The organism is Paenarthrobacter sp. CC6 (assembly GCF_040560085.1).
Lineage (GTDB): Bacteria > Actinomycetota > Actinomycetes > Actinomycetales > Micrococcaceae > Arthrobacter > Arthrobacter nicotinovorans.
This window is the reverse complement of record NZ_JARDAN010000008.1, coordinates 230,687-288,357: the sequence shown is the minus strand read 5'-3', so window position 1 is coordinate 288,357 and position 57,671 is coordinate 230,687. Positions and strand designations below refer to the sequence as shown.

The 57,671-nt window shown below is 63.5% G+C and carries 49 protein-coding genes and 2 tRNA genes (2 of these 51 running past the window's edge); 35 read left to right on the top strand and 16 right to left on the bottom strand.

Annotated features, from left to right (window positions below; genetic code table 11):
* Positions 1-688, top strand: the end of a protein-coding gene (locus PV760_RS10000) for an ATP-dependent helicase (protein ID WP_354627656.1). The gene continues 2,813 nt to the left of window position 1, outside the view; only the last 688 of its 3,501 coding nucleotides appear in the window; its start codon lies off the left edge, out of view; the stop codon is at positions 686-688.
* Between the two features lie 24 nt (positions 689-712).
* On the opposite strand, the gene PV760_RS09995 is transcribed toward PV760_RS10000, so the two are convergent.
* Positions 713-1,924, bottom strand: a complete 1,212-nt coding sequence (locus PV760_RS09995) for a macrolide 2'-phosphotransferase (protein ID WP_026266958.1) — start codon at positions 1,922-1,924, stop codon at positions 713-715.
* Positions 1,925-2,106: 182 nt separating this feature from the next.
* On the opposite strand from PV760_RS09995, the gene nudC reads away from it, so the two are divergent.
* Genes nudC through PV760_RS09980 form a run of 3 tightly spaced genes read left to right on the top strand, consistent with a single transcriptional unit; the run spans position 2,107 to position 5,845 of the window.
* Positions 2,107-3,093: an NAD(+) diphosphatase gene (nudC, locus tag PV760_RS09990; RefSeq protein WP_039242204.1), complete on the top strand. Its 987-nt coding sequence runs from the start codon at positions 2,107-2,109 to the stop codon at positions 3,091-3,093.
* Positions 3,090-5,222, top strand: a complete 2,133-nt coding sequence (locus PV760_RS09985) for an ATP-dependent DNA helicase UvrD2 (RefSeq protein WP_018776491.1) — start codon at positions 3,090-3,092, stop codon at positions 5,220-5,222. The genes nudC and PV760_RS09985 overlap by 4 nt, the downstream gene beginning before the upstream one ends.
* Positions 5,222-5,845, top strand: coding sequence for a M48 metallopeptidase family protein (locus tag PV760_RS09980; RefSeq protein WP_055971893.1), 624 nt, complete (start codon positions 5,222-5,224; stop codon positions 5,843-5,845). Before PV760_RS09985 ends, PV760_RS09980 begins: the two co-directional genes overlap by 1 nt.
* 57 nt (positions 5,846-5,902) lie before the next feature.
* Here the strand turns inward: PV760_RS09980 and PV760_RS09975 are convergent, their stop codons facing one another.
* Positions 5,903-7,339 carry a zinc-dependent metalloprotease gene (locus PV760_RS09975; RefSeq protein ID WP_354627655.1) on the bottom strand — a complete coding sequence of 479 codons (1,437 nt, stop codon included), beginning with the start codon at positions 7,337-7,339 and terminating at the stop codon, positions 5,903-5,905.
* Between the two features lie 213 nt (positions 7,340-7,552).
* Here PV760_RS09975 and PV760_RS09970 point away from each other — a divergent pair, with 213 nt between their 5' ends.
* From PV760_RS09970 to PV760_RS09950, 5 genes are all read left to right on the top strand, one after another.
* Positions 7,553-8,707, top strand: a complete 1,155-nt coding sequence (locus PV760_RS09970) for a YlbL family protein (RefSeq protein ID WP_039242196.1) — start codon at positions 7,553-7,555, stop codon at positions 8,705-8,707.
* Positions 8,708-8,833: 126 nt separating this feature from the next.
* On the top strand, positions 8,834-11,818 hold the full coding sequence (locus tag PV760_RS09965) for a UPF0182 family membrane protein (protein ID WP_354627654.1): 2,985 nt from the start codon (positions 8,834-8,836) through the stop codon (positions 11,816-11,818).
* Between the two features lie 153 nt (positions 11,819-11,971).
* Positions 11,972-12,045, top strand: a tRNA-Met gene (locus PV760_RS09960).
* Between the two features lie 381 nt (positions 12,046-12,426).
* A tRNA-Met gene (locus tag PV760_RS09955) sits at positions 12,427-12,500 on the top strand.
* A gap of 129 nt (positions 12,501-12,629) precedes the next feature.
* Positions 12,630-13,454 (top strand): GntR family transcriptional regulator, encoded by an 825-nt coding sequence (locus PV760_RS09950; protein ID WP_110503897.1) that lies wholly within the window; start codon positions 12,630-12,632, stop codon positions 13,452-13,454.
* A gap of 80 nt (positions 13,455-13,534) precedes the next feature.
* On the opposite strand, the gene PV760_RS09945 is transcribed toward PV760_RS09950, so the two are convergent.
* Together PV760_RS09945 and PV760_RS09940 are read right to left on the bottom strand one after the other, a co-directional pair.
* Positions 13,535-14,323 carry a PspA/IM30 family protein gene (locus PV760_RS09945; protein ID WP_354627653.1) on the bottom strand — a complete coding sequence of 263 codons (789 nt, stop codon included), beginning with the start codon at positions 14,321-14,323 and terminating at the stop codon, positions 13,535-13,537.
* A gap of 99 nt (positions 14,324-14,422) precedes the next feature.
* Positions 14,423-16,477, bottom strand: coding sequence for a TPM domain-containing protein (locus PV760_RS09940; protein WP_018776484.1), 2,055 nt, complete (start codon positions 16,475-16,477; stop codon positions 14,423-14,425).
* Between the two features lie 321 nt (positions 16,478-16,798).
* Here PV760_RS09940 and PV760_RS09935 point away from each other — a divergent pair, with 321 nt between their 5' ends.
* The 6 genes from PV760_RS09935 (at position 16,799) to PV760_RS09910 (ending at position 23,264) form a co-directional block, all read left to right on the top strand.
* Complete coding sequence (locus PV760_RS09935; RefSeq protein ID WP_354627652.1) at positions 16,799-18,454, top strand: S1C family serine protease; 1,656 nt, start codon at positions 16,799-16,801, stop codon at positions 18,452-18,454.
* A gap of 233 nt (positions 18,455-18,687) precedes the next feature.
* The gene (locus tag PV760_RS09930) at positions 18,688-19,491 is read left to right on the top strand and encodes an electron transfer flavoprotein subunit beta/FixA family protein (RefSeq protein ID WP_035733182.1); all 804 of its coding nucleotides are present in this window, start codon (positions 18,688-18,690) and stop codon (positions 19,489-19,491) included.
* 14 nt (positions 19,492-19,505) lie between these two features.
* A complete protein-coding gene (locus PV760_RS09925) occupies positions 19,506-20,459 on the top strand; it encodes an electron transfer flavoprotein subunit alpha/FixB family protein (RefSeq protein WP_018776480.1) in 954 nt (317 codons plus the stop codon).
* A 5-nt stretch (positions 20,460-20,464) separates the two neighbouring features.
* Positions 20,465-21,244 (top strand): PIG-L deacetylase family protein, encoded by a 780-nt coding sequence (locus PV760_RS09920; protein WP_018776479.1) that lies wholly within the window; start codon positions 20,465-20,467, stop codon positions 21,242-21,244.
* 74 nt (positions 21,245-21,318) lie between these two features.
* Positions 21,319-21,864 (top strand): gluconokinase, encoded by a 546-nt coding sequence (locus PV760_RS09915; protein WP_064721671.1) that lies wholly within the window; start codon positions 21,319-21,321, stop codon positions 21,862-21,864.
* Positions 21,861-23,264, top strand: a complete 1,404-nt coding sequence (locus PV760_RS09910; RefSeq protein ID WP_354627651.1) for a GntT/GntP/DsdX family permease — start codon at positions 21,861-21,863, stop codon at positions 23,262-23,264. The genes PV760_RS09915 and PV760_RS09910 overlap by 4 nt, the downstream gene beginning before the upstream one ends.
* Before the next feature lie 81 nt (positions 23,265-23,345).
* Here the strand turns inward: PV760_RS09910 and PV760_RS09905 are convergent, their stop codons facing one another.
* From PV760_RS09905 to PV760_RS09890, 4 genes are all read right to left on the bottom strand, one after another.
* On the bottom strand, positions 23,346-24,179 hold the full coding sequence (locus PV760_RS09905; protein WP_354627650.1) for an anti-sigma factor: 834 nt from the start codon (positions 24,177-24,179) through the stop codon (positions 23,346-23,348).
* 1 nt (position 24,180) lies between these two features.
* Positions 24,181-24,897 (bottom strand): ECF RNA polymerase sigma factor SigK, encoded by a 717-nt coding sequence (gene sigK / locus PV760_RS09900; RefSeq protein ID WP_144401306.1) that lies wholly within the window; start codon positions 24,895-24,897, stop codon positions 24,181-24,183.
* A 77-nt stretch (positions 24,898-24,974) separates the two neighbouring features.
* Positions 24,975-25,442: a tRNA (cytidine(34)-2'-O)-methyltransferase gene (locus PV760_RS09895; RefSeq protein ID WP_039242162.1), complete on the bottom strand. Its 468-nt coding sequence runs from the start codon at positions 25,440-25,442 to the stop codon at positions 24,975-24,977.
* A gap of 66 nt (positions 25,443-25,508) precedes the next feature.
* Positions 25,509-26,447 carry a J domain-containing protein gene (locus PV760_RS09890; RefSeq protein WP_354627649.1) on the bottom strand — a complete coding sequence of 313 codons (939 nt, stop codon included), beginning with the start codon at positions 26,445-26,447 and terminating at the stop codon, positions 25,509-25,511.
* A gap of 121 nt (positions 26,448-26,568) precedes the next feature.
* Here PV760_RS09890 and PV760_RS09885 point away from each other — a divergent pair, with 121 nt between their 5' ends.
* The 14 genes from PV760_RS09885 (at position 26,569) to PV760_RS09820 (ending at position 43,583) form a co-directional block, all read left to right on the top strand.
* On the top strand, positions 26,569-27,501 hold the full coding sequence (locus tag PV760_RS09885) for a diacylglycerol/lipid kinase family protein (protein ID WP_354627648.1): 933 nt from the start codon (positions 26,569-26,571) through the stop codon (positions 27,499-27,501).
* 95 nt (positions 27,502-27,596) lie between these two features.
* Complete coding sequence (locus PV760_RS09880; protein WP_055971925.1) at positions 27,597-28,271, top strand: hypothetical protein; 675 nt, start codon at positions 27,597-27,599, stop codon at positions 28,269-28,271.
* 46 nt (positions 28,272-28,317) lie between these two features.
* Positions 28,318-29,541 (top strand): cysteine desulfurase family protein, encoded by a 1,224-nt coding sequence (locus tag PV760_RS09875; RefSeq protein ID WP_354627647.1) that lies wholly within the window; start codon positions 28,318-28,320, stop codon positions 29,539-29,541.
* A 129-nt stretch (positions 29,542-29,670) separates the two neighbouring features.
* Complete coding sequence (locus PV760_RS09870) at positions 29,671-30,588, top strand: LysR family transcriptional regulator (RefSeq protein ID WP_281445145.1); 918 nt, start codon at positions 29,671-29,673, stop codon at positions 30,586-30,588.
* A 153-nt stretch (positions 30,589-30,741) separates the two neighbouring features.
* Entirely contained in the window at positions 30,742-32,085 is a 1,344-nt protein-coding gene (locus tag PV760_RS09865) for an MFS transporter (protein WP_354627646.1), read from the top strand.
* On the top strand, positions 32,082-32,987 hold the full coding sequence (locus tag PV760_RS09860) for a shikimate dehydrogenase (protein WP_354627645.1): 906 nt from the start codon (positions 32,082-32,084) through the stop codon (positions 32,985-32,987). Before PV760_RS09865 ends, PV760_RS09860 begins: the two co-directional genes overlap by 4 nt.
* Before the next feature lie 2 nt (positions 32,988-32,989).
* The gene (locus PV760_RS09855) at positions 32,990-33,778 is read left to right on the top strand and encodes an SDR family NAD(P)-dependent oxidoreductase (protein ID WP_354627644.1); all 789 of its coding nucleotides are present in this window, start codon (positions 32,990-32,992) and stop codon (positions 33,776-33,778) included.
* Positions 33,779-33,874: 96 nt separating this feature from the next.
* On the top strand, positions 33,875-34,999 hold the full coding sequence (locus PV760_RS09850; protein WP_354627643.1) for a Gfo/Idh/MocA family protein: 1,125 nt from the start codon (positions 33,875-33,877) through the stop codon (positions 34,997-34,999).
* Between the two features lie 9 nt (positions 35,000-35,008).
* Positions 35,009-37,078: an FAD-dependent oxidoreductase gene (locus PV760_RS09845; protein WP_354627642.1), complete on the top strand. Its 2,070-nt coding sequence runs from the start codon at positions 35,009-35,011 to the stop codon at positions 37,076-37,078.
* Positions 37,075-37,944 carry a sugar phosphate isomerase/epimerase family protein gene (locus PV760_RS09840; RefSeq protein WP_354627641.1) on the top strand — a complete coding sequence of 290 codons (870 nt, stop codon included), beginning with the start codon at positions 37,075-37,077 and terminating at the stop codon, positions 37,942-37,944. The genes PV760_RS09845 and PV760_RS09840 overlap by 4 nt, the downstream gene beginning before the upstream one ends.
* The gene (locus PV760_RS09835) at positions 37,941-38,780 is read left to right on the top strand and encodes an aldo/keto reductase (protein WP_210077063.1); all 840 of its coding nucleotides are present in this window, start codon (positions 37,941-37,943) and stop codon (positions 38,778-38,780) included. The genes PV760_RS09840 and PV760_RS09835 overlap by 4 nt, the downstream gene beginning before the upstream one ends.
* A 13-nt stretch (positions 38,781-38,793) precedes the next feature.
* The gene (locus tag PV760_RS09830; RefSeq protein WP_354627640.1) at positions 38,794-40,632 is read left to right on the top strand and encodes an FAD-dependent oxidoreductase; all 1,839 of its coding nucleotides are present in this window, start codon (positions 38,794-38,796) and stop codon (positions 40,630-40,632) included.
* Between the two features lie 110 nt (positions 40,633-40,742).
* Positions 40,743-41,864: a tRNA 2-thiouridine(34) synthase MnmA gene (gene mnmA / locus PV760_RS09825; RefSeq protein WP_229778574.1), complete on the top strand. Its 1,122-nt coding sequence runs from the start codon at positions 40,743-40,745 to the stop codon at positions 41,862-41,864.
* Between the two features lie 93 nt (positions 41,865-41,957).
* Positions 41,958-43,583, top strand: a complete 1,626-nt coding sequence (locus tag PV760_RS09820; RefSeq protein WP_146230279.1) for a gluzincin family metallopeptidase — start codon at positions 41,958-41,960, stop codon at positions 43,581-43,583.
* 39 nt (positions 43,584-43,622) lie between these two features.
* Here the strand turns inward: PV760_RS09820 and PV760_RS09815 are convergent, their stop codons facing one another.
* The gene (locus PV760_RS09815; RefSeq protein WP_018776457.1) at positions 43,623-44,450 is read right to left on the bottom strand and encodes a caspase family protein; all 828 of its coding nucleotides are present in this window, start codon (positions 44,448-44,450) and stop codon (positions 43,623-43,625) included.
* A gap of 246 nt (positions 44,451-44,696) precedes the next feature.
* On the opposite strand from PV760_RS09815, the gene PV760_RS09810 reads away from it, so the two are divergent.
* The 4 genes from PV760_RS09810 (at position 44,697) to PV760_RS09795 (ending at position 50,263) form a co-directional block, all read left to right on the top strand.
* The gene (locus PV760_RS09810) at positions 44,697-46,325 is read left to right on the top strand and encodes an ABC transporter substrate-binding protein (protein ID WP_026266945.1); all 1,629 of its coding nucleotides are present in this window, start codon (positions 44,697-44,699) and stop codon (positions 46,323-46,325) included.
* Positions 46,326-46,449: 124 nt separating this feature from the next.
* Positions 46,450-47,541 carry an ABC transporter permease gene (locus PV760_RS09805; protein ID WP_018776455.1) on the top strand — a complete coding sequence of 364 codons (1,092 nt, stop codon included), beginning with the start codon at positions 46,450-46,452 and terminating at the stop codon, positions 47,539-47,541.
* A gap of 2 nt (positions 47,542-47,543) precedes the next feature.
* A complete protein-coding gene (locus tag PV760_RS09800) occupies positions 47,544-48,560 on the top strand; it encodes an ABC transporter permease (protein ID WP_354627639.1) in 1,017 nt (338 codons plus the stop codon).
* Complete coding sequence (locus tag PV760_RS09795; protein ID WP_354627638.1) at positions 48,557-50,263, top strand: ABC transporter ATP-binding protein; 1,707 nt, start codon at positions 48,557-48,559, stop codon at positions 50,261-50,263. Before PV760_RS09800 ends, PV760_RS09795 begins: the two co-directional genes overlap by 4 nt.
* Positions 50,264-50,334: 71 nt before the next feature.
* On the opposite strand, the gene PV760_RS09790 is transcribed toward PV760_RS09795, so the two are convergent.
* On the bottom strand, positions 50,335-50,991 hold the full coding sequence (locus PV760_RS09790; RefSeq protein WP_354627637.1) for an NADPH-dependent F420 reductase: 657 nt from the start codon (positions 50,989-50,991) through the stop codon (positions 50,335-50,337).
* Positions 50,992-51,083: 92 nt separating this feature from the next.
* Between PV760_RS09790 and PV760_RS09785 the strand changes: the two genes are divergently transcribed.
* Complete coding sequence (locus PV760_RS09785; RefSeq protein WP_018776451.1) at positions 51,084-51,473, top strand: chorismate mutase; 390 nt, start codon at positions 51,084-51,086, stop codon at positions 51,471-51,473.
* 3 nt (positions 51,474-51,476) lie between these two features.
* A complete protein-coding gene (locus PV760_RS09780) occupies positions 51,477-52,511 on the top strand; it encodes a uroporphyrinogen decarboxylase/cobalamine-independent methonine synthase family protein (RefSeq protein WP_018776450.1) in 1,035 nt (344 codons plus the stop codon).
* Here PV760_RS09780 and PV760_RS09775 read toward each other — a convergent pair.
* The 6 genes in view from PV760_RS09775 to PV760_RS09750 are tightly spaced (at most 50 nt apart) and all read right to left on the bottom strand, a layout consistent with a single transcriptional unit that may run on beyond the window.
* Entirely contained in the window at positions 52,508-53,227 is a 720-nt protein-coding gene (locus tag PV760_RS09775) for a DUF4166 domain-containing protein (RefSeq protein WP_055971954.1), read from the bottom strand. The genes PV760_RS09780 and PV760_RS09775 overlap by 4 nt on opposite strands.
* A 24-nt stretch (positions 53,228-53,251) precedes the next feature.
* Positions 53,252-54,544: a DUF58 domain-containing protein gene (locus PV760_RS09770; protein ID WP_354627636.1), complete on the bottom strand. Its 1,293-nt coding sequence runs from the start codon at positions 54,542-54,544 to the stop codon at positions 53,252-53,254.
* 29 nt (positions 54,545-54,573) lie between these two features.
* A complete protein-coding gene (locus PV760_RS09765) occupies positions 54,574-55,692 on the bottom strand; it encodes an AAA family ATPase (RefSeq protein ID WP_354627635.1) in 1,119 nt (372 codons plus the stop codon).
* Positions 55,689-56,888, bottom strand: a complete 1,200-nt coding sequence (locus PV760_RS09760; RefSeq protein WP_079580574.1) for a DUF4350 domain-containing protein — start codon at positions 56,886-56,888, stop codon at positions 55,689-55,691. Before PV760_RS09760 ends, PV760_RS09765 begins: the two co-directional genes overlap by 4 nt.
* Positions 56,885-57,523, bottom strand: a complete 639-nt coding sequence (locus tag PV760_RS09755; RefSeq protein ID WP_179128288.1) for a DUF4129 domain-containing protein — start codon at positions 57,521-57,523, stop codon at positions 56,885-56,887. Before PV760_RS09755 ends, PV760_RS09760 begins: the two co-directional genes overlap by 4 nt.
* A 50-nt stretch (positions 57,524-57,573) precedes the next feature.
* A protein-coding gene (locus tag PV760_RS09750; protein ID WP_354627634.1) for a DUF7847 domain-containing protein crosses the window boundary here: on the bottom strand, positions 57,574-57,671 show its 3' end. It continues 958 nt past the right edge of the window; only the last 98 of its 1,056 coding nucleotides appear in the window; its start codon lies off the right edge, out of view — the gene reads right to left on this strand; it ends in the stop codon at positions 57,574-57,576.

Genomic DNA, 57,671 nt, shown 5'->3' with positions numbered 1-57,671 from the left:
CCCCTTGGGCGGTGCGGCCGGAAAGTGGTCGCAGGAAGCTAAGCTCTTGCTGGACCGGCAAAGGCGACGGAAGGCAATCCACGACATCCATCTGCCCAGCCATATCTCCGCGTCACTTTTCGTGGACCTCGGCGACAACCCTGCGGCCGTACTGTCCCAGCTCCGCAGGCCTGTTCCCCGGGAACCGGGAATCTCGGCGCGCAAGGGTACAGCGTTCCACGCCTGGGTGGAGGAGTACTTCGGTACGACAGGAATGCTGGACCTCGACGAGGCACCCGGCTCGGACTCGCACATTGATGAGGCCTATGGGCTGGATGACATGGTGGCTGCGTTCAAGCAGTCCGAGTGGGCGCAGCGTGCTCCGGCCTTCGTGGAGGTGCCCGTGGAAACCCGTATCGGTGACGTGGTTGTCCGCGGCAGGATCGATGCCGTGTTCCGTGACGCCGATGGCCGGTGGCAGTTGATTGACTGGAAAACCGGACGACGTCCGGCAGGAAGACAACTGGCAACGCGCGCGGTGCAGCTGGCCGTGTACCGGCTGGCGTGGGCGCGGCTCAAGGACGTGCCCCTGGAGGAAGTCAGCGCAGCGTTCTACTACGTGGCCGAAGACGCAGTGGTGCGCCCGCATGATCTGGGCAGCGCCGAGGAACTCGAACAGATCGTTGCCGAGGCCTTGAAAGCCAAGTGAGGTCCGGGCGAGGACAAATGAAGCCTAGGAACGGTCCGCCGTGTGCAGTGGCGTGACCACGCTGATGGCGGCCGTGGATGTATCGTCATGGTCGCTTGAGGCATCGCCCCCGGCCCGGGCGGAATCCGCCGAGGCTGTCGTATCAGGCGAGTCAGTCGACCCTTCGGCAGCCGGCTCGGCAGCGGGGATTGCTGCCACCGAAACTGTTGGACCGGCGTCGGGAATTGCCACCACGCTGACCGCAGGTTGGTGGGCGGCAGCCATCGCGGCCTGATGCTCCGCAATTTCCCTTTCGGCGGCTTCCGCCTCTTCATCGCGGCGTGCCTGGTCCTCTATGTCGCTGGCGAGGGACTGCAGCATGGACTCAGCTTCCGCTGTCATGCTTTGATGTCCGGCTGCCATGGCCTTGACCAGATATTGGGCCAGTGCGAACTCTGCCAGCAGGGCAGCGCGGCGTAGCAGGTGGGCGTCCGGGGTCTCCCTGCGGGCCTGGGTGTAGTGGTCCAGCACTGCTTCCACAAACGACGTTTCGTTGGAGGCCACCAGCCACGCGAAATCGTCGGCAGGGTCACCGATCCGCAGATCAGTCCACCCAGTCACTGCGGTGACGTTGTCGCCCTGGACCATCAGGTTGTCTTCGTGGAGATCGCCGTGGACTACGGAGGTGTTGAACCGCCACAGGGCGACATCCTCCAGGGCATGCTCCCACCTGCGCAAGAGCGTGGCAGGAATCTTGCCCGTTGTTGCCGCCTGATCCAGTTCGTTGAGCTTGCGCTGCCTGAATTCATTGGCCGAATAGCTGGGAAGGTCTGCATTGATGACCAGGCTCAGCGGAAGATCGTGGACAGCAGCCAGTGCCGCACCGATTTCCTTGGCCAATGCCGGGCTGCTGGCCGAGAGTTCTTCGATGGACAGCACCGATCCCTGAAGGTGGGCATAAACGAAGGTAGTGAGAGAGCCCTGCCGGACGGTGCCGGCAATGGTGGGCACATGGAAGGGCAGTTCGGCCCGGACGGCAGGGGCGAAGGCCCGGAGCACCATGAACTCGGTTTCGAGGCGTGTGCTCGCCTCAGGATGGCGCGGCGAACGGACCCGCCAGCGTTTGCCTTCCGCGTCCAACAACGACGCGGAGTCGAAGTCTGCGTTGTCGTCGGGGGAATAGGCTGTAGCCGTCGGCGCCAAACCAGGCACCGCCGCGGTTGCTATAGCGGCCAGTTCGAGCGGTGTTCTTCTCACCTCTCCACGGTAGATTGAGTGCGGCCGATGGCCATGATGCAGCGCGGCGAGTCTTCAGATCCGCGTCAAATCGACAGCGGATCGGCCCAAAAGACCGGCCTGGCTGCGTGCCGGCACCCGCTCTCCACAAGCGGCGGGCCTTTCAAATGTTTTTTGTCGGTACGAGTCAGTACGGTAGATACATGAGTCATACGGAGTCGCCGGCGCTTGCCAACCACCTGATGGACACTGTTCTTCCCGTCCGCCCTGCCATGGTGGATCGCGGTTCGGGCGTCCGTATGAAACCCGGCATGGTTGAAGACGTCATCGCTTCAGGCACTGCCAAGGCCATGGTCATCTCGCAGCGCAAAGCGCTGGTGACTGCGGAGGGGCTCTGGTTCGGCGACGCCACCGCCCTGTGGACCGCACTGAAGGAGTCCGACGCCGGTGCTGCCGCCATCTATTTGGGTACCACCTTGATGTCGTCCTCGTTGCCGGAAGGAACCCCGGTCCTCCTGTTCACAACCGCCGAGCCCCCGGTTGCGGGAACGGCCACGATCCCCTCGGACGTCGAGTGGGCCGGGTTCCGGGATGTGGCTGCCACCTTGGATGCCATGGACACTGCACTGTTCATCGAAGCCAGTGCGATTTCCAACTGGCATGCCACCCACACGCACTGCCCGCAATGCGGCAACCCCACGGAGGTTGAAGCGGGCGGCTGGGTCCGGCGCTGTCCCAAGGACAACTCTGAACATTACCCGCGCACCGATCCTGCCATCATTGTCACCGTGGTGGGACCAGATGGTCGTCTCCTGCTGGGTGGCGGCGGACCCGTGGACGCCAAAAACTACTCAACCCTGGCTGGATTCGTGGAGCCGGGCGAATCCCTGGAACAAGCTGTGGTGCGGGAAATCGGAGAAGAGGTGGGTGTCCGCGTGACGGCCTGCCAATACCTTGGCTCGCAGTCCTGGCCTTTCCCCGCGTCCCTCATGCTGGGGTTCACGGCCACCACTGACGACGCCGTTGCCAGGCCGGACGGCGTGGAAGTAACACGGGCGCGGTGGTTCAGCAGGGATGAGCTGCAGGAAGCTGTGCTCAGCGGCGAGATCACGATTTCCACGCGGCTTTCGATTGCCCGTTCCCTGATCGAGCACTGGTACGGCGGCGTCATCGAAGATCTCCAGCCGTGACAGAGGTGTTTTTCGACGCCGGTGGCTCACTTGAGGAGCGCATCCTCGGCGGCTTGGACGACGAGCAACGTGAAGTGGCAAGTACCCTGACAGGTCCCATGTGCGTGCTGGCCGGAGCTGGTACCGGAAAGACCCGTGCCATCACCCACCGCATCGCTTACGGTGTCCACTCAGGGGTCTACAGCCCTCAGCGGCTGCTGGCCGTGACATTCACCGCGCGGGCCGCTGCCGAAATGCGCAGCAGGCTTCGCGATCTTGGCGTGGCCAATGTGCAGGCCCGCACCTTCCACGCCGCGGCTTTGAGGCAGTTGCAGTTTTTCTGGCCGCAAGCCATTGGCGGCACCTTGCCGAATCTCTTGGACCATAAGGCCAACATGATCGCGGAGGCCTCCCGCCGCTTGCGCCTCAGTACGGACCGCGCTTCCATCAGGGACCTGGCGGCGGAGATCGAATGGGCAAAGGTATCCATGCTGACGCCCGCCAATTACCTGGAGAACGCCCAGGGCCGTGGGACACCGGGCGGGTTCGACCTGACGGCAGTTTCGCGGGTTTTCCAAGCATACGAGGACATCAAGACTGACCGTAACGTCATCGATTTCGAAGATGTCCTGCTCATTACAGTGGGAATTCTCCAGGAGGATCCCAAGGTGGCTGCGACCGTTCGCGAGCAGTACCGGCATTTTGTGGTGGATGAGTACCAGGATGTTTCCCCGCTCCAGCAGCGGCTCCTGGATTTGTGGCTTGGTGGCCGCGATGAGTTGTGCGTGGTCGGAGACGCCAGTCAGACCATCTATTCCTTCACAGGAGCCTCTCCCAAGCACCTGTTGGGATTCAAAACGCAATTCCCTGGTGCAAGCGTGGTCAAGCTCATCCGTGACTACCGGTCCACACCCCAGGTCGTGAAGCTGGCCAACGATCTTCTCGGATCCCGGCGGAGCGGGGGACCCGTCGCCGATGCCGCATGGGCGCCGCCCCTCAAGCTCGTGGCCCAACGACCGTCCGGTCCGGAACCGAAGTTCATGGAGTGCCCGGACGACGAGGCCGAGGCAGCTGTCGTCGCAGGCAGGATCCAGGAGCTGCTCGATGCCGGGGTCCAAGCCAGCGAGATAGCCATCCTTTTCCGTACCAATGGTCAATCCGAGGCTTATGAACAGGCGTTGGCATCTGCGGGCATCGGTTACCAGCTTCGTGGTGGTGAACGGTTCTTCGCCCGAAAGGAAGTCCGTGATGCCATCCTGCAACTCCGGGCTGCCACCCGGGCCGTTGCGGAGGGCCCCCAGGAGCCCCTGGGCCAGATCGTTCGGGACATCGTAGCGTCCCTGGGATACACCGAAGCTGCGCCGCATAACGGGGGAGCCCTCCGTGAGCGCTGGGAGTCTTTGGCCGCGCTGGTTGCCCTGGCTGACGAGTTGGCTGTGAGCCGCGGTGAGTCATTCACGTTGGCTGAGTTCGTCAACGAGCTCCAGGAACGTTCCGTGGCCCAACATGCCCCGACGGTCCAGGGCGTCACGCTTGCTTCGCTCCACTCTGCCAAGGGCCTCGAATGGGACGCAGTGTTCCTGGTGGGCCTCAGCGAAGGCCTGATGCCGATCTCCTTCGCCGATACGCCCGAAGACGTGGACGAGGAACGGCGGTTGCTCTACGTGGGCATCACCCGCGCACGTGAACACCTGAACCTGTCATGGTCAACGGCCCGCACACCCGGCGGGAGGGCCAACCGTAAACCATCGAGGTTCCTGGACGGCCTTCGCCCCGACTCCGTGGCGTCCGCAAACGCCCGTAGCAGGACAGGCCCGGTGCGCAGGAAAGCTGCCGCACCGGCGTCGTGCAGGGTGTGCGGAAGCATGCTCGCCACCGGCGCTGAACGGAAGGTGGGACGCTGCAACCAATGCCCGCCCTCTTACGAGGAACAAACGTTCGACGCCCTGCGGCAATGGCGCAAGGACGAGGCAAAATCCGCCGATGTCCCTGCCTACGTCGTTTTCACCGACGCCACCTTGACGGCAATCGCCGAGGCGAAACCGACCTCCCTGGAAGAGCTGGCGGGCCTGGCCGGCATCGGACCGTCCAAGCTGGAGCGCTATGGCGAAGCTGTCCTGGCGGTCTTGGCGGAGAGCGCTGTTCTCTGATGGCAGGCGCACGGGCAGGGGACCGCGACGTGCCCCAGGTGACCGACGACGGAGCTCCGGTTGTCGTGCGCCGGTCAACAAGGCGGCGTCGAACGGTCGCAGCATTTTGGGAAGACGGCAACGCCGTGGTCGCTATCCCGGCGAGCTTCACCAAGTCCCAGGAGCGTGAATGGGTACGGCGCATGCTCGCCAAACTTAAGAAGCAAGGCGAGCAGCGGTCCGGCAGGAGCAAGCGCCGCCCCGCAACTGATGAAGTACTTGCTGAGCACGCCGCGCATCTTTCGCGTACCTACCTCGGCGGGCGTGCTGTCCCGTCGTCGGTCCGTTGGGTCGGTAACCAGAACTCGCGGTGGGGTTCGACGACGCCCGCAGATGGCAGCATCAGGTTGTCCAACAAGCTCCAACCCATGCCGCAGTGGGTGATTGATTACGTCCTGGTGCACGAGCTCGCGCACTTGCTTGTCGCAGGGCATAACGCGCACTTTTGGTCGTTGGTTGATGCCTACCCCGAGACCCAGCGGGCCAAGGCCTTCCTGGAGGGAGTGGCCTTCGCGACGTCGAGGGGGCTCACCGGAGAAGCCGGCCCCGAAGACCACTCCGATACAGCCTCGGACGAGGATTAAAGCAGCAACGGCCGCCTTTCGAGGCGACCGTTGCTGACGGTTGTGTTCGGGACCCGGTTATTTAACCGGCGGCTGGGGATCGTTGCCATCGGAGTCAGGCTCCTCGGGCGGGGTGTCGGAAGATTCGGTTTCACCAGCGTCGTCGGCTGTTTCGTAGCCGCCGTCCAACAGTTTCTGAAGGGCGTCGTCCACTTCACTGTCGCTTGCCTCGGCGAGGCGCCTGCGCTCGGAGAAGCCCTTGGGATCGTCCAGGTCGGCGCCGGTGGGCAGCAGGTCCGGATGGTGCCAGATGGCATCGCGTCCAGCGATGCCGCGCTCTTCTTTGAGGGTGGCCCACAAGGTGGCAGCCTCCCTGAGGCGTCGAGGACGCAGCTCCAAGCCGACCAGTGAAGAGAAGGCATGTTCTGCCGGTCCACCGGTGGCGCGCCGGCGTCGGACGGTCTCACGCAGGGCGGTCGCGGAGGGCAGCACCTTGTCGGTGGCCTCAGCGGTAAGTTCGTCCACCCAACCCTCGACAAGAGCGAGGGCAGTCTCAAGCTTTTCCAAGGCGGCAGTCTGCACGGGGGTGCGTTCCGGAGTGAAGACGCCCTGGGACAGAGCCGCCTGGATGCCTTCAGGGTTGCTGGGATCGAGATCCCGGGCCAGGTCTTCAATGCGGGACATGTCGATGTGGATGCCGCGGGCGTAGGCCTCGATGGCACCGAGCAAGTGGCCACGCAGCCACGGAACCTGCACGAACAACCTGGCGTGCGCTGCTTCACGGACGGCCAGGAACAAACGGACGTCGTTCTCCGGCAGGCTGAGCCCTTCGCCGAACTTGGCGACGTTCGCCGGCAGGAGTGCCATTTCCAGGTCCGCCAATGGGACACCGATATCAGTGGAACTGACAACTTCCGCGGACAGGGCACCGATTGCCTGGCCCAACTGCATGCCGAAGATCGCTCCGCCCATGTTCTGCAGCATGGAGGAGGCTCCGCCCATCATGGACTTCATTTCCTCGGGCATTTGTTGGGTGAGTGCATTGGACAAAGCGTTGGCAACGCTGTTCGCTACCGGTTCGGTCAGCCGCTTCCAGGTCCCAAGCGTCGCTTCCACCCATTCAGCGCGTGACCAGCCGCGTCCGATCAATCCTGTGGCGGACAGGTCAGTGACGGGGTCGAGCCATAATTCGGCGAGCCTCAGGGCTTCGTCGACTTCCCTGGCTTGTTGGGCAGTGACCGATGGGTCGCTGCTGGAGGCGGCCACCCGGCGGGCGTTCTCATGCGCAAGCTGCCAATTCACGGGGCCCTCGGAGGTGGAACTCATCATGGCCTGGACCTGGGCGAACATTTGCTGGAGCAGCTGGGGATCGTTGGGCAGGCCCGCAGCCTTGGCCAGTTCAGCGGGATCGATGTTGCCCATGCCCTGTCCGCCCATAAGGTTCTGCAGCATTTCTGCCAGGGGATCCTTGGGAGTCTCGTCGTCGTTGGACGGGTTGTTTGGGTTGGAAGTCATGGTGCCGCCGATCGTCGAACTGGCTGGTGATCTCTTTCACCGTACCGCGCGGCCGGAAAGCTGTCTGCCCGGACGCGGCGTCGTTCGCTGTAGGCAAAGCAGTACAGCTGCGCCGTACCGCGTAGTGTTGATGTTTGGTATGTGCTGCCGCCGCCTGCGGCGGGAGCAAGCCATAGGAACCGGTCACGCCATGCCGGAAAAAGAGAGGCCTCAATGCTTACTTCACCCAGCCCCGAGGGCTCCTTTACCTCGCGCCAGAGCCAGGATCCGCGTCAAAAGTCCGACGCCGATCCCTCCACGGTGCCTCCCGTACCTCCGGGTAACGGCCGCTACATGATCATGGTGATTTCAGGGCTGCTGGCTTTGGGCCTCGGCATCGGGGCGGCCGCGTTGCCGGTCCCGTACGTCATTGAGTCGGCCGGCCCGACGTTCAATACTCTGGGCAAGGACGGTGACAAGCCGGTCATCAGCATTTCCGGCCACGAGGCGTTCCCGGCCAAAGGGAACCTTGACCTCACTACCGTGGTCATGACCGGCGGTCCCAAGACTCCCGCCACTATTTTCGATGTCTTCCGTGCCTGGCTCGACAGTTCCAAGGCGATCTACCCCGAGGAACTCATTTATCCCAAGGGCACCACTGCAGAGCAGACGGTCCAGCAGGGCGAAATCGACATGGAGACATCTCAGGAGAATGCAGTGGCCGCAGCGTTGCGGCAGCTGGATATTCCCTTTGAGCAGCGGCTGGATGTTGCCGGATTGTCGGACCCTTCGCCGTCCGCCGGCAAGATCAAGGAAGGTGACCGCCTGAAGACCATCAACGGGAAGGCCATCACCTCGATGGCCGTAGTGCAGGCCGAACTTGCCGCGGGCGCGGGTGCTCCGGTCGCCGTCGGGGTGGAGCGGAACGGCGCCCTCGTCACCGAAACAGTTACCCCCACCAGGAATCAGGCTGACCGGTATGTCCTCGGGGTGCTGTTGTCGAGCGATTTCACCTTTCCTTTTGATGTCAGCATTTCGCTGGACAACGTTGGAGGTCCCAGTGCGGGAATGATGTTCGCTTTGGGGATCGTGGACAACCTGACACCGGGTGATCTGACCGGGGGCAAACACATCGCCGGCACAGGCACCATCACCGCCGACGGCAACGTGGGCGCGATTGGCGGCATTGCGCAGAAGATGATCGGTGCCCGCCAGCACGGAGCCACTATGTTCCTGGCTCCGGCGGCGAATTGTTCCGACGTCGTGGGGCATGTCCCGGATGGACTTCAGGTCGTCAAAGTGGAGACGTTGGCCGACGCGACCGCTGCCGTGGAGCGACTCGGGTCCGGACAGGACACGGCGGGCCTTCCCACCTGCACAAACAACTAGACTGGCGGTGGAACTTAGCTCCACCGCCACTCGTGGCATATATGACGGCCTCCGCCATATCCCAGCGGCAGAGAATGTCAAGTACTCGCACACCGACTGTTCACTGACACCAATGAGGTACAGAGTTTGTCCCGTCCCGCCAGCTCCAACCCGCCCGGAAGATCACCGCTGAGACGAGGTGCCCTGACTCCGACGCTCATTGTCGTGGCCGTGGCCGTCGTCGGGTTCATTTTCTTCGCCAATGTGTGGACTGACGTCCTCTGGTACCAGCAGCTTGGTTTTTTCGAAGTTTATCTTCGGGAGAATCTTGCCAGGATCATCACGTTCCTGGTCGGTTTCGCCATGATGTTCGCAGCGGTCTTCTTTGCCATCAGGATCGCGTACCGTTCACGCCCCGTCTACGCTCCTGATGCGGAGTCCCGGGATAACCTCAACCGCTACCAGGCGCAGCTCGAGCCTGTCCGTCGGGTGGTCATGATCGGCCTGCCTATTCTCTTCGGACTCTTTGCCGGAAGCGCGGCAGCCAGCCAATGGCAAAAAGCCTTGTTGTTCTTCAACCAGGAGCCCTTCGGCCAAACAGACCCCCTGTTCAACCTCGACATCAGCTTTTACCTGATGTCGTTGCCGTTCCTGGGTTTCGTCACCGGGTTCCTCATCAGTATTACCGTGGTGGCCGGCATCGCCGGCATCCTCACCCACTATCTCTATGGCAGCATCCGCCTCATGGAGCGGGGCATCTTCACCAGCCGTGCAGCGCAGATCCACATTGCGGTGACGGGCGCGCTCTTCCTGATCCTGCTGGGCGTCAACTTCTGGCTGGACAGGTACACCACCGTCCAGAGCAACTCCGGCCGCTGGGCCGGCGCCTTGTACACGGACGTCAATGCCGTGGTGCCCACGAAGGCGATCCTCGCAGTTGCCGCGGCTTTGGTAGCCATCCTGTTCATTATTGCTGCGGTGATCGGCCGATGGCGCTTGCCGGTCATTGGTACCGCGATGCTGGTAATCACGGCGATCCTCGCCGGCGGCGTCTACCCCTGGGTTATCCAGCAGTTCCAAGTCCGCCCCTCGGAGAACACCCTTGAGCGGGAATTCATCGACCGCAACATCAACATGACGCGGTCTGCCTACGGCCTGGACAAGATTGATGTCTCCGCCTACAACGCCACGACGACGGCGACAGCCGGCGCATTGGCCGCGGACGCGCAGACCGCAGCCAACATCCGGCTCCTTGACCCGAACCTCATCTCATCGGCCTTTGCCCAGCTTGAGCAGTTCCGCCCGTACTACCAGTTCCCGCAGACCTTGAACGTCGACCGCTACATGGTGGACGGCAAGGTCCAGGACACGGTGATTGCAGTCCGTGAACTGAATCCCGACGGCCTGAGCGCGAACCAGCAGACCTGGGTCAACAGGCACATCGTGTACACGCACGGCTATGGCGTGGTGGCTGCAAAGGGCAACAAGTTTACCGCTGACGGCAAGCCCGAGTTCCTGCAGTCCGGCATTCCGTCCAACGGTGTCCTGGGCAACGACACTACCTACGAGCCCCGGATCTACTTCGGTGAGAACTCGCCCGAGTACTCGATTGTTGGTGCCCCGGATGGCGCTCCGAACCGCGAGCAGGACCGTCCGGCGAGCCGCGAAGGCGGGGGAGAGACGCAGTACACCTTCAATGGCAATGGTGGCCCGAACGTGGGCAACTGGCTCAACCGGATCCTCTACTCCATCAAGTTCCAGTCTTCGGACCTGTTGCTCTCGGACGGCGTCAACGCTGAATCGCAGATTCTCTACGACCGCAATCCCCGCGAACGGGTGGAGAAACTTGCTCCCTACCTGACGGTGGACGGCAATGCCTACCCGGCAGTGGTTGACGGCCGCGTGAAGTGGATTGTCGACGGCTACACCACCAGCCAGTACTTCCCGTATTCGCAGCCGCAGCAGCTGCAGAACGCCACGGCTGACTCGCAGACCAGCGCCGGTCGGACCGTTGCCCTGCCGAACAGCTCCGTGAACTACATCAGGAACTCGGTCAAGGCCACGGTTGATGCCTACGACGGTTCGGTAAACCTCTACGCCTGGGACGACCAGGACCCCATCCTGAAGGCATGGCAGAAGGTTTTCCCGACCACTATCAAGCCGTACTCGGAGATGTCCGGCGACCTCATGAGCCACGTCCGCTACCCGGAGGATCTCTTCAAGGTCCAGCGTGAACTCCTGGGCCGCTACCACGTGACGGATCCTGACAACTTCTACCAGAACAACGACGCGTGGAGCGTTCCGAACGATCCCACCGTTTCCGAGGCAGTAAAGCAGCCGCCGTTCTACATGTCCCTGCAGATGCCTGACCAGGAGAAGCCTGCGTTCCAGCTGACCTCGTCATTCATCCCGCAAACCGTGAACGGAAACGCCAGGAACATTCTGTACGGCTTCCTTGCGGCAGATTCCGACGCCGGCAACGTCAAGGGCGTCAAGGCAGACAGCTACGGCAAGCTGCGGCTCCTGCAACTGCCAACCGACACACAGGTTCCTGGTCCGGGACAGGCGCAGAACAAGTTCAACTCGGACCCCACAGTGTCACAGGCGTTGAACCTCCTGCGCCAAGGTGCGTCCGACGTTCTGAACGGCAACCTGCTCACCTTGCCCGTTGGTGGCGGCCTGCTGTATGTCCAGCCTGTCTACCTGAAATCCACGGGTGAGACGTCCTACCCGACACTGCAGCGTGTCTTGGTTGCCTTCGGCGACAAGATCGGTTTTGCGCCGACGCTTGACGCGGCCCTGGACCAACTGTTCGGCGGCAACTCCGGAGCCACGGCGGGCGACTCGGCCAATAATGGCCAGACGCCCGCCACGCCCCCGGGAACAACTACCCCGCCAGCCGGACCTACGGATGCCAAGGCTGACCTCAAGGCAGCCTTGGAGGCGGCCAATAAGGCCATCCAGGACGGTCAAGGAGCCCTTGCCAAGGGTGACTTTGCCGGTTACGGCGAACAGCAGAACAAGCTGTCAGAAGCCTTGAAGAAGGCCATGGACGCTGAAGCCCGACTGGGGACAACGTCGACGCCGTCAGCTACTCCAAGCGCGACGCCGTCACCATCGCCGAGCAGCTAAGGCCGCGCGTCGATTGAAGGCCGGCACCCGCTCCTTATGGAGCGGGTGCCGGCCTTTTTTGCACGTGCCGACCATCCGTGAGGCGGGGGAGATGCACATCACGTCGCCAGGATTTGGTCTGCCATTCACCGGACGGTAATGTTGTTCTTGCGACGCGGGGTGGAGCAGTTCGGTAGCTCGCTGGGCTCATAACCCAGAGGTCACAGGTTCAAATCCTGTCCCCGCAACTGGAGAAAAGGTCCGGATCAGTAATAACTGATCCGGACCTTTTGTTTTGCCCCCAACCCTTGCTCACGTTCCGGCTGTTTGGGCGCGACCCTTGCTCACGTCCCGGCTGTTTGGGCGCAACCCTCGCTCACATCCCGCGTGTTTGCTCCCAACCCTTGCTCACGTCCCGGCTGTTTGGGCGCAACCCTTGCTCACGTCCCGGCTGTTTGGGCGCAACCCTTGCTCACGTCCCGGCTGTTTGGGCGCAACCCTCGCTCACATCCCGCGTGTTTGGGCGCAACCCTCGCTCATGTGGACCAAGACTGCAGCGTGATCTGCGGCACCTTTGATGGCCTATGGTCAGAGACACCCTGAACCGTGGGGTAGAGTTGTTCTTGCGACGCGGGGTGGAGCAGTTCGGTAGCTCGCTGGGCTCATAACCCAGAGGTCACAGGTTCAAATCCTGTCCCCGCAACTGGAGAAAAGATCCGGATCAGTGAAACTGGTCCGGATCTTTTGTTTAACCCAGGGCGCTGAAAGATGTCGTTGACGACGTGGGTGCTAGCATCGAATCCGGATTTGCTGAGGCAGGAAAAATTCTTCGATGGGACAGCCTATGGTCAATGGTGACGTCAACTCAGGCCCCGAGCACAAAACACTTCAGAGGGACAGCCCTGTAGCGGTGTACCAGCAGGTGGCTGACGTCCTGACGGACCAAGTGAGCCGTCTGGAACCGGGATCGCGCATTCCCACCGAAGAGGCCCTCATGGACGAATATGGGATCAGCCGAACGACTGTCCGGAAGGCAATCGAAACGCTGGTGTCCAAGGGGCTGCTGGTCCGTCGGCAGGGGAAGGGCACTTTCGTGATGGCCCAGCGCCCGGTGAAGATGCTGAATCGACTGGCACCCTTCATGGAAACCTTTACCGCTGCCGGCATGAAGACCGTCAAGGGCCTCATCGAATACAAATGGATGGAAAAGGACCGCAGTGTTCCAGCGAAATTGGTTTCCGATGACAACCTGGTTTTGGTAATCCGACGTTCCTACTCGAGTGCTGGGTGGCCGTACGCAATTGCGGAGATCTTCATTCCCTCACATATTGGGCGGCACATCAGCTTGGCTGACGCCGAGCGGAATTCCATCTACCAGGTCATCCAGGACAGAACGCTGAAGCCCCTCCATCGCGCCGAGATCACCGTGACCATGCATGCACCCCCTGAGCACCTTGCAGACGCTCTGAACGTGCGTGGGTTCGCGATGGTGCCCAGGCTCGAAAGGACCACGCTTGGACCCCATGGAGAGGTCCTGGAGTGCACAGTGACCTATTTCCATCCGAAGGGATTCGAAATTCGCGCCGAGGTTGCAACAGATGCCAGCCCGGGGCAAGAAACGCCGTCATCCACCGAAGGGCAGGCGGCCAGCGCTTAAAACGAAGTGGGCAGGATCCCTCGGGATCCTGCCCACTTGGCTGTCAGCAACGCGTGGAAGGGGGTACCCTCCCGTTCGGCCTAGAGTTTGTCGAAGTCAGCTTCGTCGACCGTCGTCTCGGCGGATGCAGGGGCTCCGGCACCGATTGCCGGCTTGGAGCCGCCGGACTTCAGTGCAGCAAGACGGGCTTCGATCTCCGTCTGCTCACCAAGGTCCTCAAGCTGGTTGAATTGTGCGTCGAGACTGGAGCTGGCAAGCTCCTGCTGGCCGAGGACCTTGGCCTCTTCCCGGCGGATCTTTTCCTCGAAGCGGCCAACCTCGCTCGTGGGATCCATGATGTCGATGCTCTTGAGGGCATCGTGTACCTGGGACTGCGCGGCAGCCGTCTTGGAACGTGCCACCAGCTCATTGCGCTTGGCGGTGAGCTGGTTGAGCTTGTTCTTCATCTGGTCAAGACCGGTCTTGAGCTTGTCCACGACCTCGGTCTGGGACGCGATGCTCGGTTCGGCCGCCTTTGCCTCGGACTCTGCGGTCATTTGGCGCTGGATGGCCACTTTGGCCAGGTTGTCGAACTTCTGGGCATCCACGGTGTCGCCGGCCGCGCGGTACTCGTCGGCTTTCCGGGACGCGGCCAAGGCTTTGTTGCCCCAGTCCTGTGCGTTCTTGATGTCCTCGTTGTAGTCCGCCTGCAGCATCCGGAGGTTGCCGATGGTCTGTGCCACGGCGGACTCGGCTTCGGCAATGTTGTTCGTGTAGTCGCGGACCATCTGGTCCAGCATTTTCTGCGGGTCTTCTGCCTGGTCAAGCAAGGCGTTGATGTTGGCCTTTGCCAGCTGCGAGATCCGACCGAAAATGGACTGCTTAACCATGGTGTTGCCTTTCGTCCTGCTCAGTGATGCCCACTGAATTCAGTGATCAGTTGTTGTACCGCTTCTATGCGGGGCACGGACCCCACTTAGTCTGTTGGGTCAGAAGCTGCCGGAGTCGCCGCCGCCGAAGTCGCCCCCACCGCCGCCGAAGTCGCCGCCGCCTGAGTCGCCGCCGAAGAAGCCGCCGCCTCCACCGCCGTCGTTGTGGCCGCCGCCCCAGCCACCTCCGCCGCCATTCAGGATGGAGTTGATGAGGATTCCACCTAGGATTGCGCCGCCAAGGCCCCCGCCACCGCCTCCGCCGCCAAACATGCCGCCGCGGCCATAGCCTTGGTCGGCGTAGCCGAACTGGTCGACATCGGATTGTGCGAGCTGGGCGGCCTGTGCCGCCAGCGAGTGGGCCTGCTGAGCGTAGGTCAGCGCGGTCACCGGGTCATTGCGGGAGATGGACAGGGCGTAGTCGAGATTGCGCTGGGCTTCGGCCAGCCGTGTCCTGGCTTCTGTACCAACGCCACCACGACGAGCCGTGATGTAGTCCGAGGTCGCACTGATCTGGGCCTGTGCAGCCATGATGGTTTGCTGCAGTGAGGCCTGCGCACGACGGGCCTGCTCCTGCTGATCCCGGATACCGGAGAGCGACTGGTCCAAGGCCTGGTGGGCCGACTCAACTCGGCTGAGAGTGGCAATGGGATCGATCTTGCCGCCCTGGATTTCGGTCTTCACCTGTGCCAAAGCGGCTTCCACACCGGCCACCGGTCCCGCGAGTTCCGGATGGGCACCCGATTGGATCATCGCCCTTGCCTGGGCGAGGTCCTGACTGGTCTCGGCTACGGCACCATCGAGGGAGGCGCGTGCTTCATCCAGGCTGCCGGCAGTCTTGGAGATGGCCTCGATCAGGATGTTGGTCTGGTGAAGGCTTTCCTCAGCAGCGCGCACAGCAACTGCTGCCATGCTGCTCTCGCCAGCCGTCAGCTTCTCCTCTGCCGTGGTTGCTGCGTTCTGGACGAACGCCAGGCGTTCCTTGGCCTGCAAAATGTTGTCGGAGACCTGGGTCAACGCGGATTCAGCGTACTTGGCACGGAGGCCGTCGAGAGACTGCTCGGCGTTGGCGATCTTGGCGTCGGCTTCCTTCGCCCCGGCCGTCACTGCTGCCAAGGCCTGCGGCGCGTTTTTTTCCAGTTCGCGCAGGGAGTCGAAATCAGCCTTCTGGTCACGCAAGGACGCCAGGGCTGCTTCGGAACGACGGATGATCTCGCCGAGCCAGCTGCGCTGCTGTTCTTCAGTGTCCGGGATGTGGTCGTCCAGTTGCTGCTGAAGCTTGAAGGACTCCGTCATGTGGCCCTTGGCCTCTTCCAGGGCCTTGGTGAAGTTGCCAATCGCGGTGTCACCGTACTGCGCCTGCGCAAAGCCCAGCTCCTGTTCGCTGGAGCGGATGGCGTCGTCTGCTTCGATCAGCAGCGAGCCGCTCTTCTGACGCAGTTCCGGGATACTGAGGCCCGCGAGCGGGTCAAGCTGTTCGCCTTGCGGTCCGTAGCTGGCGCTGACGGCTTTGGTGCCGCCCTTCTTACGCCGGTTTCGGAGATACAGGTAGGTTCCCGCGCCGCCGGCAGCTACAACACCGATTCCGACAAGGACGCCGACGCTTCCGTTTCCGCTCGGAACAGTCCCGCTGCCTCCGCCTGCGGCATCACCAATGGCGGCTGCAGTATCGATCGCGGCCTGGGCAAAGTCTTTCTTACCCCCTGCGAGATTGGCGGTCACCGCGTTCTGCGTGATGTTGGCCTGTTTGGAGGCAATTGAACTCGCCGAGTTCACTACGAAGTTGTACTGGCCAGCAGCGGAGATGGCGAGGATGGCGTCTGCCTTGCCCATCTTCTTCGCTGTCGCGACGGCCTTTGTCCATTCTTTGGGATCCGTCGGGTTCTCGAACGAATCCACCGTCACCACGTACAGGTTGTACTTGTGGTCCTTGAGCGTCTTCTGGATGGCGTCCTGGACTTCACCCTTGCGGCTTCCCAGGAGGTTTGCATCGTCCACGATGTTTTGACCGGACGGGATTGTGACTGGATCCGCGGCCCAAGCCGCGCCGGCCGGTAGGGCCAACAATCCAGCCACGCCAATGACAGCGAGTACGCGTTTAAATATTGACCGCATGTGCAACCCTTCAGCACGTCTGCGACTGGAACAAGGCGTACCAATCGTCACAGAATGCTCAGCGCCCCCACGCATGGTGTAAAGCCGCAGGTCGCTGTGGCAATTCCTCTTGATTCTATGGTGCACCCCATGGCCCGTCCACAGGGGTGAATATGCCACCAGCGAAATATAGGAGAAACATGGATTGTTGCCTCGTTGAGAGGCATCTAGGCGGCCCCGCAAGCGCAGACCTTAGCCTTTCAGGAAGCTCCCAGCGAACGTCCCCTTTTGTTCCAGTTATTGGGTACATAGTTGTTGAAGACGAGGACGAAAGGAAGACCCATGACGGAGAACCCAGCGCAGGGCAACGGACCGGAAGGTCGAGAGCCATCTCAGCCCCATGCAACGTCGGGCCAGCACAATGATGCCAGCGGGCACAACGATGGCGCCCAGCAGCAACCTGCCTGGACTTCAGGGCAAAACCAGGGCGCGGATGGCGCGTCCCAGGCCACGACGCCCCTGCCGGCGTTCCAGCCGCAGGCACAGGACCAGCAGCAGGGCCAGCAGCAGGGCCATGGTCAGCAGCAAGGCCAGCCGCAGAACCAGCAGCCCTACTACGGCACTCCACAGCATCAGGATCCGGCGCAGCGCCCCAACTACCCGCAGCACCAGCCCTTCTACGGTGGCGGAGCAAACCCGGGCGGCAACAACCCCGGCCCACAGTTCCAGAGCACCCAGGGCCAGCACCCCCAGGGCCAGCACGCTCAGGGAGTCCAGCACGCGACCGTAACCACCAAACGCAAGCCCGCGTTCGGAGTGGGAACACTTGTGGCGAGCATGCTCGCAGCGGGCCTCATTGGCGGTGGAGTTGTCGCGGGCAGCAACGCGTTGTGGGACAACCCCGCGCCGGCAGCGTCCACGGGTGGCCAGTCCAGCACCGTCATCGTGAACAACAAGGATGATGTCAACGTGATCACCGCCGCGGCCGCCAAGGCTTCACCCAGCGTGGTCACCATCAAGGCCACCAGCGGAAATGAAGGCGGAACCGGGTCCGGAGTCATCCTGGACGATCAGGGCCATATCCTCACCAACACCCACGTCGTGACATTGGATGGCGCTACGTCCAACGCCGCCATCGAGGTCCGTACCAGCGACGGCAAGGTCCTGAAGGCAACCGTTGTCGGAACGGATCCGTTGTCCGACCTCGCCGTCATCAAGGTCAGCGACGCCTCGGGTTTGGTTCCTGCCACCCTGGGTGACTCGTCGAAGATCAACGTGGGGGACACCGCCGTCGCAATCGGTTCGCCCTTGGGCCTGACCGGTACGGTGACGGACGGTATTGTCTCCACCCTCAACCGCACCATCAGCGTGGCTTCCTCGGCAGCGCCGAAGGAGGGCACCGACAATTCGCAGGGCGGCGACCAGGGCTTCCAGTTTGCGCCGCCGAACGGCCAGCAGGGTCAGTCCACCGCCAACGAAGGTTCCATTGCCATCAACGTGATCCAGACGGATGCTGCGATCAACCCGGGCAACTCGGGCGGCGCGTTGGTGAACAGCAAGGGCGAGATCATCGGCGTCAACGTCGCCATTGCATCCGCCGGCAGCGGCACGTCCGATTCGTCGAGCGGCAACATCGGCGTGGGCTTCAGCATCCCGATCAACCATGCCAAGCGCGTGGCCCAGGAAATCATCGATTCCGGCAAGGCCAGCCACGGCCAGTTCGGTGTTTCGGTCCGGGCGAAGTCTGCGACCAGCAGCGACTCAGGGTTCAGCGTGGGCGCGGAGGTTGCCTCGGTGACCTCCGGTTCTGCCGCAGCAAAGGCCGGCATCAAGGTTGGGGACGTCGTCACGAAGTTCGGTGACTACGCTGTCAGCGATCCCAACCAGTTGACTGCAGCGGTGCGGGAGCAGCCTGCAGGCGCCAAGGTCAAGGTCACCATCCAGCGTGGTGGCCAGAGCCAGGAAGTCGAGGTCACCCTCGACGCGGCGCAGCAGTAAGGCCCGGGAGAGGCAAACCATGACGACGGCCGGCACCTTTGAGGTGCGGGCCGTCGTCGTGCCGTCCCGGCGTGGTTCCGCAGGACTGAAACAGGGGTTAACGCTGGGAGTGGTTTTCTGCGGGCAATATGCTTAGCTAGGACGAGCCCACGCGCTGGGCAATTCACGGCCACGCTGTTGCGGTTGGCCGTCCACAAGCATGGAAGGCTGCTTCGAAGACAGTGGAAGAGACATTGAAGATTGTCGTTCTGGTCAAGCACGTCCCGGACGCGCAGTTCGACCGGCATATCACCGGACCTGCCAACACAACCGACCGTGAAGAGAGCATCCTGTCCGAATTGGACGAGTATGCCCTCGAGGCAGCATTGCAGCTGGCCGAGGAACGCGGCGGACCGAAAGCGGGCAACGAGGTCATTGCCCTGAGCATGGGCCCGTCGGGTGCGGTCAACGCGGTCAAGAAGTCGCTGCAGATCGGCGCATATTCGGGAGTCCACCTCAGCGATGACGCTTTGGCAGGCTCGGATGCTGCTGCCACGTCGCTGGCGCTTGCCGCTGCGATCCGGCACCTCTCGGCCGACGGACGTCCGGTGGACCTGGTCCTGACGGGCATGGCATCCACCGACGGTGAGACGTCGCTGGTCCCGGCCCAGCTGGCCGAGCGTTTGTCCCTCCCGCAGGTGACCTTCGCGTCCAGCCTGGAGATCGCGGGCGGTCGGGTCACGGCACGCCGGGACGCAGGTCCCTACTCGGAGACGGTTGAGGCTGCGCTTCCGGCCGTTGTTTCGGTGACTGACCAGATCAACGAGCCCCGCTATCCCAACTTCAAGGGCATCCTGGCGGCCAAGAAGAAAAAGATCACCTCCCTGGCGCTGTCCGACATCGGTGTGGACGCCTCGCAGGTTGGCCTCGCCGGGTCCTGGACCGTGGTTGAGTCCGCCGAAGCACGGCCGCCGCGCACTGCCGGCACCATCATCACCGACGAAGGCGACGCTGGCATCAAGCTGGTCGACTTCCTTGCCGCCCAGAAGCTGCTCTAAAGGGGACCCCAACCATGGCAAATGCACTTGTATTCATTGACAACCCGGGAGCCGCTCTCAAGAAGAGCAGCCTGGAGCTCCTGACCATCGCCCGCTCGCTGGGGGAAACCGCCGTCGCGTTCACCGGCGAGTTGTCCGACGACGTCGCCGCCACCTTGGGTGCCTACGGCGCCACGACGGTCTACCGGCCGTCGACGGACGACCTCGATAACTACCTCGTGGGTCCCAAGGCTGCCTACCTGGCTGCCGCCGCCGCGGCGTCCGGAGCCACGGCTGTCCTGCTCGACAACTCTCCTGAAGGCAAGGAGATCGCCGCCAGGCTTGGCATCAAGCTGAACGCCGGAGTCATCACGGATGTTGTGGGAGTGGAGCCTGACGGAACCGCGCACAAGTCGGTCCTGGCCGGCTCGTACAACACCTCCGCGAAGGCCACAACAGCAGTGACGGTCCTTTCGGTCAAGGCCAACAACGTTGAACCCGCACCTGCCGGCGCTGCAGCTGCCCCCGCCACGGCGACGGTGGACGTCCCCGGCGACGCCGTTGCGAATGCGGCCCGTATTTCGGCACGGGCCGAGAAACCGGTCAGCGGCCGCCCGGATCTCAGCGAAGCCAGGATTGTGGTGGCCGGTGGCCGCGGCGTGGACGGCGACTTCGGTCCGTTGGAAGAGCTTGCGGACGCCCTCGGTGCCGCTGTGGGCGCTTCCCGCGCCGCCACGGACGCCGGATGGATCGGCCACGATGCCCAGGTGGGCCAGACCGGTGTCACGGTTTCGCCGCAGCTGTACATTTCCGCCGGGATCTCCGGAGCCATCCAGCAGAAGGCCGGCATGCAGACGTCCAAGGTGATTGTCGCCGTCAACAAGGACGCCGAGTCTCCGGTGTTCGAAATCGCCGACTACGGCATCATCGGTGACCTGTTCAAGGTCATCCCGCAGGCCACGGCCGAAATCAAGAAGCGGAAAGGCTGATCCCTTTGCCCACTGACGCCACGTCAGCAAAGAGCCCGTTCGATGCCTCCACGGAGCGCGTCGAGCGGGTGCTTTGTTTTACTGCCCATCCTGATGACATTGATTTCGGTGCCGCAGGAACCATCGCCGCGTGGACGGCCGCGGGCGTCCAGGTCAGCTATTGCATCATGACCGACGGCGACGCCGGCGGTTTTGATCCCGCGGACCGTGCCAGGATCATTGAGCTCCGGGCCGAGGAGCAGCAACGGGCTGCCGCGCTGGTGGGTGTCACGGATATCCACTATCTTCACGAGCGCGACGGCTATCTGGAACCGTCACACGGCGTCATCAAGCAGGTGGTGAAGCTTATCCGCGAAATCCGCCCGGACATTGTTCTGACCATGCACCCGGAACGCAACTGGGACCGTCTTCAAAAGAGCCACCCCGACCATTTGGCCGCGGGGGAGGCGGTGACCCGGGCGGTATATCCGGCAGTCGAGAATCCGTTTGCGTATCCCGAACTGGCGGAGGCCGGCCTTGCCGCCTACAAGCTTCCGTGGCTGTGGTTCATCTCGAGTCCGGAGTCCAGGGAGAACCATTTTGTGGACGTATCTGCCCACGTGGAGGCCAAGATCGAGGCCATTCGGGTTCACGCCAGCCAGCACCCCGACGTTGCCGGGATGGAGCGGGTGGTCCGGGGAATGATGCTGGCGAATGGAGAGCGGGGCGGCCTCCCTTCGGGAACCAGCGCTGAGGCATTCCACGTGGTGTCGGTCAACGGATCCAGTACCATCGCCGGCTTCTGACGTTGCCGTGGTGTAACCCGTGTCATATGCTTGATCTCGGTTAAATCATATTTATTCGAGGAAGGCAGACTTTGATGGCGAAGACTGCGCAACAACCCGTGCTGGTGATTATGGGAGTCTCCGGCTCAGGGAAGTCCACTGTGGCCGGCGTACTGGCCGGCAAACTGGGATGGGATCTGGCCGAAGGCGACGATCTGCACCCTGAAGCGAATGTAGCCAAGATGCACTCGGGCCAGGCGCTCACTGACGAGGACCGCTGGCCCTGGCTCGGCATCATCTCGGAGTGGATTCGAGAGCGTGCTGATGCCGGAGTGCCGGCCATCATTACGTGTTCAGCCCTGAAAAAGAAGTACCGTGACGTGCTCCGGGGCGAAGGTGTGGTGTTCGTGTTCCTGCAGGGAAGCAAGGACAAGATTTCCGACCGTCTCGCTTCCCGGCATGGACACTTCATGCCGCCGTCGCTTCTGGAATCGCAGTTCGACGCGCTGGAGGAACCCACGGAAGACGAGAACTACATCTCGCTGTGCGTTTCGGCCTCGCCTGCCGAAGAAGCTGACGAGGTCATTGAACGCCTGGGGCTGCACCCTTTGACCGGGGATTCCGAAGCGGGCGTTAAGTGATTGCCCTCCAGACGGCAGCGCAGGTGCAGGAATGGACCGGGCAGGACACCCAACTGCTTGTGGTGGCAGCGCTGGGCATTGCCCTGATCGTGGTGCTGATCGCCAAGCTCAAGCTTCATCCGTTCCTGGCCCTCGTCCTGGGTTCCGCCTTCGTTGGCCTGGCGTCCGGTGTTGAACTGGGCAAGGTCATCACCAACTTCGAGGACGGTGTGGGAGGTGTCCTCAAGGAGGTCGGGCTGCTGATCGCCCTCGGTGCCATGCTGGGGAAGCTGCTCGCGGATTCCGGCGGAGCGAACCGGGTGGTGGACACTCTGCTTGCCAAGGCAAGCGGCAACAAGCTGGTCTGGATGATCACGCTGGTGGCCGTCATCATCGGCTTGCCGATGTTCTTCGAGATCGGGCTCGTCCTGCTGCTGCCCGTGATTGTGCTGGTGACGCAGCGATCCAAGATGAAACTCATGAGGATCGCGATCCCGGCGCTGGCCGGCCTGTCCGTACTGCATGGGCTTGTGCCTCCGCACCCGGGACCGTTGATCGCCATCAGTGCTGTGAAGGCTGAACTTGGAACTACCCTCGGCCTGGGCATCCTGGTGGCAATCCCCACGGTCATCATCTGTGGCCCGCTGTTTTCGCGTCTGGCTGCACGCTGGGTTCCTGTCGACGCGCCGGCTGTGGCTGGCGGTATTGATACCCAGCACACGACGGACCTCAGCGAGGTCAAGCGCCAGCCTTCGTTCGTGGTCACCCTGCTGACCATCATCTTCCCGGTCGTCCTGATGCTGCTGAAGGCCCTGGGCGGCATCATCTGGCCAAATCCTGACACCGCACCGGCCATCCGGATCTTCTTCGACTTCGTCGGCCAGCCGCTGGTGGCCATGACCCTCGCCGTCCTGGTGGCCATCGTGACCTTCGGCTATGCCGTGGGATTCACGGGCAGCAGGATCACGGCCAAGCTGGGTGAGAGCCTTGGTCCGATCGCTGCGATCCTCTTGATCGTTGGTGCAGGCGGCGGTTTCAAGCAAACGCTGATCGGTGCCGGTGTGGGTGACGCGGTGAAGAAATGGGCCGAGGGCGCCAACATGTCCGTCCTGGTGCTGGGCTTCATCGTTGCCGTAGCGCTTCGCCTCGCAACCGGCTCCGCCACGGTGGCAACCGTGACAGCTGCGGGCATTGTGGCGCCGCTGGCCAGCAGCCTGAGTCCGACCCATGCGGCGTTGCTCGCGTTGGCAATCGGTGCGGGTTCGCTGTTCCTGTCCCACGTCAATGATGCGGGGTTCTGGCTGGTCAAGGAGCTCTTCGGGCTCACCGTAGGCCAGACCTTCAAAACGTGGTCCGTGATGGAGACGCTCATTTCCGTAGTCGGGTTCGGCTTCGTGATGCTCCTGTCGCTGGTGTTGTAGCTCCAGGAACCAGCCGGCAAACAATGACGGCGGCCGTCCCCAAGGTGGGACGGCCGCCGTCGTGCATTAATTCCTTGCGCCTCAGGCGCTGAGGGCGACCACCAGGACCGGAGCGCTCGTGGGAGCCTGCGACCCGCCGGCCGGTTCAACGGTGATGGCAACGGACGACGCCGAAGACAAGCCCTTCACCACCGCCGGCTTCGAGAGCGTCTGGGCGTCCATGGTGCCCTGCGGAACCGGCGCGGAGCCGTCCTTGGGCAGCGTCCACAGCTGGTAGACCTTGCCTTCAGGAGCGGGGGCCACCCCGTCCATCAGGACCACGAACGAATCCTTGGCCGATGACGCGGAAATCGTGGCAGTACCGCCGCCGGGAACAGGGGCGGACTGCTTCTGCACATCCTGCGCCTGCAGGACCTGGTTGACGGGATCGTTCTGCGCCGAGACATAAGCGCCCACGCCGATTCCGCCGAGGCCGATCACTGCGGCTGCCGCCACTCCCACGATCCAGCGGCGTGCACCGCCGGCCCGCTGCCGCTCTTCGCGTTTGGCCCTCGCCGCTGCGAGGTCGTCGACGGCGGGACTCACCGCGGCCGGTGCCGCCGGTTCCGCAGCTGCCGGGGCCGTTGCCTCCTGGGTTATCCGTTCCATGATGTTCCCGAAGAGGCCTGCGGGAGGCTCGTCCTGGGCGGTGAAGCTCACCGCCAGGGTTTCGCGTGCCTCGCGGACCCGCTGGAAGAACTCGGCTCCCTCGGGAGCGTCGTTGACGTAGTCGTCAATCATGGCCCGTTCGTCGTCACTGACGGCGTCCAGGGCGTAGATCTCAGCGAGTTCAAGCACTCGGCCCTCAGCGAGATCTGTAGCGATGTCGTTGGCAAACATTCTGCGGATAAAGCCTCCACCGGAGTTCTCAGTCATATCAGCCCACCCCCAGGCAGGTCTTCAGGCGCAGCAATCCGTCGCGGATGCGCGATTTGATGGTCGGCACGGCCGCGCCGAGATGTTCAGCCACTTCCCGGTAGGTCAGCCCGCCATAATAGGCCAGACGGACGGATTCACGCTGGGTGTCCGTCAAGGTACCGAGGCAGCGGCTGACGGCTTCGGCCTCGAGGTTGCTGTCTGCTTCCTCGGCCACCAGGTCCCGGTCCAGGTCCTGGCTCGCGGCGCCGTAGCGGGCCTCGCGGTCTGTGGCTGCCTGGACAGCCCGCACACGGTCGATGGCCCGGCGATGGGCGATGGTCATGAGCCACGCAAGCGGCGTTCCCGCGCTGCGGTCGAAATTGGCCGCACCCTGCCACACCTGGATGTAAACCTCCTGGGTGGCGTCCTCACTGAGGTCCGGGTCTATGAGCACGCGCCTGGCCATGCCGAAAACACGCCGCGAGGTCAGTGCATAGAACTCGGCGAATGCCTGCTGGTCTCTTGCTGCCACCAGCTCAAGCAGGCCGGTCAACTGCGTGTTGAGGTCAGTGGCAGTGCTGGTAGCTTCGAAGACCGGTGGGCCGGGGTTGTTGGGGGTGTCCATTACAGTCCAGCATATGTTGTCGCGTCTGAATCCGGCAGCACTGCGGGGTCGCGTTGCGGGTGCGGCGATATGGCCGTGTTGTGTTAAGGCCCTGGTCTGCAACGCGCTCACGGAGGCTCCCTCAATGAATGTCCCTGACAGGATTGTCCCTGCGTAAGGTATTCGGTGCTGTGGCCGCCGTGGATGGGCTACACCTTGGCGCCGGCAAAACCGTTCTGCCGCCATGCCTCGAAAACGGCGATGGAGGCGGCATTGGCAAGGTTGAGCGAGCGCAACGACGGCCTCATGGGGAGCCGTACCCGCGCGGTGACATGCGGGTCCCGTTTGAGCCATTCCGGCAGGCCCACGGATTCGGGTCCGAACATCAGCACATCACCAGGGCGGTAGTCGATGTCTGTATAGGACGTCTCGCCGTCGGAGGTATAGGCGAAGACCCTCTCGGGCTGCAGGGCTTCCCAGGCGGCCTCGATGTCTTTGTGGACTGTGACGACAGCGAGGTCGTGGTAGTCCAGGCCGGCCCGCCGAAGCTTGGCATCGGAAAAATCGAAACCGAGGGGCTCCACCAAGTGAAGCTCGGCGCCCGTAATGGCGGCGAGCCGAATGGCGTTGCCGGTATTGCCCGGGATTTCTGGAGTGTGGAAGAGGATGCGGAACACCGTCCCATCTTAGTCAGGCGTGTGTTGGACACCTGACACAGGCCGGGAGCCAGGGCATGCCAAGAGCTAGTGCATACCCCGAAGCAGCCTGGCCAACACGGGAACCACAACCGTGTTGGGCGCGGGTCCCGAACCCAGGAATTGCTTCAGGCCACGGACAAGACCTGCGCCGTTGACAATCTCGACGGCGCTGCCCTGGCCCTTGCCGTAATGATCAATGACGGGCTCATGCAGGTTGCCGTCGGGGCTGTGCAGGACTACCCAGCCAGTGACGTTCAACTCCGGGAAGATGTCCTGCATGTGGCGGACAATGTGGGCCAGTTGCGGGGGAGCGACCGAGCGGCCGCCATGGCGCAATGACTGTCCGTCCCAGGCGTATGCGCCCTTGGGCAGCAGCATGGAACCAACCAATGCCAGCCTGTAGCCGGACAGGACAGCGTGGTCGATGTGGTTGTTGTCCGACGGCGAGCGCAGGCCGTTAATCAGCCGGGCGGCCGGGATGGCCGGGAGGATCTGGCGGCTGATGAGCTGCACCGTGCGCATTTCCCGTTGGATGCGGGCCTCGGCGCCGAAGATTCCGCGTTTGCGGGGGAGGCCGTGGACTTGTTGGGCCGCTTCGGCTGCCGAAACAAGGGGGACTTCGTTGGGGTCGTCGAAGGCGGGAACGTAGACCGGTGGATCGCCGGCAGTGTTGCGCTGCATTGGAGGCCGCTTGACGTTGGTGCTTGCCGAGGGTCCTGGCGCCGCCGTGCCCGAATAGTCTCCGGGCCGGGCCTGGGCGCGTTCGGTGGTACGGCTGGCATAACGCCGATCGTACTCGGCCCTGCGCCGGGGGTCGATGAGTGTCTCGTACGCGAGGGTTACGCGCCGGAACATCTCTGCCTCTCCACCGTGATCGGGGTGGGCTTTCCGGGCAGCCTTGCGGTAGGCCACTTTGATCTCTTTGTCCGTCGCGGTGACGGCTACTCGGAGAACCTGATAGTGCGAACTGCTGCCCTCGGCCAAGCACGGGCCCTTCTCTAGTGATGACGGCCGCTCCATCGGGGCGGTATTGGCAAGTTTATCCAGCCACTATGTGAACGTCGGTACGGGGGCGCGTGGTTCCCCGGCTGGCATAATTCGGGCTGTGACTCCTCCGGAACGTTCCCGGCCCTCCGTGGCGCAGGGAAAGATTGTGCTGGCCGTAAACCCGGCGGCTTCTTTTGGCAGGTCCCGCGGGGCGGGGGACGAGGCCGCAGAGTACTTTCGCGCCGCCGGTTGGGCCGTCGTCGTTCTTCAGGCCGGCGGCTATGAGCCCTTGGATGCGCTGGTGCGACAGGCGCTGTCCTCTGATGAGGAGGTGGCGGCGCTGGTAGTGGTAGGTGGTGACGGAATGATCCACTTGGGCGTCAACGCGCTGGCAGGCCTGGAGGTGCCGCTCGGGATCATTCCCAGTGGAACGGGCAATGACGTGGCCAGGCTTTTGGCTTTGCCGTTGAACAGTCCCGCTGGTGCGTGCCGGCGGGTCCTGGACGCCTTGGCGGCGGGCGGACGGAAGGTCGACGTCGGCAAGGTCAGGGCAGGAGGGAAGACCACCTATTTCGCGGGGGTGCTGTCGGCCGGGTTCGATGCCGCAGTGAACGAGCGCGCCAACTCCTGGCGCTGGCCGCGGGGGAAGAGCCGTTACAACCTGGCCATGCTGAGGGAGCTTGGGTCTTTTCGCCGGATTGAATACAGGGTCTGTGCTGACGGTGTGAGTTGGAACCAGCGGGCGTTGCTTATTTCCGTGGCAAACGGGCAATCCATCGGCGGTGGCATGCGCATCACCCCGGATGCCTTGCCGGATGATGGCTGGCTTGATCTCTTTGTGGTGGAGCCGTTGTCGCGGCTGAAATTCCTTTCCATTTTTCCGAAGGTCTTTGCGGGCAGGCACACGGGCAGGCGCGAGGTGATGATCCGCCGCGTCCGTAAGGTCCGGTTGGAGGCAGAGGGCGTGGTGGCCTACGCGGACGGTGAACGGCTCGCGGCGTTGCCGGTGGACATCGATGTCCTTCCGCTTGCGCTGCACGTCCTTGCCTAGATTGCCTTGCCCAGGCGGAGGATTCCATGCGGGCGGCTAGACTCGGACGCGGCAGGGCGCAGTCAGGCGGCAGGGCATAGAGGCGGGAGCATCAGGTGGCGTTTAGCGTTCGACGGCGGCTGGCGGGGTCAGTTGCCCTGGGAACCGTGGGCGTCTTGCTCGCTTCCTGCAGCGTGAACGTCCCCGACCCTTCAGCGCCGAAACCGGCGCCGTCGCAATCCACTCTCGCCACTCCAACCATCACGCCAGGGCATGATGCAGAGGCCGTGGCCGCGAAGGACTTGCCGTTGGCGGCGGGGGGCACTTTGGCTCCCGGTGATCCTGTGACGGTGTCGAGCAAGCTGGAGGAGGTGCCGGGCTGGTCCGTGGTGCACTCAGGCCTCCAGGGCGAGGCCCGGTTCAAGAAAACAGACGGGTGCACGCTCGCAGCACGTGTCAGCGTCAACCAGGGCCCCTTGGTTGTGGCAGGTGACGATGTTGCCTCCACCAAGGGACTCTTTCATTACCTTGATGCGGGAATTGACGTGGAGAAACTGAAGCCTGCCACATTGCGGTGGGGTCAGGACTCCGATAAACCGGTTCGCAGCGTGGAGTTCCTGGCGTTGGAGTCCTCCGCAGCCTCAGGCGGCAGTCCAGTGGTGGTGCTGGCCAGGCTTTTCAGCGCTCCCGCATCTTCGGTGTATATCTCGCTGGCCTGTCCGGATGACGCTTCCCTGGCCAAGGCCCGGGCAGAGGTCGAGACGAAGCTGGCGGTGGTTCCGCCGTCGTAGTGGGACGACACTGAGCGCCAGGGCGCGGCATCGGTAGAATGGCAAGGTGCCTGTATACCTTGACCATGCCGCCACCACGCCGCTTTCGGCGGAAGCGCTCGCCGTCATGACACGCGAGTTGGCGAAGACGGGAAACCCGTCCTCCCTCCACGGCGCCGGCCGCAGGGCGCGGCGCGCCGTTGAGGACGCCCGCGAAACGCTCGCCGCCGCGGCGGGGGCCCATCCTTCGGAAGTCATCTTCACTTCGGGTGGGACAGAAGCCGACAACCTGGCCGTCAAGGGACTTTACTGGGCCCGCCGTGACGAAAACCACCGCCGGACCCGGATACTCTGTTCCGCCGTCGAGCATCATGCGGTCATGGACACCGTCGAATGGCTTGAGCGCCACGAAGGGGCGGACGTTACGTGGCTTCCTGTGGACAGCGAAGGCGCGGTCCGGCTTGACGTCGTCCAAAAGGAGATCAGCCGGGATCCCGAATCGGTTGCCCTGGTAACGGTCATGTGGGCCAACAATGAGGTTGGCACCATCCAGCCGGTCGCCGACATCGTGGAGCTTGCCAAGCCGCACGGCATTCCGGTCCACTCGGATGCGGTGCAGGCTTTCGGATCGGTTCCCGTCGATTTCCGGGCCTCGGGACTGTCTGCCATGTCCGTCTCGGGACACAAGCTGGGCGGTCCCGTCGGTGTTGGTGCACTGTTCCTTGGCAGGGCTGTGAAGTTGACTCCTGTCCAGCACGGGGGAGGGCAGGAGCGGGACGTACGCTCCGGCACTTTGGACACACCCGCGGTCGCCGCTTTCGCCGCTGCAGCAGAAGCCGTCACCGCAAAGCTGCCGGAGGAGCGGGAACGACTGGCGGCGTTGCGTGACCATCTCATCCGGGGAGTCCTTGAAGCTGTTCCAGACGCCGTGCTCCGTGGCGCCACGGGTGAGCGTCGGCTTCCCGGCAACGCCCACTTCACCTTCCCTGGCTGCGAAGGCGATTCACTGCTGTTCCTGCTTGACCTGGCAGGCGTTGAGTCCTCAACGGGTTCGGCGTGCACGGCCGGAGTGCCGCGGCCCTCGCACGTCCTGCTCGCGATGGGACTGGACGAGGACACCGCCCGTGGTGCCCAGCGCTTCACGCTTGGACACACGTCCACTGAAGCTGATGTTGAAGCCCTTCTGAAAGCACTTCCGGAAGCTTGCTCCAGGGCGCGGCAAGCAGGGATGGCAGGTCATGAGTCCTCCATCCAGACAGCGGCGACTGTCGCCCGGCGGGGTGTGGCCTAAGCCGCCACTACCGTCGGTCCATCCAGGCAGGAATTCGTCGAGGGGAATGTCCGGGTCGTTGGCGAGCCGGCTTGTATGTGCTCGAAGCCTGCACCCTGTTGGACCGTGCAGAGGGTACATTCTGAAGTCATGACAGAGATCCGCTGGTTGGAAGCGTTTGTCGCCGTCGCCGAAGAACTCCATTTCGGCCGTGCCGCGCAGCGCCTGCATACTTCACAGTCACCGCTGAGCCAGACGATCCGGAAGCTCGAGGCGGACCTGGGGTCCCGCCTTTTTGAACGCAACACCCGCAGCGTTGCCTTGACATCTGCCGGGTATGCCCTCCTGCCGCGCGCATACCGGGTACTTCAGGAAATGCGTCTGGCCCGGGAAGCGGCGCAGGCCGAAATTGAAGGCGTCAGGGGCAACATCAGGATCGGATTCTCCGGAGCGGTCAACCATCTGACCCTCCCGCCACTGACCCGTGCCGTGAGGAGGCGCCATCCGGACATCACGATGGACCTCACCAGCAGTGTCCGCACCACGGACGGATTGGCCAGCGTGGCAAACGGCACGTTGGACCTCGCCTTTGTCGGCCTTCCTGACGCTCCCGTCCCCGGGGTGGTGACGCGGCTGGTTGCAAGCGAGGAAGTCGGCGCGGTAGTGCCATTGGATCATCCGCTGGCGCAGGAACAATCCATCCCTTTGCAGGCACTGGCGTCCGATGACTTCATCTCTCCGCCACTGGATGGTTCGTCCTCCATGACCGAAGTGATGCTCGCATCCTGCATGGCGGCCGGCTTCCGCCCGCGTATCGTCCAGGAGCTCTCGGACCCCTACATGGTGCTGACGTTCGTGGCCGCAGGAGTGGGCGTGACACTCATGAGCAACGGGATATCCGGGATCATCCCCTCCGGCGCCACCTACATTGCCTTGGACCCTCCACGGCACTTCATGAATCACTCCATCGCTTGGTCGGAGGAAAACGATTCCTCCGTGCTTGCGGCCGTGCTCGCAATCATCGAAGAGATATTCCCGGAGATCCCAAGGCCACCGCACATCATTTAGTCGATTTTCAGCATAGTTATAGATCAATTTAGTCGTGGACACACTAAGTGATCGCCCCCACACTGGATGGAGAAGCCGCACCAAGCGCGGCAAACCGTTCCGCAGCCGGCCCGCCCGACGCTGCCAACGGTCCCGTTACCAGAAGGGAACACCATGTCAGTGTCGACATCGGCGCCAGCACAAACCAAGAACAACGCGAAAATCGCAGCAGTTTCAGGGTTCGTTGGCAGCGCACTTGAGTACTACGATTTCTTCATTTTCGGCTCTGCGGCAGCCCTGATCTTCGGCAAGCTGTTCTTCGCACCCGGCCCCTCGGCGATGCTGCTGTCTTTCGCCACCGTTGGGGTTGCCTACATCGCCCGCCCGCTGGGTGCGGTGATCTGCGGCCACTTGGGTGACAAATTCGGCCGCAAAAGGATCCTGCTGCTCACGCTCCTGCTCATGGGCGCTTCAACGTTCCTCATCGGCTGCCTGCCCACGTACAACGACATTGGAATGGCTGCGCCGATCCTGGTTGTGGCCCTCCGTCTCATCCAGGGCCTGTCCGCCGGCGGTGAATCACCGGGCTCAAGCTCCCTCACCCTTGAGCACGCACCCGAAAACAAGCGGGCTTTCTACACCAGCTGGACCATGAGCGGAATCATGTTCGGCATCGTCCTCTCCACCCTGGTGTTCATCCCCGTCGCGTCGATGCCGGAAGACCAGTTGCTTGCGTGGGGCTGGCGCGTCCCGTTCCTCGCCAGCGCTGTCGTTACGGTCATTGCCTTCGTACTCAGGCGGCTGCTGGAAGAGCCTCCCGTTTTCGAGGAAGCCAAAGCCCAGGACGAAGTCGTCAAGGTTCCGCTCGTCACGCTGTTCCGGCACCACTGGATCACGGTCACCCGCGTCACCGCGATGTCGTTGTTCACCATCATCAACACCATCATCAACGTCTTTGCCTTGTCCTACGCCACCTCCGTCGTCGGCGTTGACAAGGGCCTGATGCTGACAGTCATTGCCGTCGCCAACCTTGCCGCTGTGGCCATGGGCCCATTGGCCGGCATCCTCTCGGACCGGATCGGCCGCAAACCCGTTTTCGTCTCCGGCCTGGTGCTGCAGATCGGCATGATCTTCCTGTTCTTCATGGCATTGTCCGCAGCAAACCTTCCGCTGATCTTCGTCACGGGGATCCTCCTGATCGGCGTTGCGTACACCTGGTCCAACTCCATCTACCCCGCATACTTCCCGGAGCAGTTCCCGGTCAAGGTCCGCTACTCCGGCATGGCCATCAGCCTGATGTTCGGACTGCTCCTGGCAGGATTCGCACCCGTCATCTCCGAATTGCTGATCGGTGGCGACAAAGCCAACTGGGTTCCCGTCGCAACATTCGCCGCCGTGGCCTGCGCCATTTCGGCCGTCGCCGCGCTGCTGGCACCGGAGACGTTCAAGACGCCCACGGCCATGCTGGGACTGAAGAGGACAACCCCTGCCGCAATTGCCGATAAGTCACGGGCATGAACCAGCGAACACTGGCGGACCCCCGGGGATTCCGGCACGACGGCGATGGCAACCATCGGTTCCTGGTGGGTTTGCTTGGCTCAGGGATTGCCGGGTCCCTCACTCCGGGCCTGCACGAGACGGAAGCCGACCGGTTGGGACTTAACTACACCTACCGCGTCATCGATCTGGACGTCATAGGACAAGCCGCGGAAAACTCTGCAGCGCTCGTCAGGCAGGCAGCCGATCTGGGATTCGACGGCCTGAATGTCACCCATCCGAGCAAACAGCTGGTGCAGGACGGCCTGGACGAACTCTCCGCGGAAGCCCGGATCCTCGGGGCCGTCAACACCATCACCTTTCACCAAGGCAAGGCCGTTGGGCACAACACAGATCACACCGGTTTCATCGCGGGTCTCCACGCCGGCCTCCCATCGGCTGCCACCGATTCCGTAGTGCTTCTCGGGGCTGGGGGAGCCGGGGCAGCGGTGGCCTTCGGTCTGCTCCGCAACGGAACCAGGCACTTGGTGATCGCGGACATTGAGCCGGGCAGGGCCGAAGCCCTTGCCCTTCGGTTGTCCCCGCACTTTCCGGACAGCCGGCTATCGGTGGACGGAACGGATGCCGTCGCCGGAAGCATCAGGACAGCCACCGGTTTGGTGAACTCAACGCCGATCGGCATGACGGGCCACCCTGGACTGCCCATCGACCCCGATGTGATCCACTCCCGGCTGTGGGTAGCCGACGTAATCTACAGGCCGCTCGAAACCGAACTGATCAAGGCAGCCCGTGCCAAGGGCTGCAAAGTCCTGGACGGCGGCCGCATGGTGGTGGGCCAGGCTGCCGCAGCCTTCGAGCTCTTCACCGGCATTCCCGCCGACGCCGAGAGCATGCTGGCCACGTTTCGACGGGAGGTCAGTTAGTCATGGGTTACCGTGCGCCAACCACTATCGCCGAGTCCCGCTGCCTGGTCATCGGGGCCGCCAGCGGAATCGGGCTGGCGACGGCTGAACGCCTCAGGTCTTCCGGCGCCACAGTCATGGGTGCGGACCTGCCATCGCCCACCTGGCCTCCCCGGGCAAGCACCTCGTCACCTGCAAGCACCTTGTCACCTGCAAGCACCTTGTCACCTGCAGGGGATGTCGCCGTGGACGTCACAGACCCGGCATCGGTTGCGGCCGCGGTCTCCGCGGCGGTGCTGGGCATGGGAGGCCTCGATGCCGTGGTCAACTGCGCCGGGATCCTCGGCCCCGTTGCCCCGGCAGCCGCAACATCTGTCGAGGACTTCGAACGCATCATGCGGATCAACCTGACGGGCGCTTTCATTGTCTCCAAGGCCGTGTTGCCCGGTATGGCCAAGGCAGGATACGGCCGGTTGCTCCATATCTCCTCGACGGCGGGCAAGGAAGGCGTTGTCAACATGCCGGCGTACTCCGCCAGCAAGGCGGGGATCCTGGGCCTGGTTAAGTCACTGTCCAAGGAGTTTGCCCTGTCCGGCATCACCGTCAATGCGCTCGCTCCGGGCAATGTGGTGACCCCGCTGTTCGCCGAAGTGCCGGCAGAACAGCAGGCGGCGCAGGCTGCCAAGATCCCCATGGGCAGGTTCGGAACTCCTGCCGAAGCGGCTGCCCTCATCGAATTCGCCGTGTCGCCCGCGGCGTCCTACACCACCGGCTTCGTCTTCGATCTGTCCGGCGGCCGGGCAAGCTACTGACCCAGCCCTACTGACCCGGCCTTACTGACCCCGTCGCACGCCTCCGGCTGGAGCGCACCACGAACTCCGGCCAGTACCAGAAAGTTAGCCCCGCTGATGACCACACCATCACCTCTTACCGCCGAACCCCTGCGCATCGGAATCGCAGGATGCGGCGCAATCTCACGCAACCACTTGGAAGCCTTCAACGCCCTTGCAGACGCCGTCATAGTCGGCGTCTGCGACGTGGACCTCCAGCGCGCCCGGGACACTGCCGAAGCTTGGGGAATCCCAGCCGCAGTGCACAGTGTTCCGGAGCTCCTCGGTCTCGGGGTGGACGTTATCTCGGTGTGCACGCCGCACCCCACCCACGAGGAAGTGGTGCTCCAGGCCGCTGCCGCAGGAGTCCACGTGCTCTGCGAGAAGCCCATATCCACGGACCTGGCCTCAGCGGAACGCATGGTCAAAGCCTGCGACGACGCCGGCGTCAAGCTCGGAGTCCTCTTCCAACGACGCTTCTGGCCGGCCGCGCAACGCATCCGCGCAGCGATCGACGACGGCACCCTTGGCCGACCCATCATGGGCCGTTGTTCTGTGATGCTTCACCGTGAGCCTGAGTACTACTCCCGGGACGCCTGGCGCGGGACCTGGGCCAGCGACGGTGGCGGGGTGCTGATGACCCAGGCCATCCACTACATCGACCTCATGCAGTGGTTCATGGGAGAAGTGGCCGAGGTCTACGGCAAGATCAACACCTTCAAACACAGCGGCCACATCGAAGTGGAAGATTCCGCGACTGCGGTCATCACGTTCGCTTCCGGGGCCATCGCCACCCTGGAAGCTTCGACGGCGGTGTCCCCGAGCCTGGGCGTCCAGATCCGGATCACAGGAGAAACCGGAGCATCGGCTTCCCTGACTGAATTCCCGGAAGGCAGCGACGGACGGGTGGACCTGTGGGCCGCGGCCGGGACGATCTCCTCCGAACCCGTCTTCCCGAGCGGGGTTGACCCGAACGTCAGCCTGGCTACGATCAACGGCCAGCTGATCCCACACCACACCACCCAGGTCCGCGACTTTGTCCGGGCACTCCGGAACGGCGACGACCCGGCGATCACCGGCCGGGATGCGACGAAAGCACTGAGGATACTGCTGGCAGTCTACGAATCATCGCGCACGGGTGTCCCCGTCCGCTTCGACCACGCGCCTGCAGGCACACGAGCACCCGCAGAACTTGCAGGCTAAGGAACACCCATGGAACAAACAACACGCTATTCAGCCCGCCCCCTGGCACTTGGCCGCAACGGCCGCACCCCGAAAACCCTCCGGAACCGCCTGGCCTCCGCTCCCATGGAACGCAACTACGGCACCCCTGACGGGCGGATCACCGATCAGTACATCGATTACCTCGTGACCCGGGCAAGGGCCGGACTCGGCATGGTGACTACCGAAGCGACTTACGTTCGCGCGGACGGAAAGGGCCGAACCCACCAGCTCGGACTGCACAGCGACGCCATGATCCCGGACCTGCGGAGGCTCACTGACGCATTGCACGCCGAAGGTGCGCTCGCCGCCGTCGAACTCAACCACGGTGGGCGAACCGCGCAGGCTGCGGTCTCGGGGCATAAGAACCTTGCCCCTTCACCGGTAGCGTGCGAAGTTGCAGGTGGCGAGGTTCCCCGTGAACTCACTGTCGAGGACTGCCATGAGCTGGTGGAAGCCTACGCGCAGGCCGCACGCCGGGCGGTGGCCGCAGGCTTCGACGTGATCAACATCCACGGCGCCCACGGCTACCTGATCCACCAGTTCATGTCCCCTCTGTCCAACCACCGCACGGACGAGTTCGCGGCTCCGGAGCGGTTCATGAACCTCGTCATCGACGCCGTGCGGGAAGCCGTCCCGGACACTGTGGTGGGCATGCGCGTCTCCGTCGTGGAGGGACCTGCAGACGGCATCACCGCCGAACAGCAGGTGGCCATCCTCGCCAAGGCCCACTTGGAGCATCTGGACTTTCTGGACATCTCCGCCGGGAGCTATGAGGCCGGTGAATGGATCGTGCAGTCCGGGGAGTGGAAGCCGGGAATCCTGGCAGGCTATGCCAAGGCGTACCGGCAGTTTGGTCTTCCTTTGGGCATGGCCGGCCGCTTGAACTCGCCGGCCATTATCGAAGAGGTACTCCGGGACGGCAGCTGCGACTTCGTCAGCCTTGCCCGGGCGATCCATGCCGACCCGGGGTTCGTAGGCGGCGTCCTGCGCGATGAGCGTTACCGGCCCTGCATCGCCTGCAACGTGTGCATCGACAACCTGGGCCTCGGCCAGGTGACCTGCACAGTCAACCCGGCGGTGGGTCGCTCCCGTGTTCCCGTACCGACGCCCTCTGTCCGCGAGGGGTCCCGCGTGGTGGTTGTGGGCGCCGGACCCGCAGGTCTCACTGCCGCGCGCGAACTCGCCGAAGCAGGAGCGACGGTGACCTTGTTCGACGACGGCGTCCGCCCGGGTGGCCGGTTTGCCCTCGCGGAAAGGATGAAATCCACCCCGGACTTCCACCGTTTCGCTGAATGGTCAGCGGAGGAGAACGCCCGGCTCGGCATCGAGGTCCGCCTGCGTTCGCGCGTGGACACTGCGCACCTTGGCGGAGTGGTCCGCGACACCGCGGCAGACGCCGTCGTACTGGCCACCGGCGGGCTCCGACCCGAGGCGGGCTTCAATGGCGGAGACATGTCCAACGTCCTTGACGTGCGCGACTGGCTCGCCGCCCACCTGGAAGTGTTCGAGGGCGGCACCGAGGACGTAAGCGACGTACCCGAAGCCCTGACGATCTGGGGTGCCGACTCGGTGGCCATGAGTGTGGCGGACACACTGGCAGACCGGGGGGCTGCCGTCCTGTTGATCGGCCCGCAGCAGGCCATCGCCCCCGAGTCGGGGCGCCGCGCCAAAATCCTGGCAGTGCCCCGGCTTGAAGCCAACCCCCGGGTGCGGATCCGCCTCGGCGTCGTCATCGAGGAGTTCGACGGGGGCCGTGTCCGGATCAGCGGACCGGACCTCCCTGCCGGAGGCGAATGGCTCGACGCGCCCGGACCGCTCCTGGTGTCACGGTCCGTCGCTCCCTTGGACAGCACTATTCCCCGAAACATCCGGGACGCAGAGTTGAGCCGCGTCGCCGGAGTGCCTGTGACATTGGCCGGAACCGTCGTGGACCAGACGCCGGCCATTGCCTCCAACGCCGTCAAGAGCGGCTACGACGCGGCCCAGCGGATCGCCTTCCTGCTCGCTGCAGACGCAGCCGCCACCAACGAACTGACACTGAACGGAACAAAGCGATGACCCGAAACGTGCACAGGCCGATCGGCCTGGCCCAGTTGTCCCTGCTTCACACCCCGCCTCCTGCCTTGGTGGACGTTGCCGCCGTGGCGGGTTTCGATTTCGTTGGACTCCGGGTCCGCCCCGTGACACCGACTGAAAGCCCCTACGACCTTCAGCCGGGGTCGCGGATGTTGCGCGAAACGTTGTCACGGATGAAAGACACGGGCGTGACCGTGCGGGACATCGAATTCCTTCTGCTCGACGGCACCGACCAACGTGACACGTGGCTGCGCATGATGGAAGCGGGACAGGCCCTGGAGGCGAGCTCCATCACCGTTGCCGGTGCCGATCCGGACACCGCCCGACTGGTCGGAACACTTGCCCGGATGACAGAGGACGGCCGCGGATTCGGGATCGCCCCCACGCTGGAGGCGATCTCCTACCAGCCCGTGGCCTCGATCGCCCAGGCCGCAGACATCGCACGGCAGGCTGGTTGCCGGATCGTGGTGGACACCCTGCACTTCAACCGATACAACGGTCCGGGCGCAGCCAGGCAGTGGGACGCGTTGCGCGCCAACGCCGACCTCGTGCCGCTCCTGCAGATGTGCGATGGGCCGCTTGCCCGACCCGGGACCCGGGATGGACTGGTCACCGAATCCCGCTCGGAGAGGGGCATACCCGGCGAGGGCGAGTTCGACCTCGCGGCCGCGGTTGCAGTATTACCGGCGATTCTTCCGGTCAGTGTGGAGGTACCTTCGGAACGGCGGGTCGCCGAACTCGGCGATGCCGGCTGGGCACGCCTGCTGAGGGGAGGGGTTGACGCCGTGCTGACCCGGGGCTGCAGCCTTCAGCCAAGCGGCTCTCCCGATACGGCAGGTGCAAAATGACCTGCAAGGGCACAGAGACCACGACGACGGAACTCGCCAATGGCGTCCGCGTACCCCTGATCGGCCTGGGAACCTGGCCACTCAGGGGCGAGGACGCCGCCGCGGCAGTGTCCCAGGCCATCAGCAACGGCTACCGGCACATCGACACAGCAGAAAACTACGCCAACGAGTCGGCTGTAGGGGAGGGCATCCGTCGCAGCGGCATCGCCCGGTCGGAGCTGTTCCTCACCACCAAGTTCAACACCCGGTGGCATAGCCGGAGCGGGGTGCGGGAGGCGTTCGGCAATTCGGTGCAGCAGCTCGGGACCGACTACCTGGACCTGTTCCTGGTTCACTGGCCCAACCCGGCCCAAGGTCGATACGTCGACGCCTGCGAAGAACTGCAAAACCTCGTCGACGACGGTTCCATCAGGGCCTGGGGTGTTTCCAACTTCAAACCGTCGCACCTGAAGGCTGTCCAAGGGGCAGGCCTGGCAGTTCCGTTGAACCAAGTGCAAGTCGACCCCGAGCACGGCCAACCCGATCAGCTGGCCTACCACCGCGGACACGGGATAGTCACTGCGGCCTACAGTCCGCTGGGACGAAGCGGCGGATTCCTTAGCCACCCGGCAGTCGACGGTCCCGCTAAGGAACTGGGCAAGACTCCAGCCCAGATCGTGCTGCGCTGGCACGTCCAGCACGGCCGGGTAGCGGTACCCAAATCGGCAGACAGCCAACGCCAACAGCAAAACCTGGATGTCTTCAATTTCCGCCTGAACCAGCAGCACATGGCTGCGATCGACGCACTCGAAACCGGCGCGGCGCCCCGCCTGGACTCTGACACCTACTTCCACTGAGAAAGCACTGAACATGAATACACCCCTGGATTCTTCCTCTGCCCTGCCCGCCGTGGACTGCGACGTCCTGGTCATAGGCTCCGGCGCGGGCGGCCTGTCCGCAGCTGTGACCGCCGCCTATCACGGGCTGAAGGTGGTGGTTGTTGAAAAGGCCGACGTCTGTGGCGGCGCTACCTCCTGGTCCGGCGGTTGGGCCTGGACCCCCGGCAATCCCTTGGCAAAATCAGATGGCGTGGTGGAGGACCGCGAGCAGTTCCGCACCTACCTGCGCCACCGGCTCGGAAACCACTACCAAGAGGACAGGGTGGAGGCTTTCCTGGAAGCCGTGCCCCACATGGTGGGATTCTTCCAGGACAAGACAAGCCTGCAGTTCGTACCCGGTACCGAGATCAAAGACATCTACGGCGACACACCAGGAGCGGGCACCGGGCACCGTTCCGTCGGGCCCAAGCCGTTCAACGCACGCAACATCAGGCCCGGGCTCCGCGCGATGATGCGCCACCAGCTCTACGAAACCTCATTTCTTGGAATGGGCATCATGGCGGGTCCGGATCTGCGCAAATTCCTCTCCGCCTCCCGAGGCAATGTCAAAGGCATCTTCCACGCCGGCTGGCGGGTTGCCTTCCATCTGCTCGATCTCGTTACACACCGGCGGAACATGCAGTTGGTCAACGGAACCGCGCTCACAGGCAGGCTGCTGAAGTCCGCTGATGACCTTGGTGTGGAGATCCGCGTCTCCACGCCGGCCAAACGGCTGGTGACGGATGCCTCGGGAAAGGTGGCGGGCGCCGTCGTCGATTCTCCCCAAGGGGAACTGCAGATCAACGCCTCCCGTGGCGTCGTCCTGGCGGCCGGAGGCTTCCCCAATGACGTCGCCCGCCGCAAGACATTGTTCCCGAAGACGCCCACGGGCCGGGAGCACTGGACACTGGCGCCGAAAGAAACCACCGGCGACGGCATTTCCATGGCACAGGCAGTGGGTGCCCGGTTTGAGACCGACGTTGAGTCGCCGGCCGCCTGGTGTCCTGTCTCCCTGGTCCCATACATTAATGGACGCACCGGAACGTTCCCGCACATCATGGACCGGACAAAACCGGGCAGCATCGGCGTCCGACGGGACGGCAAACGATTCGTCAACGAGGCCCAGGGCTACTACGACTACGTCCAGGGCATGTTCAACGCCACTCCTGAAGGTGAACCGGTCGAAGCGTGGCAGATCGCTGATGCAGCGTTCGTGCGAAGGTTCCCGTTGGGGATGGCCAAGCCCCTTCCCGTGCCGCTCTTTCCCTACCTGCGCTCCGGTTACCTGAAGAAAGGCAACACACTCGAGGAGCTGGCTGCGGCATGCGGCATCGATCCGCAAGGACTGGCAGAGACCGTCGCGGCATTCAATGACAACGCCCGCAAGGGCATTGATCCCGATTTCCAACGTGGCAGCAGTGAATTCAACCGCTATGGCGGCGATCCCGGAAACAAGCCCAATCCTTCGCTGCGTGCTTTGGAGAAGGGTCCGTTCTATGCTGTCCGGATTGTCCCCGGTTCGTTCGGTACCTTTGCCGGCCTCGCAGCAGATTCCCGGGCACGCGTCCTTGACACCCATGGCCAACCCATCGGCGGCCTTTATGTCGCGGGTAATGACCAGGCCTCAGTCATGGGCGGCCATTACCCCGCAGGAGGCATTAATCTCGGACCGGCCCTGACTTTCGGGTACATCGCAGGGCGCGATCTCGCTGACGCCACCATCTACGAGGACGACGGCGTCGCTGCCCCTTCGCACCGACGGAACCTGGCGACGCTGGCCGAAGGAGCCGAAGGATTGGAAGCCGACGGTGGGTCAATCACAAGGATTTAGCTCTGGCGTGGTATCGCACGCTAGAATGGATGGGCGTCCACGGCCGTCAAAAGCCGGACAGGCCGCCACATCCCTTGATCCAGAAAGCCAGCATGCGAGTACTTGCAGCAATGAGCGGCGGAGTGGACTCCGCCGTGGCCGCCGCCCGAGCCGTTGAGGCAGGGCACGACGTCGTGGGGGTCCACCTCGCGTTGTCCCGCATGCCGGGGACCCTTCGCACCGGCAGCCGGGGCTGCTGCACCATTGAGGATTCCCGTGATGCGTGGCGGGCCTGCGACGTCCTGGGAATTCCCTATTATGTGTGGGATTTCTCCGAGCGCTTCAAGGAAGATGTCGTCCAGGACTTCATCGACGAATACGCCGCCGGACGGACGCCGAACCCGTGCATGCGCTGCAACGAGCGCATCAAGTTCGCGGCATTGCTGGAGAAGGCGATCGCCCTTGGTTTCGACGCTGTTTGCACCGGCCACTACGCCAAGGTGATCGAAGACGCTGACGGCAACCGTGAACTCCACCGTGCTGCCGACTGGGCCAAGGACCAGAGCTACGTCCTGGGCGTCCTGACCCATGAGCAGCTGAAGCACTCCATGTTTCCGCTGGCGGACACACCCTCCAAGGCAGAAGTTCGTGCCGAGGCTGAGCGGCGCGGCCTGTCTGTGGCCAACAAGCCGGACAGCCACGACATCTGCTTTATCTCCGACGGCGACACCCGGGGCTGGTTGGCCGAAAAGATCGAGATGACCACCGGTGACATCGTTGATGAAACCGGGGCCAAGGTCGGCGAGCACCCTGGCGCCAACGCCTTCACCGTCGGGCAGCGCCGCGGGCTGAAGCTGGGCACTCCGGCCGCTGACGGCAAGCCCAGGTTCGTCCTCGAGATCCGTCCCAAGGAAAACAAGGTAGTCGTGGGCCCCGAAGCCCTGCTGGCGATCGACGAGATCCGCGGCATCAAGGTCTCCTGGGCCGGCCTGCCCATCCCGGAGGTCGCCACCGGCGCCAGCTTCGAATGCCACGCCCAGGTCCGTGCCCACGGCGATCCCGTCCCCGCAGTCGCGCACGTGGAAGCCGTCGAGGACGGGTCCGGCGTGGAACGGGCACAGCTCGTCGTCACCCTGACCGACCCCCTGCGTGGCGTGGCTCCCGGCCAGACCGTGGTTCTCTACCAAGGCAGCAGGGTCCTGGGGCAGGCAACCATCGACGCCGCGCGCTCACTTCAGCGGGTAGCCCTCTAGGAGCCATTGCCTCCCGAATGCCCCGACTCCATACTGGGCTAAGCAGCGTTTCCGCTGCGGTGTTTGGGGTCCGCATTCGGGACGGCGATGACTGTGGCATTTCCAAAGAAGAGCCCGGGAGACATCAAAGCCGGGCAGATGGTCTCCTTGACCATCCTTGCTGAGGGGCCGATCGCCCCCGCCGGGGGTGCGCCGCTGACGGCACAGGTACGCATACCGGTTGAACGGTTGCGGCGCGGTCCCACGGGCCACCGCTACGCCATCCATATCCGGAAGTGGCGGGGGACCACCGTATCCCCGGTGAGCCTGACGCAGCCGGGAGATCCTTGGCGTTTGATTTCCGAACCACCACCGGCCGGCCTGCGCGAGCTCCTGGACGACACCCGCTTCCTGGCCCAGCACGTCTACGGTGTCGCGATGAGCACGCTGGAAATCTTCGAAACCACCCTGGGCAGGCGCATGCCGTGGAACCCCGAAGGGCGTGTGGTGCTCAAAGCCCGTGACCTGGTCACCGCAACAGACACCGGGTACGAGCGGGGCACCAACATCATCCGTTTCGGATCCGTGGACCGGATGGGATACAAAGTCCCGACTGCCCTGTACCGCGACATTGTTGCCCATGAGGTGACACACGCGATCCTGGATGGGTTCAGGCCGGCCTGGGCGGACCAGATGGCCACCATGGAACAGCTGGCCATGCACGAGGCTTTGGCCGACATCGTGGCCATCCTCTCCGTGTTCTCTTCCAAGGAAGTTGTGTACCGGCAGCTCGAAGCCGCGGCAGGAGGTTTCGAAGCGGGGCAGACCGTTGATGACGCAGTGCTGATGCGCTCGCTCTTTGACTTCGCCCGGGATCTCTTTGCCCGTGGGCCACTGCGCGAGCCGTTCGTCGGTGCCGCGCCGGAGGGCTGGCAGTTGCTCCCCGAACCCCACGCGCGGGGTGCTGTCGTGGTGGGTGCGGTGCTCCGGGCCGTCCAGCGCTTGTGGTCCGAAAGGAATGCCCGCTACGGCGGGTTCCACAGCCTCCAGCAAAAGGCCGAGTCCGGTTCGATTGTGGCAACCAGGATCCTTCGCATGGTGATCCGGGGCCTGTCCTACATGCCGCCGGTGGATGTTTCCTGGCGCGATCTTCTGCGCGGAATCATAGCCGCCGACCTCGACATGGTTCCTGACGATGTCCATGGATACCGGGAAGCACTCCAAACCGAGTTTTCCGCAATCGGCATCCGCCGGGTTTCGTTGAACAACATCAGCGGGGTTGAGAACTACAGCGGGCTCCGTTACCCGATCCGCCTCTCGGCACTGGGATCAGACCCCCAGGAAGTACAGCGCTTCGTGTGGGAGAACCCGCGGCTCCTGGAGGCCGCCCGTCTCGAGCGGCGCACACCCCTGAGTTCCACCCGGGTCCGGACGTCCGAACGCGTATCGCCGGACGGGTTCATCATTTCCGAGATCGGAGCATCCTTCATCCAGACGGTCCGGATGAGCCGGAGGGAAGCCTATGTCCGCCTTGGGGTGAAGACCGGGCGGGACTTCATTGACGTCCGTGGAGGAGGACTGTTGAGGTTCGACGCCGGTGGCCGCCTCGTCTATGCCGCGCTCAAACCCGTCATGGACAGGGAACGGCAGGGCCAGCTGTTCGGTTCCGACCAGCACCACGAAGCCGAGCAAGCGGCCTCATCCGGGGTGCGCAACAAATTCCACGGCACGGGGGACTAGGCAGGCCGGAACGGCAGGGACCTGATGCGGGAACTGAACTCAAGCTCCCCAGGCCGCTTTGCGCGCAGCCCTCGACGCCTCAAGCTGCGCCACCTGGTCGAAGCCGCCGGCCTTCAATCCCTTGCTCACTTCTTTGAGGAGGTCAGCCCGCCCCAAGCCTCCGTCGCTGCGCAGGGATTTAACGAGGTTGTACGTGAACGCGCCGTTGTACCGGCCTTCCATCAGGGCATCCGCTGCGGTTTGGTCGGATCTGCAGGCTGCCATGAGGACCGGCGTGGACAACTTGGCGGTCTTGACAATATCGCGCAGGGTCCGGGTCTCCAGGTCCTCGTTCGCCATGACGGCCCGGGGCGTTGGTCCAGGCAGGAAGCGCGGGCGACGGCCGGGAATCAGGTCCAGCGACTTCAGCCCGGTACCACTGTGGCAGGTATCAAGCAGCACATCCATCAGGACGCCATCAGGAAGGCGGCCGAACACGGCAGCCAGTTCGTCGTCTGAAATGACCGTTCCGGGGTCCCAGGAGTCACCGGCATCGTTGATGTCGTGGCAGGCAAAGGCCTCATCAAGGCTGTCGTCTTCGTCGCCACCGGTATCCGGAATCTGCGTGCCATGGCTGGAGAAGGTGAACACGATCTGCTGGATGGTGCCCTCGACCGCCGCGTCCACCAGCTTGTTGACCTCCGCCAGAACCATCTTTTTGGTGGCTTTGTCATCTCTCAGAACGGTGACCTGTGATGCTGGGAATCCGTAGCTTTCCTCGAGCAGGCCGGCCAGATCCTCGGCATCGTTGACACAGCCGTGAAGCCAGCTGGACTCCGGAAGGTACTTGAATTTGTTGATCCCCACACAAAGGGCTGCCTTTTCCATGAGCCTGACTTTCGACGTGTGATCCAGCGGTTGAGCACCCGGGATAAACCATATTCCTGTCCCACCTGTCCGGCAATGCTCCCGTAGTGCCTGGGGAAGCTACTGGAAAGTAAATTTTGTGTCTCAAATCACCAAAACGGGGGTTCGCGGGCTTCGAAGTCTGGTTGAATCGAGGCACTAAGAGTGTGCTCCGTCACAAATATCCCACGGCGGAGCATCGAATCCATCGAACAGAAGGTTCACCAGATGGCACTGAACAAGAAGGCCCTGCACGGCGCTATCGCGCTGGCGGGCATCTCCGCATTCGCCTTAACGGCATGCACGGGCCCCTCCGGTGGCGGCTCCTCGTCTGCTCCGGCGGCCGCAGGCCCCATCGCCTACGGCACAACAGACAAAGTCACATCACTGGACCCCGCGGGTTCCTATGACAACGGTTCATTCATGGTGATGAACCAGGTCTACTCCTTCCTCCTGAATTCCAAGCCGGGTGGCGCGGAACCCGTACCGGACCTCGCTGAGTCATCGTCCTTCACGGCCCCTTCCGAGTACACCGTCAAGCTCAAATCCGGGCTCAAGTGGGCCAACGGCCACACATTGGACTCCAAGGACGTGAAGTTCTCCTTCGACCGCCAGGTGGCCATCAATGATCCTGCCGGACCGGCATCGTTGTTGACGAACATCGACAGCGTCAGCGCGCCCGATGCCACCACCGTGGTTTTCAAGCTCAAGAACGCCAACGATCAGACTTTCAGCCAGATACTCAGCAGCCCTGCCGCACCGATCGTCGATGACGAGGTCTTCCCGGCAGACAAGATCCTCTCCGATGACGAGATCATCAAGGCGAACGCGTTCTACGGCCAGTACACCATCGACAGCTACAAGAAGAACGAACTTGTCAGCTTCAAAGCCTTTGCCGATTACAAGGGCGTCCTCGGGAAACCGGCCAATGATGCAGCCACCATCAAGTACTACGCCAGCCCCACCAACCTGAAGCTGGAAATCCAGCAGGGAGCGATCGACGTCGCCTTCCGCAGCCTGAGCGCTACGGACATCGACGATCTCCGCAAGGACTCCAAGGTCAAGGTACTGACGGGTCCGGGTGGCGAGATCCGCTACATCACCTTCAACTTTGACACCATGCCGTTTGGAACCAAGGCAACCGGAGCGGACCCCGCCAAGGCTTTGGCAGTACGCCAGGCCGTGGCCAACCTCGTAGACCGACAGGCCATCGCCGACCAGGTCTACAAGGGCACCTACCTGCCCCTGTACTCCAACGTCCCCAGTGGATTCCTCGGCGCCAACGAGTCGTTCAAGGACGCCTACGGCGATGCCGGCAAGCCCAGCCTGGACAAGGCCAAGAAGGTCCTTACCGATGCTGGAATCACTGACAAGGTGGCATTGAACCTGCAGTACAACCCGGACCACTACGGCGGATCATCAGGTGACGAGTACGCCATGATCAAGGAGCAGCTGGAGAAGTCCGGACTGTTCACGGTGAATCTCCAGTCCACTGAATGGGTCACCTACAGCAAGGCAAGCCGTGCCGACGAGTACCCGCTGTTCCAGTTCGGGTGGTTCCCCGACTTCAGCGACGCCGACAATTACCTCACCCCGTTCTTCCCCGACGGCGGATTCCTCAAGAACCACTACAACAACCCCACGGTGAACGACCTCATTGCCAAGCAGCTCACCGAGGCCGACAAGACCAAGCGTGAGGCGGACATCAAGGATGTCCAGAACGCGCTGGCCAAGGACATCTCCACCCTGCCGCTGCTTCAAGGCGCCCAGGTGGCTGTTGTCGGAAGCGGTGTGAACGGCGTCGACAAGACGCTGGATCCTTCCTTCAAGTTCCGTCTCGGAACCGTGTCCAAGTAACAACGCTCTGTGATGGGGGAGGCGGGCCACTGATCCAGTGTCCCGCCTCCCTTGCTGACCACCATCGTGGCCGGCGCGTATCAGCCAATCCCGCGCAATCCACGGGCAGGAAATACAGGTAACAATGACAACAGTTATAGAAGTACCCGAGGCTGAGCCCGGGGTAGTTGCTCCCAGGAGCAAGTCCAAGGGCGGGGGTGGACTCGGCAGGTACATCGTGATCCGGTTCTTCCTGATCATCCCCACCGTCTTCATTTTGGTGACCCTCGTGTTCTTCCTGATGAGGGTCATCGGCGACCCCATCACGGCAGCACAGGGTGGCCGGCTTCCTCCCGATGTCCTGGCCCAGCGGATCCACGACGCCGGTTACGACAGGCCGGTCCTGGTGCAGTACTTCGAGTACCTGGGCCAGCTCCTCACCGGCAACTTCGGCACCACCATCACGGACCGGCGTCCGGTCGTCGAGGTACTCTTCACTTTTGGCGCAGCAACGCTCGAGCTTTCCATCAACGCGCTGATTGTCGCGCTCGCCGTCGGTATCCCCTTCGGCCTCATCGCTGCCCAACACCGGGACAAGACCCCGGATGCTTTCCTGCGGTTCTTTGCAATCCTCTGCTACGCAACGCCGGTGTTCTTCTCAGGGCTGCTGCTTAAGCTGACCTTCTCCGTGTGGCTCGGTTGGCTCCCTGTAGCCGGCCGTGCGTCAACGCGGACTGAACTGACCATGAGCAGTCTCGCGGCGCCGTCGGGCATCTACTGGCTTGATGCCATCCGCAGCGGCAACTTCACGGCACTGGGCGACGTCGTCTCCCACGCCATCCTTCCCGCAATCGCCCTTGGTTTGCTCACCGCCGGCGTCTTCCTGCGGCTGGTCCGCACCAACGTGATCGGGACCCTGGGCAAGGACTACATCGAGGCAGGACGCTCACGGGGTGTCAGCGAGTTCCGGCTCGTGACCAAGCATGCCTACAAGCCGGCCCTCATCCCCATCATTACCGTGATGGGCCTGCAAATAGCGCTCATGCTGGGCGGTGCGATCCTGACGGAGACCACCTTCGAATGGAAAGGCCTCGGATACCAGCTCGTCCAGTACTTGAATGCCCGTGACTTCGTCGCGGTACAGGGCATCGTCGTCCTGCTGGCCATCATCGTGGCCGTCACCAACTTCATCGTGGACATCATTGCCGCGCTCATCGACCCCCGAGTGAGGTACTGACCATGAGCACCCCCACACTCACCCCGCCCAGGCAGCCTCTTTTCTCCCGGCTCCCCGTCATCTCGCATCTCAAAAAGAGCGTCGGGCTCCAACGCGGCATGCTCGTTGTGGGCGTCGTCCTCAGCGGGCTGTTCATCCTCACAAGCATCTTCGCGCCGCTGCTGGCGCCATACGGCTACTCCCAGCTCAGCGATGCATCTGGTTCCTTCCCCACCCAGCAAGCACCGGGCGGCAAGCACCTGCTGGGAACCACAGTTGGCGGCTACGACGTCTTGTCGCGTGTCGTTTGGGGATCGCAGACCGCTGTAACGGTCATTATTGTCTCCGTTGCCATGTCACTGTTCCTCGGCGTCGCCCTTGGACTGCTTAGCGGGTACTCCGGCGGGTGGCTGGACCGGATACTGGTCGTGGTGGCCGACGCCATCTATGCCTTCCCCACCCTGCTTCTGGCAATCGTCATTTCCATCGTCATCAGCCGTGGCCAGTCCAGCTTCTGGGGCGGTATCTTCTCTTGCGCGTTCTCCATCACTGTGGTGTTCGTTCCGCAGTACTTCCGGGTGATCCGCGCCGAAACCATCAGGCTCAAGGCCGAACCGTTCGTTGAGTCGGCCAAGGTCCTTGGCGCCTCCAGCATGCGCATCATCGGGCGCCACATTTTCAAGAACGCCACCCGGACCCTGCCGCTCATGTTCACCCTCAACGCCTCCGAAGCGATCCTCACGTTGGCGGGCCTGGGCTTCCTGGGCTTCGGCATCGAACCCACCTCCGCGGCGGAATGGGGATTCGACCTCAATAAGGCACTGGCAGACACCTCCTCCGGTATCTGGTGGACAGGTGTCTTCCCCGGCATCGCGATCGTGCTCACTGTCCTGGGCCTGACACTCGTGGGCGAGAGCATCAACGACCTCAACGACCCCCGTATCCGGGGACGCAAACGTGCCGGAGGTGCCACCTCCACACCAGGAACGCCATCCGCACCAGGAACGCCGTCCACACCGGCAGAGGCAGGTAAACCATGACCACCAACCTTGGCCAGGTTTCGGACCAGGCACCCACAGGCCAGCCAGTACTGACCATTGACCGGCTGCAAGTCACCTTTGCCACAGACGGCGGAGACGTCCACGCAGTCAAGAACGTCAGCCTGGAGGTGAACCCCGGCGAAGTTGTCGCGATCGTGGGGGAGTCCGGATCCGGAAAAACCGTGACAGCCAAGACCATTCTTGGCCTGCTTCCGGAAACAGCCATCAGCTCGGGCGCAGTTCTGATCAACGGCAACAACGTCATCAGCGTCAGCAAGTCCGCGCTGCGCAAGATCCGTGGCCGCGACGTGGCGATGGTGTTCCAGGAACCTTCCACCGCCTTGAACCCGGTCTTCACCGTCGGCTGGCAAATTGCCGAAGGCATCCGGGCGCATGCAACCGACGGCAGGCGCATCTCGGCCAAGGAAGCGAAACTGAGAGCCACCGAGGCACTGCGCAAAGTGGGCATCCCCGACCCCGAAACCCGGGTCAACTACTACCCCCACCAGTTCTCCGGAGGACAGAAGCAACGCGTGGTCATCGCTGCCGCGCTCGCCTTGGATCCGGGGCTGATCGTTGCCGATGAGCCCACCACCGCGCTCGACGTCACCGTACAAGCCGAGATCCTTCAACTGCTCCGGGATCTGCGGGACAACTACGGGACGTCCATTGTGCTCATTACCCACAACATGGGCGTCGTGGCCGACCTGGCAGACAGGGTGGTGGTCATGTACCAGGGCGATGTGGTGGAGGAGGCCCCCTCCAAAGTCCTCTTCGCCGAGCCCCGCCAGGAGTACACCCGCAAACTCCTCGCGGCAGTGCCTCACCTGGGCCGCCATTCGGCCTCCGAAGGAGCACGCAGCAGGCTTCACCAGGATGGAAAAGTCCTGGTGGAGGCAAAGAACCTCACGATTGAATACCCGGGCCGTTTCGGCAGGCATGGGTTCAAAGCGGTGGACAATGTCAGTTTCACCGTTTCGGAGAACGAGGTCTTTGGCCTGGTAGGGGAGTCAGGTTCAGGCAAGTCCACCATCGGACGGGCCATCGCCGGCCTGAACCGGACAACGGGCGGCAGCCTGAAGGTGCTGGGTTACGAAATGCTGGACTTCAAGGAGCGGACTTTCCGGCCGCTGCGCAAGGAGATCGGCTTCGTATTCCAGGATCCTGCAGCGTCTTTCAACCCGCACCTCACCATCGGTGAGTGCGTCGCCGAGCCGCTGATGATCCACACCAAGCCAGGTGCGGCTGAGGCGCGGAAAAAGGTCGGCGAGTTGCTCGAGTCAGTCCAGTTGCCGGCGTCGTACGCGCAGCGGTACCCGCACGAGCTCTCCGGCGGACAACGCCAGCGCGCCTCCCTGGCACGATCCCTGGCGCTGAACCCCCGGCTGCTGATCGCCGACGAACCGACGTCCGCGCTGGATGTGTCGGTGCAGGCCAAGGTACTTGACCTGTTCAAGGACATCCAGGAACAGTTCGGATTTGCTGCCCTCTTCATCAGCCACGACCTCGCAGTGGTGGACATGCTGTCCCACTGGGTGGGCGTCCTCTACAAGGGACAGCTGGTGGAGCAGGGGATCGGAAACCACGTGATGGGCTCACCGCAGCATGAGTACACCAAGCGTCTGATCGCCTCCTTGCCGGTGCCGGACCCCGAAGAACAAGCACGACGGCGGGAAGCGCACCGGGCACTGCTGGGCGGCTGACTACCGGAGCCGAGTGCAGAAAGGCGTGTCCTGCGGTGCGGGGCGCGCCTTTCCGGGCTGTGGCTGGGCAGCTACTCGGAGACGATGGCGATGTTGAACATCTTCCCTTGCGGCTGCTGCATGAAGATCCGCAGCCACAGCGGCAACCACATTTCCATGCCCCGTGCCGCGTCCAGTCCACCCAGGTCCCGGATGTGCCCCGGTTCCCACGCAAATTCCTGCAGCAAAGCAGAAACGGTGGACTTGGCGTCCAGGTCGTTGCCCGCAATGAACATGTCATGGGGACCGGGAAGGCGGCCCGGATCCACCATCACCGGTGCACTGACCGTATTGAGCGACTTGACCACACGGGCCTTCGGGTAGCTCCGTTGGATGGTCTCGGCGATGCTGTCCGTGTTGCAAACCGTCAGAGGGGGCGGAAAGCCTTTGGAGCCATCCAGCGGGTTGGACACGTCAAGGAGGACCTTTCCGTTGAGGTTGTCCGCACCCGCCTCGGCAAGGACAGCCAGGCTGACTGTTCCCGGCGTGGCATTGATGATCAGGCCGGACCGGGAACACGCTTCCGCAAACGAGCCCGCATGCCCCCGGGCTCCCGCCTGTTCCGCCCACTGCATGCCCTTGGGGTTGCCTGATTCCCGGGACCCCATAATGACTTCATGGCCCAGCTCCACCAGCTTGCCAGCCAATGCATGGCCCACCATCCCCGTGCCCAGAACCGCGATTTCCATGAAAGCTCCTTTGCCGAAACTACAGTGATGGTGCCATTGTGCTCCGCTTCATACGCGGAAAACACTGCGTCCCGCACCATAGACTTGGATGCATGACCGAGCAGAACAATGCCCTTCCCCATGACGACGATTCCTTCAACCCGGCCGCGAGCTCCCTGGCCGGCCACGTTGACCGCTCCGTCATGGACGAACTGCTGTCCATCCGGTCCAGCATCGACAACATCGACGCAACCTTGGTCTTCCTGCTCGCGGAGCGGTTCAAGGCGACGCAGAAGGTGGGAGTGCTGAAGGCAACCCACAAGCTGCCGGCCGGGGACCCGGGCCGTGAAGCTGCCCAGATAGCCCGGCTCCGCCGTCTTGCCGAGGACGCCCACCTTGATCCTGCCTTCGCCGAGAAATTCCTGAACTTCATCATCAGCGAAGTGATCCGCCACCACGAGGCCATCGCCGAGGATCACCAGATTTCCAGCCAGCAGGCCTGATCCATGTCCTCTGTGACTGACCTGCGTGCAAGCGCGACTGCTCTGGGGCCGTGGCCGGGCAACGATCCCGCCGAGGCCATCCGGATCATCCGCGGGGAGCTGGGGGACCCGCATCTTCCTTTCCTGCCCGAACTGCCGGCCCGCGGGGTCGGTTCCGATGCCGTCGGCCGGACGGGTTCACTGCTCGTGGACCTGGACATCGACGTCCAGCCGCATGGATGGCGTTTGGTGGACAGGCCCGGCAAGGATGAACGGCGCGCGAGCTCGGCCCTGGCAACGGACATCAACATTCTGGCCGACGTGGCCGGTGCCGAGGACGTCTCAGCGACTGAACTCAAGATCCAGCTGATGGGCCCGTTGAGCCTGGCCGCCAGCCTTCACCTGCACAACGGCGAACGCGCGCTGCTGGACTACGGCGCCAGGCGGGACATTGCGGATTCTTTGGCGGCGGGCGTAGCGGAACACCTCCGCAAACTCTCCGCGGCCGTACCTGGCGCCCGCCTGGTGGTCCAGGTGGACGAACCGGAGATCGCTTCAGTCATGGCCGGGACCATCCCGACGGCGAGCGGTTACCGAACGCTGAGATCCATCGACGGCGAGGAAGTCACTGGCGCGTGGCGGTTGGTGATCGACGCACTCAAAGCTGCGGGCGTCGTCGAGACCGTCATTTCCGTCCCGGAAATCGAAGCACCCATTGATCGGATACTCGCCGCGGGTGCCGACGGCGTGGCGGTGCCGTTGAGGGCGCTGACTACACGCCAATGGGAGCAGCTCGCCGGTGCCGTGGAGGGCGGGAAGCGGGTATGGGCCGGTGCGTTGCCGACCGGCGATCCCAGGGCCCTGCTACCCAAGACCTCCGACGTCGTGGAGAGCATCTGGAAGCCTTGGCGCCAGCTCGGCCTGGAGGCCTCCGGCCTTGCCGGTCTCCGGGTCACACCTTCCACGGGGCTGGCGGACTTTACGCCGTCGGCGGCCAAGGACGTGCTGACGAAGCTGACTAAGGTTGCCGATGGCCTGGACCAACTGGCCCAGGGCTAGATCCGCGGCTCCCAACGGTCCGGTTCGGCATAGCGCGGAAGGGCCGTGCCGGGGACGGCGCCCGGCAGATAGGGCGCAAGCCGGTAGTCGAAACGACCCGCGTACACCAGCACCAGGCCGATCTGCGGCTGGATCACTTTGACTTGGATGCGGTGCTTGCCCTCGGCCTCATCCCACCACTGTTCGGCATAGGCTTTCGCATCCAACGCGGCTGGAAGGGGAAGGCGCAGCGGTCCCAGGAACAGCCGGCTCGCCTTGGAAATACCGCGAAGGCGGCCTTCATCGGTAACCGTGACGTCAAGGTCCGTGACCAGGCGGCGATACCGGCCAATATGGTCCACCAAGCGCGCCCGTTCGTTGGGTTGCTGTCCCGACGGCAGGACGGCGCTCGTCGTATCGTGGAACAGCCGCGTGCCGGTGGGGAAGTAGATCTCCCGCCTGGCCGTCAGGGCCGGACGGCCGAACGGGTCAACGTGTGCGTGGTTCTCGATGCGGAAAGGAATGCCCTCACCGTACTCCGGGAAGAACGCTTGCTCGCTCCCCGTGAGGGCGAGCAGGGGCCGCAGCCACCTCTGCCGGCAACCGACGACGTCAAAAACACCCTCCCCGATGCCATACGATCCGGAGCCGGCCGCCAGGGAAAAGTACTCCTGCACTTCCGGAGCCAACCTGGTGAAGTCATCACCGAGGGCAAGCTGGTAAATTGGCGCGTTCATGGCTGTCCTTCCTGGATCTGGAAACTAGAGACGACCGGCTGCTTTGAGCCTTATGTAGGTATCGGCGAGCAAAGGCGGCACGTCCAGCGGTTCGGCATCCACCACTTCGGCGCCAAGCTGGCGCAACTGGGCAGTGACTGCCGCGCGCTCAAGAAGCGCGCGTTCGGCAGCGGCGGCCCGGAACACCTGGCTGGCCGTGGTCCGTTCGGCCTTCATCGCCGCAAGCAGGGGATCGCGAACCGAAGCAACAATCACCACGTGCTGGCGGGACAGTTGCGCCACGGTGGGGAGCAGTCCTTCTTCGGGGGCCCCGCCGTCGAGCGCCGTCAAAAGCACCACCAGCGAACGGTGCGCCGACACGGCGCGTACTTGCCCCGGGATCTGCTGCCAGTCAAGTTCGATCAGCTCTGCTTCCAACGGCGCCATTGCCTGGACGAGCTGCCCCAGCAGGTTCCCCTTGGACGCCGACTCGACCCTGGCGCGGAGCCTCCGGTCATACGCAAGGAAGTCCACGCGGTCCCCGCCGCGTTCGGCCAGCACCGCAAGCAACAGCGCTGCCTCGATTCCCGTATCGAGCCGCGGTTCGTCCTCTATCCTGGCGGCCGCTGTTCGGGACGTGTCAAGCACGACGACGACACGACGGTCGCGTTCCGGGCGCCAGGTCCTGACCACCACGGACGTGCGGCGGGCGGTGGCGCGCCAGTCGATGGACCGGACGTCATCGCCCCGAACGTAATCCCGTAGCGAGTCGAACTCGGTTCCGGCACCGCGGATCTGCACCGCTGCGCGGCCGTCCAGTTCACGGAGCTTCCTGAGCTTGGAGGGAAGATGGCGTTTCGAATGGAATGGTGGCAACACCCGCAACTGCCCGGGGAGTGGCCGGGTACGTTGTCGGGCCGCCAAACCCAAGGGCCCCAACGAGCGGATGGTCACGTGCGGGCTTTCCAGATCCCCGCGTCTCCTGGGAACCAACGTCACAGTCATCCGGCGACGCTCGCCCGCAGGAACGGACAAGCGTTGCACGGGGTTCGTGGCTCCGGCGGACGGCTGCCACGCATCCCGGATGACGGCGTTCAGTTTCCGTCCGGTGGCGTTGGTCACCGACACCACAGATTCCGCGCTGCCTGCCAATGTGACATTCCCGGGTTGCAGACGCTCCAGGACAAGCGTTGCCGGGGACGCTGCCAGAAGCAGATCCAGCACAAGCGCCAGTACCAGGACAACGCACACCAGCAGTACCGTCGGCCATGACGGGAACAGCACCAGTGGCACCAACCCTGCCAGGGCCAGCACTACGAAGCGACCGGTGATGGCCATTCAGGCCCCCTCGGCCAAGCGGACTCGGATCACCGCGGCACCGGAACCGAGGCGAGAATGCTTCCCAGGACGTCGTCCACCTGGATGCCGTCCATTTGGGCTTCGGGCCGGAGGCCCACCCGGTGCCGGAGGCACGGAAGTGACAAAGCTTTGACGTCGTCGGGTGTCACGAAGGTCCGGCCGGACAGCCAGGCCCACGCCTTGGCTGTATTGAGCAGTGCGGTGGCACCACGGGGGGAGACGCCCAGTTGGAAGGACGGAGCGGACCTGGTCGCGCGGACAATGTCGACGATGTAAGACAGAAGTTCCGGAGCAACGGCAACCTGTGCAACTGCAGCCTGCGCCGATGAAAGGTCTGATGCGCCCGCCACCGGCCGTACCCCGGCCGCAGCAAGATCCCTCGGGTCAAAGCCATTGGCATGGCGTCGAATGACCTCGATCTCCTCCGCCCGTCCGGGCAGCGGCATGGTCAATTTGAGGAGGAAGCGGTCAAGCTGAGCTTCCGGGAGGGGGTAGGTTCCTTCGTACTCCACCGGGTTCTGGGTTGCCGCCACGATGAAAGGGACAGGGAGGGGACGCGAGACGCCATCAACCGACACCTGCCGCTCTTCCATCGCTTCCAGCAATGAAGCTTGGGTCTTGGGCGGCGTCCGGTTGATTTCGTCGGCCAACATGATGTTGGTGAAGACAGGGCCCTCGCGGAACGTGAATTCCGAGGAATGGGAGTCATAGACAAGCGAGCCCGTCACGTCGCCCGGCATCAAGTCCGGGGTGAACTGAACACGCTTGGTGTCCAGGCTCAGAGCCGTGGACAACGCCCGCACCAGGAGCGTTTTCGCCACACCTGGAACACCCTCCAACAGGACATGCCCGCCACAGAGCAGAGCGATCAGCATCCCGGTCACAGTGGGATCCTGCCCGACGACGGCCTTGCCGACTTCATCACGCACATTCAGCAGCGACTGGCGCGCCGGGTCCCCGGCAACCTGACGCTGGTGGCTTTCGTCGCTGGCCGGCACTTGGTTGTGCTGTGTCGAGGCATCGCCTTGCGGCGCGGCGTCGTCTTGTGTCATCGGGGCGTGTCGTGGCATCACCCCGCCCGTGTACTGGCTGTTTGAGTCCGTGTAGCTGTTCGGCTGGCTGCTCATCGGCTCCTGGCCTCCTGTTCTATTCGTTCAAGCTCTTGTGCCCACTGCACCAGTTGTCCTTCGGTTCCCGGCCTGAAGTCGACCAGGACTGACCGAACTTCCGGGGCCGGCCTCCCCAGACGCCGGGCGGATGCGTCCACTACGGCGTCCGTGCTTGCGTCCGCTCCGAGGTTGAAATGGCGGGCAAGGCGGGTCAGGGTGCCCGCCCGCAGGTTCCCGGCCGCTCGTTCCACTGCCCGCGCATCCTGGTAAAGCCGTGCCCTTCCTTCGGCCGTTTCGGCTGCCTTGACCACAACGGGAAGAGGTTCGAAAACAAGGGGTCCCAGCCGCCGCCCACGCCAGCCGATGGCCAGCAGGGTCACGATGCCCAGCCAAGGCCCTGCGTAAGCCAACCATTTGGGTGCAAGTTCGCTGAGTGTGGGAGCCGTATCGGTCGCGGAGATGTCCTTGACTCCGGGCAGATACCAGATGAGGTCGGGGTTGTTCCCCAGTGTACGAAGCGCCAGTGCGGCGTTGCCCTGCGTGGCAAGATGCTCATTGTCCACCAGGTCCGTGCTGCCCAGGACTATCAACCGGCCGTCGGTTGATGCCGCATACAAACCGGGCCCGTCACCGCGGCTGGAGTAGCACATCTCGGGTCCCGCATAGACGGAGCCCTGCGCTGACACCGGGCCCGAGACCGTGGCATCCTCCACGGTACAGGCAGGTTCGATGACCGTTTGGCCCTCGGGAATCACACCGCCGGGACGGAATCCGGGACCAAGCCCGTTGAGTGTTCGCAGCCTTGGCTTGACCACCACCACGCGGTCTGCGGCTGCCGCGAGGTCCTGAATCCGGGATTGGTCGAGATACCCGCGGGGGTCATAGAGAAAGACCGTGGTCTGGTCCTTATCCGACAACGCCGACACCGTGTCGTCGTATGATTCCGTGGTGGTCAGGGCCACTCCGTGCCGTCCCAGGATCTCCGCCGCGGCCATTGCCCCATCGGGGGCCGGGTTCCGCGCGGAGAGCGCCCGGGAGTCCGTCCCGCCGGACATGCTGGTGACGGCAAGATACGTCACCAAACCCACCAGAAGTGCGCCGAGCGCAATCCACGTCAGGTGTTTCCGGAACCATTGGGTGAAAGCCTGCCCGGGGGAGGGGACAGGGGATCCTGCCTCATGATCCTGAGCGGGCTGTTTGGCGGTCAGTGTCATCGGGGCACCGCGAATCCAGTGTGGACGGCGCCGTCAAAGTCGGGCTTCATCGTCAGCAATTCGGCATCCAGCCCGCGGGTGGACTCATAGTCGGCGCGGGTTGCACCCTGCTCACCGTAGCGGACGGCATCGAACAGGAGGGCTGCTGCACCCAGGCGCGGTTGCACCGTGCTGAAGACCTGCCCCAGTTGCGCCGATGCTTCATCCGCGGTCCTGCCGGCCCGGACATCGATGATGTCCCGCTCTTCCGCCGATCGCACCAAAGCCCGGAACTGATCGACGACGGCGGCCGCCCAGTCGCCGTCGTTGGCAGCAGCTGACGCCCGTCTCCGGTAACCGTCGGCGTCGGCGGTGGCGTCGGCACCATAAATGTCATCGGTGCGGTTGGCGCGGCGGGCATTCAGCCGGGGTCGGACCACGAAAACCGCCACGATGATGAGCACCACGGCGATGGCAACAATCGCGGGCAGGGCGAAGTTGGTGCCCGGACCTGTTCCGTCGCCCTCCAACGATGAAAGCCAATCAAGGAAGTCACGCCATAGCTGGTCCAGCCATCCGGGGCGGGCATCGGAATATTGGGGTTTTCCAAGTTCTTCGATGGCCCAGCGCCGGGCTTCGTCGCGCTCCGGAGTCACAGGTGGTTCCATCGATAACAAAGGAGTAATCACTGCTACGGGTGATGCCGTCATACCGTGCGCCAGCCGACAGGACCCGGCGCAGCCGAGGGGCCGCCGGGCACTCCGTCAGGGTTGGCGCCCATCTCCAGCATCCTCATCAACTCAA

Bases quoted from the DNA above. Each gene is read 5' to 3' on its own strand.
- PV760_RS09905 (WP_354627650.1), bottom strand. From the start codon at position 24,179: ATGACTGAGAACTCCGGTGGAGGCTTTATCCGCAGAATGTTTGCCAAC.
- PV760_RS09860 (WP_354627645.1), top strand. From the start codon at position 32,082: ATGAACCAGCGAACACTGGCGGACCCCCGGGGATTCCGGCACGACGGC.
- PV760_RS09790 (WP_354627637.1), bottom strand. From the start codon at position 50,991: ATGGAAATCGCGGTTCTGGGCACGGGGATGGTGGGCCATGCATTGGCT.
- PV760_RS09830 (WP_354627640.1), top strand. From the start codon at position 38,794: ATGAATACACCCCTGGATTCTTCCTCTGCCCTGCCCGCCGTGGACTGC.
- PV760_RS09765 (WP_354627635.1), bottom strand. From the start codon at position 55,692: ATGAGCAGCCAGCCGAACAGCTACACGGACTCAAACAGCCAGTACACG.
- nudC (WP_039242204.1), top strand. From the start codon at position 2,107: ATGAGTCATACGGAGTCGCCGGCGCTTGCCAACCACCTGATGGACACT.
- PV760_RS09795 (WP_354627638.1), top strand. From the start codon at position 48,557: ATGACCACCAACCTTGGCCAGGTTTCGGACCAGGCACCCACAGGCCAG.
- PV760_RS09840 (WP_354627641.1), top strand. From the start codon at position 37,075: ATGACCCGAAACGTGCACAGGCCGATCGGCCTGGCCCAGTTGTCCCTG.
- PV760_RS09770 (WP_354627636.1), bottom strand. From the start codon at position 54,544: ATGGCCATCACCGGTCGCTTCGTAGTGCTGGCCCTGGCAGGGTTGGTG.
- PV760_RS09980 (WP_055971893.1), top strand. From the start codon at position 5,222: ATGGCAGGCGCACGGGCAGGGGACCGCGACGTGCCCCAGGTGACCGAC.
- PV760_RS09800 (WP_354627639.1), top strand. From the start codon at position 47,544: ATGAGCACCCCCACACTCACCCCGCCCAGGCAGCCTCTTTTCTCCCGG.
- PV760_RS09805 (WP_018776455.1), top strand. From the start codon at position 46,450: ATGACAACAGTTATAGAAGTACCCGAGGCTGAGCCCGGGGTAGTTGCT.
- PV760_RS09855 (WP_354627644.1), top strand. From the start codon at position 32,990: ATGGGTTACCGTGCGCCAACCACTATCGCCGAGTCCCGCTGCCTGGTC.
- PV760_RS09925 (WP_018776480.1), top strand. From the start codon at position 19,506: ATGGCAAATGCACTTGTATTCATTGACAACCCGGGAGCCGCTCTCAAG.
- PV760_RS09785 (WP_018776451.1), top strand. From the start codon at position 51,084: ATGACCGAGCAGAACAATGCCCTTCCCCATGACGACGATTCCTTCAAC.
- PV760_RS09850 (WP_354627643.1), top strand. From the start codon at position 33,875: ATGACCACACCATCACCTCTTACCGCCGAACCCCTGCGCATCGGAATC.
- PV760_RS09945 (WP_354627653.1), bottom strand. From the start codon at position 14,323: ATGGTTAAGCAGTCCATTTTCGGTCGGATCTCGCAGCTGGCAAAGGCC.
- PV760_RS09940 (WP_018776484.1), bottom strand. From the start codon at position 16,477: ATGCGGTCAATATTTAAACGCGTACTCGCTGTCATTGGCGTGGCTGGA.
- PV760_RS09970 (WP_039242196.1), top strand. From the start codon at position 7,553: ATGCTTACTTCACCCAGCCCCGAGGGCTCCTTTACCTCGCGCCAGAGC.
- PV760_RS09950 (WP_110503897.1), top strand. From the start codon at position 12,630: ATGGGACAGCCTATGGTCAATGGTGACGTCAACTCAGGCCCCGAGCAC.
- PV760_RS09760 (WP_079580574.1), bottom strand. From the start codon at position 56,888: ATGACACTGACCGCCAAACAGCCCGCTCAGGATCATGAGGCAGGATCC.
- PV760_RS09915 (WP_064721671.1), top strand. From the start codon at position 21,319: ATGGCGAAGACTGCGCAACAACCCGTGCTGGTGATTATGGGAGTCTCC.
- PV760_RS09935 (WP_354627652.1), top strand. From the start codon at position 16,799: ATGACGGAGAACCCAGCGCAGGGCAACGGACCGGAAGGTCGAGAGCCA.
- PV760_RS09780 (WP_018776450.1), top strand. From the start codon at position 51,477: ATGTCCTCTGTGACTGACCTGCGTGCAAGCGCGACTGCTCTGGGGCCG.
- mnmA (WP_229778574.1), top strand. From the start codon at position 40,743: ATGAGCGGCGGAGTGGACTCCGCCGTGGCCGCCGCCCGAGCCGTTGAG.
- PV760_RS09845 (WP_354627642.1), top strand. From the start codon at position 35,009: ATGGAACAAACAACACGCTATTCAGCCCGCCCCCTGGCACTTGGCCGC.
- PV760_RS09835 (WP_210077063.1), top strand. From the start codon at position 37,941: ATGACCTGCAAGGGCACAGAGACCACGACGACGGAACTCGCCAATGGC.
- PV760_RS09865 (WP_354627646.1), top strand. From the start codon at position 30,742: ATGTCAGTGTCGACATCGGCGCCAGCACAAACCAAGAACAACGCGAAA.
- PV760_RS09815 (WP_018776457.1), bottom strand. From the start codon at position 44,450: ATGGAAAAGGCAGCCCTTTGTGTGGGGATCAACAAATTCAAGTACCTT.
- PV760_RS09870 (WP_281445145.1), top strand. From the start codon at position 29,671: ATGACAGAGATCCGCTGGTTGGAAGCGTTTGTCGCCGTCGCCGAAGAA.
- PV760_RS09810 (WP_026266945.1), top strand. From the start codon at position 44,697: ATGGCACTGAACAAGAAGGCCCTGCACGGCGCTATCGCGCTGGCGGGC.
- PV760_RS09775 (WP_055971954.1), bottom strand. From the start codon at position 53,227: ATGAACGCGCCAATTTACCAGCTTGCCCTCGGTGATGACTTCACCAGG.
- PV760_RS09975 (WP_354627655.1), bottom strand. From the start codon at position 7,339: ATGACTTCCAACCCAAACAACCCGTCCAACGACGACGAGACTCCCAAG.